Origin of the sequence: Massilia varians (assembly GCF_027923905.1) — a bacterium.
Lineage (GTDB): Bacteria > Pseudomonadota > Gammaproteobacteria > Burkholderiales > Burkholderiaceae_D > Telluria > Telluria varians_B.
Map to the genome: position 1 here is coordinate 337,160 of NZ_AP026966.1, position 57,671 is coordinate 394,830.

Annotated in this window: 46 protein-coding genes, 1 tRNA gene and 6 pseudogenes (2 of these 53 running past the window's edge); 26 read left to right on the forward strand and 27 right to left on the reverse strand. The window is 62.6% G+C overall.

Going from position 1 to position 57,671, the window contains the following annotated elements; translation table 11 throughout:
• Window positions 1-186, forward strand: the end of a protein-coding gene (locus MasN3_RS01605) for a hypothetical protein (RefSeq protein WP_281911715.1). The gene continues 393 nt to the left of window position 1, outside the view; 186 of the gene's 579 nt are visible here — the last part of the coding sequence; its start codon lies off the left edge, out of view; the stop codon is at window positions 184-186.
• Here MasN3_RS01605 and MasN3_RS01610 read toward each other — a convergent pair.
• The 9 genes from MasN3_RS01610 to MasN3_RS01650 all read right to left on the reverse strand — a co-directional run bounded on the left by MasN3_RS01610 (window position 183) and on the right by MasN3_RS01650 (window position 9,930).
• Window positions 183-635 (reverse strand): GNAT family N-acetyltransferase, encoded by a 453-nt coding sequence (locus MasN3_RS01610; RefSeq protein WP_281911717.1) that lies wholly within the window; start codon window positions 633-635, stop codon window positions 183-185. The two genes, MasN3_RS01605 and MasN3_RS01610, sit on opposite strands and share 4 nt — an antisense overlap.
• Before the next feature lie 36 nt (window positions 636-671).
• Entirely contained in the window at window positions 672-1,673 is a 1,002-nt protein-coding gene (locus MasN3_RS01615) for a histone deacetylase family protein (RefSeq protein ID WP_281911720.1), read from the reverse strand.
• Between the two features lie 21 nt (window positions 1,674-1,694).
• The gene (gshA, locus tag MasN3_RS01620) at window positions 1,695-3,305 is read right to left on the reverse strand and encodes a glutamate--cysteine ligase (protein ID WP_281911722.1); all 1,611 of its coding nucleotides are present in this window, start codon (window positions 3,303-3,305) and stop codon (window positions 1,695-1,697) included.
• Between the two features lie 78 nt (window positions 3,306-3,383).
• Entirely contained in the window at window positions 3,384-5,150 is a 1,767-nt protein-coding gene (locus MasN3_RS01625; protein WP_281911724.1) for a DUF885 domain-containing protein, read from the reverse strand.
• Between the two features lie 58 nt (window positions 5,151-5,208).
• Window positions 5,209-6,036 (reverse strand): peptide chain release factor N(5)-glutamine methyltransferase, encoded by an 828-nt coding sequence (prmC, locus tag MasN3_RS01630; protein ID WP_281911725.1) that lies wholly within the window; start codon window positions 6,034-6,036, stop codon window positions 5,209-5,211.
• Window positions 6,033-6,506, reverse strand: a complete 474-nt coding sequence (locus MasN3_RS01635; protein ID WP_281914605.1) for a disulfide bond formation protein B — start codon at window positions 6,504-6,506, stop codon at window positions 6,033-6,035. Before MasN3_RS01635 ends, prmC begins: the two co-directional genes overlap by 4 nt.
• Before the next feature lie 195 nt (window positions 6,507-6,701).
• Window positions 6,702-7,778, reverse strand: a complete 1,077-nt coding sequence (gene prfA, locus MasN3_RS01640) for a peptide chain release factor 1 (protein WP_281911727.1) — start codon at window positions 7,776-7,778, stop codon at window positions 6,702-6,704.
• Between the two features lie 85 nt (window positions 7,779-7,863).
• Window positions 7,864-9,144, reverse strand: coding sequence for a glutamyl-tRNA reductase (hemA, locus tag MasN3_RS01645; RefSeq protein WP_281911728.1), 1,281 nt, complete (start codon window positions 9,142-9,144; stop codon window positions 7,864-7,866).
• A gap of 96 nt (window positions 9,145-9,240) precedes the next feature.
• Window positions 9,241-9,930, reverse strand: coding sequence for a response regulator transcription factor (locus MasN3_RS01650; protein WP_281911729.1), 690 nt, complete (start codon window positions 9,928-9,930; stop codon window positions 9,241-9,243).
• 188 nt (window positions 9,931-10,118) lie between these two features.
• On the opposite strand from MasN3_RS01650, the gene MasN3_RS01655 reads away from it, so the two are divergent.
• Window positions 10,119-10,676 carry a hypothetical protein gene (locus tag MasN3_RS01655; RefSeq protein ID WP_281911731.1) on the forward strand — a complete coding sequence of 186 codons (558 nt, stop codon included), beginning with the start codon at window positions 10,119-10,121 and terminating at the stop codon, window positions 10,674-10,676.
• 31 nt (window positions 10,677-10,707) lie between these two features.
• Here the strand turns inward: MasN3_RS01655 and minE are convergent, their stop codons facing one another.
• The 3 genes from minE to minC are packed head-to-tail and all read right to left on the reverse strand — an operon-like array spanning window position 10,708 to window position 12,600.
• Window positions 10,708-10,959, reverse strand: coding sequence for a cell division topological specificity factor MinE (gene minE, locus MasN3_RS01660; RefSeq protein ID WP_281911733.1), 252 nt, complete (start codon window positions 10,957-10,959; stop codon window positions 10,708-10,710).
• 1 nt (window position 10,960) lies between these two features.
• On the reverse strand, window positions 10,961-11,776 hold the full coding sequence (gene minD, locus MasN3_RS01665) for a septum site-determining protein MinD (protein WP_281911735.1): 816 nt from the start codon (window positions 11,774-11,776) through the stop codon (window positions 10,961-10,963).
• A 44-nt stretch (window positions 11,777-11,820) separates the two neighbouring features.
• Window positions 11,821-12,600 (reverse strand): septum site-determining protein MinC, encoded by a 780-nt coding sequence (gene minC / locus MasN3_RS01670; protein ID WP_281911737.1) that lies wholly within the window; start codon window positions 12,598-12,600, stop codon window positions 11,821-11,823.
• A gap of 297 nt (window positions 12,601-12,897) precedes the next feature.
• On the opposite strand from minC, the pseudogene MasN3_RS01675 reads away from it, so the two are divergent.
• The 5 genes and pseudogenes from MasN3_RS01675 (at window position 12,898) to MasN3_RS01695 (ending at window position 17,032) form a co-directional block, all read left to right on the forward strand.
• Window positions 12,898-14,075 (forward strand): annotated as a pseudogene (locus tag MasN3_RS01675) (acetyl-CoA C-acetyltransferase).
• Window positions 14,076-14,144: 69 nt separating this feature from the next.
• Window positions 14,145-14,885 carry a beta-ketoacyl-ACP reductase gene (locus tag MasN3_RS01680; protein ID WP_027864590.1) on the forward strand — a complete coding sequence of 247 codons (741 nt, stop codon included), beginning with the start codon at window positions 14,145-14,147 and terminating at the stop codon, window positions 14,883-14,885.
• Between the two features lie 227 nt (window positions 14,886-15,112).
• Entirely contained in the window at window positions 15,113-15,328 is a 216-nt protein-coding gene (locus MasN3_RS25355; protein WP_281911740.1) for a hypothetical protein, read from the forward strand.
• Between the two features lie 484 nt (window positions 15,329-15,812).
• Window positions 15,813-16,034 carry a hypothetical protein gene (locus tag MasN3_RS01690; RefSeq protein ID WP_281911741.1) on the forward strand — a complete coding sequence of 74 codons (222 nt, stop codon included), beginning with the start codon at window positions 15,813-15,815 and terminating at the stop codon, window positions 16,032-16,034.
• A gap of 641 nt (window positions 16,035-16,675) precedes the next feature.
• A complete protein-coding gene (locus tag MasN3_RS01695) occupies window positions 16,676-17,032 on the forward strand; it encodes a hypothetical protein (protein ID WP_281911742.1) in 357 nt (118 codons plus the stop codon).
• A gap of 323 nt (window positions 17,033-17,355) precedes the next feature.
• On the opposite strand, the gene MasN3_RS25170 is transcribed toward MasN3_RS01695, so the two are convergent.
• The 4 genes and pseudogenes from MasN3_RS25170 to MasN3_RS01705 all read right to left on the reverse strand — a co-directional run bounded on the left by MasN3_RS25170 (window position 17,356) and on the right by MasN3_RS01705 (window position 19,936).
• The gene (locus MasN3_RS25170) at window positions 17,356-18,177 is read right to left on the reverse strand and encodes an ATP-binding cassette domain-containing protein (RefSeq protein WP_307730428.1); all 822 of its coding nucleotides are present in this window, start codon (window positions 18,175-18,177) and stop codon (window positions 17,356-17,358) included.
• 60 nt (window positions 18,178-18,237) lie between these two features.
• A pseudogene (locus tag MasN3_RS25175) lies at window positions 18,238-18,516 on the reverse strand (ABC transporter transmembrane domain-containing protein); the annotation flags it as partial.
• Between the two features lie 100 nt (window positions 18,517-18,616).
• Window positions 18,617-19,501: pseudogene (locus tag MasN3_RS25180) on the reverse strand (cysteine peptidase family C39 domain-containing protein); the annotation flags it as partial.
• Window positions 19,502-19,579: 78 nt separating this feature from the next.
• On the reverse strand, window positions 19,580-19,936 hold the full coding sequence (locus MasN3_RS01705) for an HlyD family secretion protein (protein WP_281911743.1): 357 nt from the start codon (window positions 19,934-19,936) through the stop codon (window positions 19,580-19,582).
• A gap of 74 nt (window positions 19,937-20,010) precedes the next feature.
• Here MasN3_RS01705 and MasN3_RS01710 point away from each other — a divergent pair, with 74 nt between their 5' ends.
• Window positions 20,011-20,949: an IS5-like element ISEcl7 family transposase gene (locus MasN3_RS01710; RefSeq protein WP_045911956.1), complete on the forward strand. Its 939-nt coding sequence runs from the start codon at window positions 20,011-20,013 to the stop codon at window positions 20,947-20,949.
• Between the two features lie 204 nt (window positions 20,950-21,153).
• Here the strand turns inward: MasN3_RS01710 and MasN3_RS01715 are convergent, their stop codons facing one another.
• Entirely contained in the window at window positions 21,154-21,996 is an 843-nt protein-coding gene (locus MasN3_RS01715) for a biotin/lipoyl-binding protein (RefSeq protein ID WP_281911745.1), read from the reverse strand.
• A 333-nt stretch (window positions 21,997-22,329) separates the two neighbouring features.
• Here MasN3_RS01715 and MasN3_RS01720 point away from each other — a divergent pair, with 333 nt between their 5' ends.
• The 6 genes from MasN3_RS01720 to MasN3_RS01745 all read left to right on the forward strand — a co-directional run bounded on the left by MasN3_RS01720 (window position 22,330) and on the right by MasN3_RS01745 (window position 29,438).
• Complete coding sequence (locus tag MasN3_RS01720) at window positions 22,330-23,652, forward strand: amino acid deaminase (RefSeq protein WP_281911746.1); 1,323 nt, start codon at window positions 22,330-22,332, stop codon at window positions 23,650-23,652.
• A gap of 89 nt (window positions 23,653-23,741) precedes the next feature.
• Window positions 23,742-25,361 carry an ArnT family glycosyltransferase gene (locus MasN3_RS01725; protein WP_281911748.1) on the forward strand — a complete coding sequence of 540 codons (1,620 nt, stop codon included), beginning with the start codon at window positions 23,742-23,744 and terminating at the stop codon, window positions 25,359-25,361.
• A 54-nt stretch (window positions 25,362-25,415) separates the two neighbouring features.
• A complete protein-coding gene (gene pip / locus MasN3_RS01730) occupies window positions 25,416-26,372 on the forward strand; it encodes a prolyl aminopeptidase (protein WP_281911750.1) in 957 nt (318 codons plus the stop codon).
• Window positions 26,373-26,423: 51 nt separating this feature from the next.
• Window positions 26,424-26,891 carry a DUF2721 domain-containing protein gene (locus tag MasN3_RS01735; RefSeq protein ID WP_281911753.1) on the forward strand — a complete coding sequence of 156 codons (468 nt, stop codon included), beginning with the start codon at window positions 26,424-26,426 and terminating at the stop codon, window positions 26,889-26,891.
• Between the two features lie 7 nt (window positions 26,892-26,898).
• A complete protein-coding gene (locus tag MasN3_RS01740; protein ID WP_281911755.1) occupies window positions 26,899-27,351 on the forward strand; it encodes a hypothetical protein in 453 nt (150 codons plus the stop codon).
• 53 nt (window positions 27,352-27,404) lie between these two features.
• Window positions 27,405-29,438: an NADPH-dependent 2,4-dienoyl-CoA reductase gene (locus MasN3_RS01745; RefSeq protein WP_281911758.1), complete on the forward strand. Its 2,034-nt coding sequence runs from the start codon at window positions 27,405-27,407 to the stop codon at window positions 29,436-29,438.
• Between the two features lie 119 nt (window positions 29,439-29,557).
• On the opposite strand, the gene MasN3_RS01750 is transcribed toward MasN3_RS01745, so the two are convergent.
• Together MasN3_RS01750 and MasN3_RS01755 are read right to left on the reverse strand one after the other, a co-directional pair.
• On the reverse strand, window positions 29,558-30,679 hold the full coding sequence (locus tag MasN3_RS01750) for a beta-ketoacyl-ACP synthase III (RefSeq protein WP_281911761.1): 1,122 nt from the start codon (window positions 30,677-30,679) through the stop codon (window positions 29,558-29,560).
• 113 nt (window positions 30,680-30,792) lie between these two features.
• Window positions 30,793-32,220, reverse strand: coding sequence for a S41 family peptidase (locus MasN3_RS01755; RefSeq protein WP_281911763.1), 1,428 nt, complete (start codon window positions 32,218-32,220; stop codon window positions 30,793-30,795).
• A 595-nt stretch (window positions 32,221-32,815) separates the two neighbouring features.
• Between MasN3_RS01755 and MasN3_RS01760 the strand changes: the two genes are divergently transcribed.
• The 3 genes and pseudogenes from MasN3_RS01760 (at window position 32,816) to MasN3_RS01770 (ending at window position 38,313) form a co-directional block, all read left to right on the forward strand.
• Complete coding sequence (locus MasN3_RS01760; protein WP_281911765.1) at window positions 32,816-34,897, forward strand: M13 family metallopeptidase; 2,082 nt, start codon at window positions 32,816-32,818, stop codon at window positions 34,895-34,897.
• Window positions 34,898-34,982: 85 nt separating this feature from the next.
• Window positions 34,983-37,043, forward strand: coding sequence for a M13 family metallopeptidase (locus tag MasN3_RS01765; protein WP_281911766.1), 2,061 nt, complete (start codon window positions 34,983-34,985; stop codon window positions 37,041-37,043).
• Between the two features lie 277 nt (window positions 37,044-37,320).
• Window positions 37,321-38,313 (forward strand): annotated as a pseudogene (locus MasN3_RS01770) (IS3 family transposase).
• 14 nt (window positions 38,314-38,327) lie between these two features.
• On the opposite strand, the gene MasN3_RS01775 reads toward MasN3_RS01770, so the two are convergent.
• Both MasN3_RS01775 and MasN3_RS01780 read right to left on the reverse strand, forming a co-directional pair.
• Window positions 38,328-39,059, reverse strand: coding sequence for an IS3 family transposase (locus MasN3_RS01775; protein WP_281914606.1), 732 nt, complete (start codon window positions 39,057-39,059; stop codon window positions 38,328-38,330).
• A gap of 11 nt (window positions 39,060-39,070) precedes the next feature.
• Window positions 39,071-39,430, reverse strand: a complete 360-nt coding sequence (locus MasN3_RS01780) for a transposase (RefSeq protein ID WP_281911769.1) — start codon at window positions 39,428-39,430, stop codon at window positions 39,071-39,073.
• Between the two features lie 59 nt (window positions 39,431-39,489).
• On the opposite strand from MasN3_RS01780, the pseudogene MasN3_RS01785 reads away from it, so the two are divergent.
• The 3 genes and pseudogenes from MasN3_RS01785 to MasN3_RS01795 all read left to right on the forward strand — a co-directional run.
• Window positions 39,490-40,017: pseudogene (locus tag MasN3_RS01785) on the forward strand (ISL3 family transposase); the annotation flags it as partial.
• A 118-nt stretch (window positions 40,018-40,135) separates the two neighbouring features.
• Window positions 40,136-41,137 carry a glycosyltransferase gene (locus MasN3_RS01790; RefSeq protein WP_281911771.1) on the forward strand — a complete coding sequence of 334 codons (1,002 nt, stop codon included), beginning with the start codon at window positions 40,136-40,138 and terminating at the stop codon, window positions 41,135-41,137.
• Between the two features lie 8 nt (window positions 41,138-41,145).
• A complete protein-coding gene (locus MasN3_RS01795) occupies window positions 41,146-42,594 on the forward strand; it encodes an oligosaccharide flippase family protein (RefSeq protein ID WP_281911772.1) in 1,449 nt (482 codons plus the stop codon).
• A 19-nt stretch (window positions 42,595-42,613) separates the two neighbouring features.
• Here the strand turns inward: MasN3_RS01795 and MasN3_RS01800 are convergent, their stop codons facing one another.
• The 3 genes from MasN3_RS01800 to MasN3_RS01810 all read right to left on the reverse strand — a co-directional run bounded on the left by MasN3_RS01800 (window position 42,614) and on the right by MasN3_RS01810 (window position 45,228).
• Window positions 42,614-43,669: an acyltransferase family protein gene (locus MasN3_RS01800; RefSeq protein WP_281911774.1), complete on the reverse strand. Its 1,056-nt coding sequence runs from the start codon at window positions 43,667-43,669 to the stop codon at window positions 42,614-42,616.
• A complete protein-coding gene (locus MasN3_RS01805) occupies window positions 43,666-44,988 on the reverse strand; it encodes a putative O-glycosylation ligase, exosortase A system-associated (protein WP_281911775.1) in 1,323 nt (440 codons plus the stop codon). Before MasN3_RS01805 ends, MasN3_RS01800 begins: the two co-directional genes overlap by 4 nt.
• A 69-nt stretch (window positions 44,989-45,057) precedes the next feature.
• The gene (locus MasN3_RS01810; protein ID WP_281911777.1) at window positions 45,058-45,228 is read right to left on the reverse strand and encodes a hypothetical protein; all 171 of its coding nucleotides are present in this window, start codon (window positions 45,226-45,228) and stop codon (window positions 45,058-45,060) included.
• Between the two features lie 714 nt (window positions 45,229-45,942).
• Here MasN3_RS01810 and MasN3_RS01815 point away from each other — a divergent pair.
• A pseudogene (locus MasN3_RS01815) lies at window positions 45,943-46,693 on the forward strand (ISL3 family transposase); the annotation flags it as partial.
• 62 nt (window positions 46,694-46,755) lie between these two features.
• On the opposite strand, the gene MasN3_RS01820 reads toward MasN3_RS01815, so the two are convergent.
• A complete protein-coding gene (locus MasN3_RS01820; RefSeq protein ID WP_281911778.1) occupies window positions 46,756-49,617 on the reverse strand; it encodes a hypothetical protein in 2,862 nt (953 codons plus the stop codon).
• Between the two features lie 374 nt (window positions 49,618-49,991).
• Here MasN3_RS01820 and MasN3_RS01825 point away from each other — a divergent pair, with 374 nt between their 5' ends.
• Window positions 49,992-51,416 carry a right-handed parallel beta-helix repeat-containing protein gene (locus MasN3_RS01825; protein ID WP_281911779.1) on the forward strand — a complete coding sequence of 475 codons (1,425 nt, stop codon included), beginning with the start codon at window positions 49,992-49,994 and terminating at the stop codon, window positions 51,414-51,416.
• A 14-nt stretch (window positions 51,417-51,430) separates the two neighbouring features.
• On the opposite strand, the gene MasN3_RS01830 is transcribed toward MasN3_RS01825, so the two are convergent.
• Both MasN3_RS01830 and MasN3_RS01835 read right to left on the reverse strand, forming a co-directional pair.
• Window positions 51,431-52,468: a GNAT family N-acetyltransferase gene (locus MasN3_RS01830; protein WP_281911781.1), complete on the reverse strand. Its 1,038-nt coding sequence runs from the start codon at window positions 52,466-52,468 to the stop codon at window positions 51,431-51,433.
• Window positions 52,469-52,676: 208 nt separating this feature from the next.
• Window positions 52,677-53,564, reverse strand: a complete 888-nt coding sequence (locus tag MasN3_RS01835; RefSeq protein ID WP_281914608.1) for a c-type cytochrome — start codon at window positions 53,562-53,564, stop codon at window positions 52,677-52,679.
• A gap of 211 nt (window positions 53,565-53,775) precedes the next feature.
• Between MasN3_RS01835 and MasN3_RS01840 the strand changes: the two genes are divergently transcribed.
• The 4 genes from MasN3_RS01840 to MasN3_RS01855 all read left to right on the forward strand — a co-directional run.
• Window positions 53,776-53,851, forward strand: a tRNA-Arg gene (locus MasN3_RS01840).
• A 321-nt stretch (window positions 53,852-54,172) separates the two neighbouring features.
• Complete coding sequence (locus MasN3_RS01845; protein WP_281911784.1) at window positions 54,173-55,462, forward strand: nucleotide sugar dehydrogenase; 1,290 nt, start codon at window positions 54,173-54,175, stop codon at window positions 55,460-55,462.
• A gap of 88 nt (window positions 55,463-55,550) precedes the next feature.
• Window positions 55,551-56,597 (forward strand): SDR family oxidoreductase, encoded by a 1,047-nt coding sequence (locus tag MasN3_RS01850; protein WP_281911788.1) that lies wholly within the window; start codon window positions 55,551-55,553, stop codon window positions 56,595-56,597.
• 34 nt (window positions 56,598-56,631) lie between these two features.
• Window positions 56,632-57,671, forward strand: partial view of a TIGR03013 family XrtA/PEP-CTERM system glycosyltransferase gene (locus MasN3_RS01855; protein ID WP_281911789.1) — the 5' portion only. Its footprint extends 364 nt past the window's final position; 1,040 of the gene's 1,404 nt are visible here — the first part of the coding sequence; the start codon lies at window positions 56,632-56,634; its stop codon lies off the right edge, out of view.

Below are 57,671 nucleotides of genomic sequence, written 5' to 3' on the forward strand. Positions count from 1 at the left end.
GCACTCGATCGCAACGGCAACGACCGTGGCTTCGTGGTCTCAGGCGGCAAGATGAGCGCCATCGGCAGCCTCGGCAGCGGCGTCGCGCGCGCCACCGGGATCAACGACGCCCGCCAGATCGCCGCCCATGCCTGCACCGTGTACGGCGAGTGCCGCGCGGTGCTGCTCGAACCGGCGACCGACTAGCGCAGCATGTCGATGTGCATGATGCCGTCCTCGTCGTACGGCGCGGACACGGTGTCGAAGCCGAAGCCCTGGTAGAACTTTTCCAGGTATTGCTGGGCGCCGATGCGGATGCGGTGGCCCGGATACAGCGCTTCGGCGCGCGCGATGCCCTCGAGCAGCAGGGCGCGCCCGGCGCCGCTGCCGCGTGCCGCCTTGGTTGTGATGACGCGGCCGAGCGACATCTCGGGGTACTTCACCCCGGGGCCCAGCACGCGCAGGTAGGCGGCCAGGCGGCGCTCGCCGTCGACCGTGCGCCAGCCCAGCAGGTGGTGCGCCACCGGGTCGAGCCCGTCGATGTCGGGGTAGAGACAGGTCTGCTCGAGGATGAACACGTCCTGGCGCTGGGCCAGCACCTGGTACAGCGCGGCGGGAGTGAGGTCGTTGAAATGGGAGAACTGCCAGTCGATCATGGGATAAGTCGGGAGGGATGAGCCGCGCGGCGATGCTCACGCGGCGGTTTCGAAACCTTCGAGGATGCTGACGGCGCCGCTGCCCTGGCCGGCGCCGCCTTCGAACACGAAGGCGGCGGGCAGGCCGAGGTGGGCGATGCGCTCGCCGATGCGCAGGTAGTCGCCGCCCTGCAGGCCGAAGCCGGGGGCGAAGCCGCCCAGCGAGACCACCAGGGCCTTGGGCCGGAACATGGCCAGCTTGACGCAGGCCGTTTCCAGCGCCGCGAACCAGGGGCCGCTGCCGCAATCCGGCAGCAGGGGCAGGTTCATGTTGGCGCCCAGTCCCGCGCCCGTGCCCTGTTCGCCGGCATGGCCGGCATAGAAGGGGTAGGCGTGGCGCGGGTCGAGGTGGATCGACACGAACAGCACCTCGCCGCGCGCATAGAAGATGTCCTGGGTGCCGTGGCCGTGGTGGCGCGCGATGTCGAGGATCGCCACGCGCTCCAGGCCGTCGTCCAGCAGGTGCTGGGCCGCCAGCGCGGCATTGTTCAGGAAGCAGCCGCCGCCATAGCCCTCGGCGCGCGCATGCTGGCCCGCCGGCCGCGTCAGCGCGAAGCTGGCGCGCTCGCCCAGGCGCAGCGCGTGCGCGGCATTGATGGCGCAGTCGGCCCCCAGCCTGGCCGCGGTCCAGGTGCCGCCCGTGATGGGCGTGCGGCTGTCGGAGGCGAACAGGCCGAGGCGGGCGAACAAGTCGTCCGGCTCGGGCTCGCCCGCCGCGCCGCGCGCAGGCCACAGGACCGGCAGCAGCGGCTGGCCGGCATGCGCCGCATCCAGGGCGTTCCACATGCTCCATGCCGTGCGCAGGAAGTGCAGGTAGCGCGGCGTGTGCACGCGCTCGAGCGAGACCAGCGGCACGCCGTGCGGGGTGACGATGCGTCCCAGGCCGCGCCGCTCGAATTCCGCCAGCGTCAGCGCGACCGCGTCAGGCTGCTCGTCCCACGGCGCCGTCTCGCCGCTGGCGGCTTGCAGGGCGTGGTGTTCGTTGTAGAACGTGAGCATGCGCGGGGAAAGCGGACTTGCTTACTGGTTACTGCACAGCTTGCTGCTGTTGTAGGCGGCGACGAAATCGTCGAAGCTGCCGCTGTCCTGGGCTTCGATCGCGGCCTGCTCGTCCAGCGACTTGCGGGCCAGTTCGTCGAACAGGGCTTCCTCGGCCGGCATCAGGGGGCTGTCGCGGAAGCTCGCCGCGTGCAGCTCGCTCTGGCGCAGGCCGAAGGCGGCGGCCGAGCCGAGGCTGCGGATTTCTTCCAGCACCCGCGCCGACGGGGTCAGCGCCGGGTTGATGATCTTGGCCTTCTGCAGGTTGAGCGAGGACTCGTGCACGTTGCCGTCGTTGTGCTGGTCGTCGAGCAGCTGTGCCACCGGGCGGATGCGTTCGATCAGTTCCAGCGCCCAGTCCTTGAGCGGTACTTCCATGCCGTCGCGGGTGAGCGTCAAGGCCGGGTCACGGCCTTCCTTGACGGTGCGGGCGAAGTTGCGCGCATGGACCTGGCCTTCGTGGGCGCTGATCAGGGGGCTTTCCTCGAAGGCGCAGAACAGCAGGAAGGCGTCGAGGAAGCGGCCGGTTTCCAGGCTGATGCCGACCGGCTCGAACGGATCGACGTCGAGGCAGCGCACCTCGATGTACTGCACCCCGCGGTTGCACAGGGCCTGCACCGGACGCTCGCCGGTGCGGATCACGCGCTTTGGGCGGATCGTCGAGTAGTACTCGTTCTCGATCTGCAGCACGTTGGTCGACAGCTGGATCCACTCGCCATCGCGCTTGGTGCCGAGCGCCGCATACGGCTCGTAGGGCGTGTTGACCGCGGCCATCAGGCTGGTGACGTAGCTTTCCAGGCTGTTCTCGTGCGGGCGCAGGCCGGATTGGGCGTCGTTCTGGTAACCGAGGTCGCTCATGCGCAGGCTGGTCGCGTAGGGCAGGTAGAGCGTGTCGCTCGAGAGCGTTTCGAGCTTGTGCGGGCGGCCGCGCAGGAAGCTGGTTGTCAGGGCAGGGGTGGCGCCGAACAGGTACATCAGGAGCCAGCTGTAGCGCCGGAAGTTGCGGATCATCGCGATGTAGCTCTCGGACTGGAAGTCGCGCAGCGCATGGCGGCGTTCTTCCGCGATGCCTTCGCTGGCGGCCACCAGCTGCCACAGCTTTTCCGGCAACGAGTAGTTGTAGTGGATGCCCGCGATGCACTGCATCGCCTTCCCGTAGCGCAGCGCCAGGCCGCGGCGGTAGACGTGCTTGAGCATGCCGATGTTCGACTTGCCGTACCAGGCGATCTCGATGTCTTCCTCGGGCGGCAGCTCGCCCGGCATCGAGACGCTCCACAGCATCTCGTCTTTCAGGCGCGAGTGCGCGAAACGGTGGATGGCGTCCAGGTGGTGCAGCACCACGGAGATGTCGTGCTCGGCCGGGGTGATGAATTCCAGCAGGGCTTCGGCGTAGTCGGTGGTGATCTGCGGATGGGTCAGTGCCGAACCGAGCTCGACCGGATGCGGGGTGCGCGCCAGCTGGCCCTTGCCGTCGACGCGCAGGGTTTCGCGTTCGATGCCGCGCAGGCCCTGGCCGAGCAGGGCGCGGTGCGCATCGTCGTCGAGCAGGGCCAGGCGGCGCTGTAGTTGGTTCGACTCTGGTTGGATACCCACAGGTGTTTCCTTTCTTATACTGCCAATTCGGTTGGAGCAGAGATTAACCGAAAAATGCGGAGTGCGTCGGCGACCGCCTCATTCTTTCGGGGCACCGGGGGCAGGGGTGGGCGGCGCCTGTTCGGCCGCCATCCAGCGCTCGATCTGGCGCTGCAGCTCGTCCAGCGGCAGGGCGCCGTTCTCCAGCACCGCATCGTGGAAGCGGCGCTGGTCGAAGCGCCGGCCCAGCACGGTGGCGGCGCGCTCGCGCAGCGCCGCGATGCGCAGCTGGCCGATCTTGTAGCCGAGCGCCTGGGCCGGCTGGGCGATGATGCGGTCGACTTCCGCCTCGTTGTCCAGCGGCGGGTTGGCGGTGTTCGCGTTCAGGTAGTCGATCGCACGCTTGCGCGACCAGCCGAGCAGGTGGATGCCGGTGTCCACTACCAGCCGCGCCGCGCGCAGCATCTCTTCGTTCAGGTGGCCGAAGCGCGAGAACGGATCGCCGAAGAAGCCCAGCTCCGGACCGAGGCCCTCGGCATAGGTGGCCCAGCCTTCGCCGAAGGCCTGGTACCAGGCGTGGCGGCGGAAGGCCGGCAGCGCGAGTTCCTGGGCGCGCGCCACCTGCAGGTGGTGCCCCGGCAGCGCTTCGTGCAGGGCTACGCTGTCGACCTGCCAGGCCGGCCGCTGATCGAGATTCGATACGTTGACCACCAGCGCGGCGCTGCGGCCTTCGCTGCCGCCTTCGTAATAGGCAAGCGGCTGGCCGGCGCCTTCCGCCGACATCGGCTTGACCGCGATGCCGGCTTCCGGCACTGTCGCCACCACCCGGGGCAGCTTCGCGCTGGCGCGCGCCACGGCCTTGCGGTAGCGGGCCAGCAAGGCTTCCTGGTCCGGGAAGAACAGGCGCCGGTCGGTACGCGCGAAGGTCAGGAACTGCGCCAGGTTGCCGCGAAAACCGGTGCGTGCCGCCTGCATGGCCATCTCGGCGCGCAGGCGGGTAACTTCGCGCAGGCCGATCTCGTGCACCTGTTCCGGGGTCAGGCGCGTCGTGGTGGCGTGGCGCACCAGGAAGGCATACCAGTCGGCGCCGCCGGGCAGGCTGGACGCGCCGATGCTCTGGCGCGCCGCCGGCAGGTACTCGTTGCGCACGAATTCCTCCAGCCGGTGCAGGGCATGGGCGCCATGCGCCAGCGCCGAGATGCCCTCCACCAGCAGCTTTTCCCTTGTCTCCGGCTCGATCGTGGCGGGGATGCGCAGGAAAGGCGCGAACAGCGGGCCGGTGGCGATCTGCTCGTGCAACGCGTGCAGGGCCGGCGGGACCGGCGCCATCACGGCTGCCGGCTGGGTCCAGCCGGCGGCCATGCCGGCGCGCAGCTGCTCGACCAGGCCGTCCACGTGCGCGGGCAGGGCGGCCAGGCGGCCCAGGTAGTTGCGGTAGTCGAGTTCGCTCGTGAAAGGCATCGCGGCGACCAGCCGCGGCAGGCGCACCTGCAGGCCGTCGACGCTATTGAGCGGCTGCGGATCGAAGGCCGTGAAGGCGTCGGCCGCCAGGGTGCGCTCGCGCTGGGCGATGAACAGGTCGTAGGAAATCCGGTCCTGGCCCTCGAGTTCCGCGCGCTCGAGCTGGCGTATTTCGGCGAGGACCTGGCGCGTGTGTTCGGCGGCGGCGGCGCGTGCGGCCAGGCTGGTGTCGGCCAGGCTGGCATCGAAGCGGTGCTCGCCGATGGTGGTCGCATACTCGGGCTGCTGGCGCAGCTGCCACTGCCATTCGCGCTCGAACAGCCGGCGTGCGGCATCCGTCGTCGTGTCGGCGGCGCCGCAGACGAAGGGAGCAAGCAGGACGATTGAGACGAACAGTGTGCGCATGCCGGACCCAAGAAGTGGTCTGGTCATTTTAGCAAGGCCGATCCCGGCGGCGCGCCCGTCAGGATAGGCGCCCGCCGCTGACACGCTCGATGTCGGCCAGGTCGCGCCAGCTTTGTACGTCAAGAAAACCGCGCGCCGCCAAGAGGGCGCGCACGGACTCGGCCTGGTCGTAACCATGCTCGAGCAGCAGCCAGCCGCCCGCTTCCAGGTGTTCGGGAGCGCCGTCGACGATGCTGCGCAGGGCCGACAGGCCGTCGGCATGGTCGGTGAGCGCGCCCACGGGTTCGAAGCGCAGGTCGCCCTGCGACAGATGGGCGTCGCCGGCGGCGATATAGGGTGGATTGGACGCGATCAGTTCGAAGCGTTCTTCGCCAACGGCGGCGAACCAGTCGCTGCGCAGGAAGCGCACCTGCACGCCGTTGGCCGCGGCGTTGGCGCGCGCGATGGCCAGGGCGTCTTCGCTGAGGTCGAGCGCGGTCACGCTGGCATCGCGGCGGGCGTGGGCGCAGGCCACGGCGATGGCGCCGCTGCCGGTGCCCATGTCGAGCAGGCGGCCGCGCGGCGGCAGGCGTTCGAGGCTGAGTTCGACGATCAGTTCGGTGTCGGGGCGCGGAATCAGGACGCCCGGGCCGACCCGGAAGGGCAGGCCGAAGAATTCGCGCTCGCCGACGATGTAGGCGATCGGTTCGCCGGCCAGGCGCCGCGCGACCAGCGCCTGCATGCGCGCGGCTTCGCCGCTGTCGAGCGCGCGTTCGGACTGGGTGATCAGGGCCACGCGCGAGATCCCCAGCGCGTGGCACAGCAGGATGCGGTTTTCCAGCGGATCGAGCGGCAGGGCGGCCAGCAGTTGCCGGATGGTGGCCCCGGCCTGGATCGCTTGCGTCATGTGCGTTTCTTGCGCAGCAGGACGAAGGCCAGCAGCACGGTCAGCACCACGAACCAGACCGCCGACCATTGCGGGATCGCCAGGCCCAGGATGCCGTCGGTGGCGCCTTCGCACAGGCCGTCGGCGCGGAACAGCCAGGGCAGGTATTCGGCGGTGGGGATCTTGTTGAGGAAGGTCTCCATCGGGTCGATGCCGCAGCTGAAGCCCGGGTTGGCAATCACGTACAGGTGCTTGCCGACCGTGACCAGGCCGCCCAGCGCCGCCAGCAGGGCCAGCACCGTGCCTGCGCGCACCTTGCCGCTGATGGCCGCGACCAGGCTGGCCACGCCGATCCCCAGGAACATGTAGCGCTGGATGACGCACAGCGGGCAGGGCAGCATGTCGTGGACGTGCTGCAGGTACAGGGCCACGCCGATCAGGGCGAAGCAGATCGAGGAGATGGCGAACAGGATCTGGCGGTTGGAAGGCAGCATCATGGTTCTTGTAGGTGTTGTTCGTTCGGGACGAGGCATTCTCGCATGAAGGCCTCAAGGCTACTTTATCTTTTGCTTAACGTAGGGTGGACGGCTTTGCCGTCCGCGCGCTCAAATCCGGCATGAGCAGACGCATCGGCTGTTCGGCATGTAGTTGAACGCGCGGGCGGAAGACCCGCCCACCCTACAAAATCAATCGCCCAGCGCGGCCAGCAGCTCGGCCTGGTGCTCGGCCGACAGCGCATTGGTCAGTTCAAGCAGGTCGCCATCCATGATGAAATCCAGCTTGTACAAGGTCAGGTTGATGCGGTGGTCGGTCAGGCGGCCCTGCGGGAAGTTGTAGGTGCGGATCCGCTCGCTGCGGTCGCCCGAGCCGATCAGGCTCTTGCGGGTGGCCGCCTCCTTCGATTGCTGCTCGCGCAGCTGCACGTCCTTGATGCGCGCCGCCAGCACCTTGAGCGCCTGCGCCTTGTTCTTGTGCTGGCTGCGGTCGTCCTGGCACTCGACCACGATACCGGTCGGCAGGTGGGTGATGCGCACCGCGGAGTCGGTCTTGTTGATGTGCTGGCCGCCGGCGCCCGAGGCGCGGTAGGTGTCGATGCGCAGGTCGGCCGGGTTGATGTTGACGTCCTCGACCTCGTCGGCTTCCGGCATCACCGCGACCGTGCAGGCCGAGGTGTGGATGCGGCCTTGCGTCTCGGTGGCGGGCACGCGCTGCACGCGGTGGCCGCCCGATTCGAATTTCAGTTTCGAGTACACGCCGTTGCCGATGATGCGCACGATGACCTCGCGGTAGCCGCCCAGGTCCGAGGGCGATTCCGACACCAGTTCGACCTGCCAGCGGTTGCGCTCGGCGAAGCGGGTGTACATGCGCAGCAGGTCGCCCGCGAACAGGGCCGATTCATCGCCGCCGGTGCCGGCGCGGATCTCGAGGAAGATGTTGCGCTCGTCGTTCTCGTCCTTCGGCAGCAGCATTTTCTGGAGCTCGAGGTCGAGCTCGGCCAGGCGCGCTTTCGCGGCCTCGATTTCGTCCTGGGCGAACTCCTTCATCTCCGGATCCTGCGCCATCTCCTGGGCGGCATCGATGTCTTCCTGCGCCTTGCCGTACTGGCGGTACAGGGCCACCAGCGGCGAAAGCTCGGCGTGCTCGCGGGTCATCTTGCGGTAGCTGTCCATGTTGGCGGTGGCGCCTTCGGACATCAGGAGTTCGTCCAGTTCGACGAGTCGGTTGGCCAGTTGGTCCAGCTTGGCCAGCATGGATGGTTTCATGGGATTCGATAGAGTCTAGATCGCCGCGGGGCGGCCGGGATGCGCTTGCAGCGAAGCGCACGACGAAAGAAAAGGGACAGGGCCGCTAACGGCGGCCGCGGAACAGCTGGGGCAGCAGGCTGGCGAGGCGGGCGCGCTCGTCGCCCTGGGCATGGTGCAGCGCCTGCTGCGGGCCGTGCAGGAACTTGGCGGCCAGGCCTTTCGACAGCGCTTCCAGCACCGCTTCGGGGTCGTCGCCGCGCGCCAGCAGCTTGCGTGCGCGTTCGAGTTCGGCCAGGCGCAGCGCCTCGCTCGACTCGTGCAGGTCGCGGATGACCGGCACCATGGCGCGGTCGCCGATCCAGTGCATGAAGGACTGCACGCGCGTCTCGATGATGGCTTCGGCCTGGGCCACGGCGGCCTGGCGGCTCTCGAGGCCGGTCTGGACCACCTGGGACAGGTCGTCCACGGTGTACAGGAACACGTCGTCCAGGCGCGCGACTTCGGGTTCGATGTCGCGCGGCACCGCCAGGTCGACCATGAACACCGGACGGTGGCGGCGCGCCTTGATCGCGCGCTCGACCAGCCCCAGGCCGATCAGGGGCAGGGTCGAGGCGGTGCAGGAGACCACGATGTCGAAGCCGTGCAGGCGCTCGGGCAGGTCGGCCAGGCGGATCGCCTCGCCGCCGTAGCGGGCGGCCAAGGCCTGGCCGCGCTCCATGCTGCGGTTGGCGATGGTGACGGACTTCGGCTTGTGCGCGGCGAAGTGGGCGGCGCACAGTTCGATCATTTCGCCGGCGCCGATGAACAGCACGTGCTGGTCGGCGATGCTGTCGAAGATGCGCTGCGACAGGCGCACCGCGGCCGCCGCCATCGACACGCTGTGGGCGCCGATCTCGGTGGTGCTGCGCACTTCCTTGGCCACGGCGAAGCTGCGCTGGAACAGCTGGTGCAGGTAGGTGCCCAGGCCGCCGGCTTGCTCGGCGGTGCGCACCGCGTCCTTCATCTGGCCGAGGATCTGCGGCTCGCCCAACACCATGGAGTCGAGCCCGGAGGCGACGCGGAAGGCGTGGCGCACCGCGCTGTCCTGCGGCAGCATGTAGAGGTGCGGGCGCAGCTCGGCGAAATTGAGCGCGTGGTAGTGGGCCAGGAACTGGGCCGAGGCGTCGAGCGGATTGGCGATGTCGCTGGCCGCATACATCTCGGTGCGGTTGCAGGTCGAGAGAATGGCTGCCTCGTTGCCTGACGCGCTATGCGCGTCCTGGCGCGCGAACCAGCCGCGCGCCGCCTGCACCGCCCGGCCGAGCTGGTCAGGCGCGAGCGCCAGCTGCTCGCGCAGCGAGACCGGTGCGGTCGTATGGTTCAGGCCAACGGCAAGCAGTTGCATGGTGGGACAGGGTCGAGGGGTATGCACCCATTATACCCTTGTGCGAGCAGGGTTTCAGCGGGCGGCCGCGGCGGCCGGCCCGTGTTGACGCAATGATCAGGCGCCCAGTTTTTCCAGGCGGTAGCCGTAGCTGTAGACCGGTACCAGGCGGAATCCGTTCTCCGGACGCAGGCTGAGCTTGTTGCGCACGCGCGAAACGTGGGTGTCCATGGTGCGCGAAGGCACGTCGGTATCGCGTACCCATACCGATTCATGAATATAGGCGCGCGACAGCGGACGGCCGATGTTACGGAAGAACAGCAGCGCCAGCGAGAATTCCTTCTGGGTCACGTCGATGATCGAACCGTCCTTGAGCAGGCGTCCCGGGCGGGTCTCGAAGGTGAACGGACCGAACTGCAACTGCTCGGCGCTGTTCTGCGACGGGTAGGCGCGGCGCAGCAGGGCCGAGACGCGCGCCACCAGCTCGCCGCGGCGCAGCGGCTTGACCAGGTAGTCGTCGGCGCCCGCGGTCACGCCGGCAATGATGTCGTCCTCGGCGTTGTTGCCGACCAGGAAAATGACGGGCGCGTTGGCCGCCATTTTTTCCTTGGCGCGGCGCAGCACCTCGGTGCCCTCCATGTCGGGGACGTTCCAGTCCATGACCAGCAGGTCGGCATTTTCCTTGCGCAATTGCGCAATGCATTCCTTGGCGCTGTCATACGGCTGGCAGCTGTGGCCGGCGGCTGTCAGCACCTGGCAAATGAGCTCAGCCTGGCTGCGGTCTTGTTCAAGAACGGCGATCTTCATAGGACATCTACTGTTAAGGTTAGTCCTGTAGGAAGACTCCTACAAGGGTTAAACCGAATATAGCAGACTTTTACAAAATAGCGCTACAGCAAAATGGGGAATTTTCTTTTAGAAATGAAGTTCTGTTGTGTTCAGGCGAACACGGGCCCCGCGCTACACTTGTCAGTACGAAGTCACCGGGAGACGATATGTTGTTTCGACGCAAAAAGAAGGATGTCGTCGCGGCCGCGGCACCGGCCACGCCGGTCAGCGGCGCCGAGATCGAGGTGGTGCGCGAGCGCTGCCGCGAGATGGTACGCAAGCGGGCCCTGGTGTCGGCCGGGGTGGCCGCGGTGCCCTTGCCGGGCGTGGACGTGCTGTCGGACCTGAGCACCTTCACCCTGCTGGTGGAAGAGGTCAACAAGGAGTTCGGCCTGAGCCAGCAGCAGATCGAGCGCCTGCAGCCGCGCCTGCGGGTGCTGGCCTACCAGGCGGCGGCCTCGGTCGGCGGCATGCTGGTCGGGAAACTGGTGACCAAGCGGCTGGTGCTGGTGCTGTTCAAGCGCGCCGGCGTGAAGATCGCGGCCAAGACGGTGGCCAAGGTGGTACCGCTCGCGGGGCAGGTGGCCTCGGCGGCGATCGGCTTCGCCTTGTTCCGCAAGATGGGCTACCAGCATGTGGAGGCCTGCGCCAAGGTGGCGCGCGAGCTGCAGAAGCTGCAGCTGAGCGATGCGGCGGCGCAGCTGGATAAACAAATGCCCGCTTGAGCGGGCATTTGTTTATCGGAACACGGATCGTTCAGGCGTCCGGCAGCACCACGTTCACGTCGAGCACTTCCAGGTTGCCCTGGCGGTCGAGCGAGATCTTGATGTCGTCCGCGCTGACCTTGGTGTATTTCGAGATGACCTCGATCAGCTCGCGGTGCAGGGCCGGCAGGAAGTCCGGACCGGTCACGCTGCTGCGCTCGCGGGCGATGATGATCTGCAGGCGTTCCTTGGCGGCTGAAGCGCTCTTCTCTTTTTTCGGAAAGAGGAAATTGAGCAGTGCCATATCACTTGGCTCCAAAAATGCGCTGGAACAAGCCCGGCTTTTCGTAGTTGGTGAAGCGCAGCGGACGCTCTTCGCCCAGGAAGCGGGCGATCACGTCCTCGTAGGCCTCGGCCACGTCGGTTCCCTTGAAATGGATCGCCGGGTTGCCCTGGTTCGAGGCGTGCAGCACCGATTCCGATTCGGGGATGATGCCGATCAGCGGGATGCGCAGGATTTCCTGCACGTCCTGGTAGGACAGCATTTCGTCGGCTTCCACGCGCTTCGGCGAGTAGCGGGTGATCAGGAGGTGTTCCTTGACCGGCTCCGAACCGCTCTGGGCGCGGCGCGACTTGGCTTGCAGGATGCCGAGGATGCGGTCCGAGTCGCGCACCGAGGACACTTCCGGATTGGTGACGATGATCGCCTCGTCCGCGAAGGTCAGCGCCATCAGCGCGCCGTGCTCGATGCCGGCCGGCGAATCGCAGATGATGAACTCGAAGCCCATCTTGACCAGCTCGTTGAGCACGCGCTCGACGCCGTCTTCGCTCAGCGCTTCCTTGTCGCGCGTCTGCGAGGCCGGCAGGATGAACAGGTTGTCGGTGTGCTTGTCCTTGATCAGCGCCTGGTTCAGGGTCGCCTCGCCGTTGATCACATTGATCAGGTCATAGACCACGCGGCGTTCGCAGCCCATGATCAGGTCGAGGTTGCGCAGGCCGACGTCGAAGTCGATGACCGCGGTCTTGTGGCCGCGCAGGGCCAGGCCGCTGGAAAAGCTTGCGCTCGAAGTGGTTTTGCCCACACCGCCCTTGCCGGACGTCACAACAATAATTCTTGCCACAAAAAGGTCCTTTACAGTTCTAGCAGTATCTGCGGTCGAAGGGTTTATGCGCGGGATGCCGGCGCCAGCGACGAAATCGCCAGCCGGTCGCCGACCAGCTTGATCTGCGCCGGCTGGCGCGTCAGGTCATTCGGGAAGCCGTCGTCGAAGGTGCGGTACACGCCTGCGATCGACACCAGTTCCGGCTGCATCGACAGGGCAAAGATGCGCGCTTCCGGGTTGCCGGAAGCGCCCGCCAGTGCCCGGCCGTTCAGGGGCGCGTACACGTGGATGCTGCCGTCGGCGATGATTTCCGCGCCATTGTTGACGACCGCGGTGATGATCAGGTCGGTGCCGCGCGCATAGATGCGCTGGCCGGCACGCACCGGGGTGTCGATGATCATGGCCGCCGCCGGCGCGGGCGCCGGGGCTGGTTCGGGCGCTGGGGTGGGCGCGATCGTGGGTGCCGGGGCCGGCGCGGCCGCGGCTGGCACTTCCTTCGCTTCGGGAGCGCGCACGCCGCTCGAACCGTCGTCCAGCGACAGGCCGTGGGCGCGGATCGCATCCGCCATGTCCGGACCGGCGCCGCGCACGGCCACCGCATTGAGCCGGTATTTCTTCAGCAGCGCCACCAGGGCCGGCCAGTCGATGGCCGGGCTTTCATGGGCGATGGCGGCGATGTCGATCACCGCGAATTCGTCCTCGAAGAAGTCCGAGACCCCGCCGGTCATCTGGTTCAGCGCCGCGTCGATCGTGGCCGGGTCGGCCGAATGCAGGATCGTCGAAATGGCGACGACCGTCGAGATCTTGATTTCGATGGGCAGTGAGGATGGGGTCTTCAGCATAAAACGGTCTGGTTGGCGTTGCGCTCGTGCATTCTACTGTGAAATTTGACCGAAAGGACATTTACGTACGCATGATTCCTAGTAGAAATGAATGTTGCCACTACCAGGCGTTGACCGTTCAAAAATATGTGCGCAAGACGGTGACAGCCTGTCATGGCGCGGTTGTAATCGGTGGATAAGCTGATAAGATTGATTTCGATTAAACATGGGCTTTGCGCAAACCGTAAGATGCATGCTTTTCGGCCCTGCCGTCAGTATTAACATTCCCCGGCCAGACCGGGAACTAGGGAGAGCAACATGGAAGACGTCGTCATCGTGGCCGCCGGCCGCACGCCAGTCGGTAAATTCGGCGGCACGCTGGCCAAGATACCTGCCGCCGAACTCGGCGCGCACGTGATTCGCCAACTGCTGGCCAAGACCGGCATCGATCCGCCTCGGTCAGCGAGGTGATCATGGGCCAGGTCCTCACCGCCGGCGCCGGCCAGAACCCAGCCCGCCAGGCCGTCATCAAGGGCGGACTGCCCGACATGGTGCCGGCCCAAACCATCAACATGGTCTGCGGCAGCGGCCTGAAGGCTACCCACCTGGCGGCCCAGGCCATCAAGTGCGGCGACGCCGAGATCGTCATCGCCGGCGGCCAGGAAAACATGAGCGCCTCGCCGCACGTGCTGAACGGCTCGCGCGACGGTTTCCGCATGGGCGACGCCAAGCTGGTCGACACCATGATCGTCGATGGCCTGTGGGATGTGTACAACCAGTACCACATGGGCGTGACCGCCGAGAACGTGGCGCGCAAGTACGAGGTCTCGCGCGCCGAGCAGGATGAATTCGCGCTGCAGTCGCAGCTCAAGGCCGAAGCCGCCCAGAAGGCCGGCAAGTTCAAGGACGAGATCATCCCCGTCGAGATCCCGTCCAGGAAGGGCCCGACCATCTTCGACACCGACGAATACCCGAAGCACGGCTCGACCCTGGAAGCGCTGAGCGGACTGCGCCCGGCCTTCAACAAGGAAGGCAGCGTCACCGCCGGCAACGCCTCCGGCATCAACGACGGCGCCGCGGCCGTCATCATGATGAGCGCGTCGAAGGCGAAAGAGCTGGGCCTGACCCCGCTGGCGCGCATCAAGGCCTACGCATCGGCCGGCCTGGATCCGTCGATCATGGGCATGGGCCCGGTCTCGGCCACCCAGCTGTGCCTCAAGAAGGCCGGCTGGACCCACGAAGACATCGACCTGATGGAAATCAACGAGGCGTTCGCGGCCCAGGCCATCGCGGTCAACAAGGAAATGGGCTGGGATACCTCGAAGATCAACGTGAACGGCGGCGCGATCGCGCTGGGACACCCGATCGGCGCCTCCGGCTGCCGCGTGCTGGTCACCCTGCTGCACGAGATGGTGCGCCGCGACGCCAAGCGCGGCCTGGCCAGCCTGTGCATCGGCGGCGGCATGGGCGTGGCGCTGGCGGTCGAGCGCGACTGAAGCGATACCCGGGACGGCCCGCGGCCGTTCCTCGAACAGCAGTGACTGACAACAAAACTGGAGAAGACAATGGCACGAGTAGCATTGGTGACGGGCGGCATGGGCGGTCTGGGCGAAGCGGTGTGCATCAAGCTGGCCGCGTTGGGTTACAAGGTCGTCACTACATATTCGCCGGGGAACAAGAAGGCAGAGAGCTGGCTGAGCCAGATGAAAGAGCAAGGCTACGACTTCCGGGCCTATCCCTGCGACGTGTCCGATTACGATTCGGCCCAGGCCTGCGTGCGCCAGGTCGAGCAGGAAGTCGGCCCGGTCGACGTGCTGGTGAACAACGCCGGCATCACCCGCGACATGACCTTCAAGAAGATGGACAAGCCAAACTGGGATGCGGTCATGAAGACCAACCTGGATTCCGTGTTCAACATGACCAAGCCGGTCTGCGACGGCATGGTCGAGCGCGGCTGGGGCCGGATCATCAACATTTCGTCGGTGAACGGCCAAAAGGGCGCCTTCGGCCAGACCAACTATTCGGCGGCCAAGGCCGGCATGCACGGCTTCACCAAGGCCCTGGCGCTGGAAGTGGCGCGCAAGGGCGTCACCGTCAACACCATCTCGCCGGGCTACATCGGCACCAAGATGGTGATGGACATCCCGAGCGAAGTGCTGGAATCCAAGATCATCCCGCAGATTCCGATGGGCCGCCTGGGCAAGCCGGAGGAAGTCGCCGGCCTGGTCGCGTACCTGTCGTCGGAAGAGGCGGCGTTCGTGACTGGTGCGAACATCGCGATTAATGGCGGGCAGCATATGCAGTAATGCTTGCCCGAGGGCGAAACAAGTTCTTCTAACTCAGAACGGCCTGGACGAGCGATTGTCCGGGCCGATTTTTTGAGACCGCTCCTGCTCGCAAAGCCGCTTGTTTGTCTTCGGGATCGGCTTGGAGACATCCCGGGTAAGTTGACTATTTTGCAGGACTATAATGCGCTATGCCATTTGAATCGTCGCGAGTTAGTACGCAACGATATCCGGGTGAGCGGAATCTTTTGGATGACCGCGTCGACGGCCTGTCCTTTCACATTTACCAAACGGTTAATCGCCTCGTGTTGCACCAAGATTTTCGGATTCTTGCACAGCGCGCGTGCGAGCAGAATACGCTGTTGCAGTCCACCCGACAGGCCGATACCGATATCACTGACCTGGCCGCCAAGGGTCATGTCGATAGCGAGCGTGAAGCGCGACTGAACAAGCAGGGCTGGTAGGTGCACATCTAGCGCAAGGGCAGCAAAGACAAATTAATATCCAATACACAGCAGCGATGCTATCGCCGCATCGCCAAGCCGCGTGCGCATCGCGCACGTATTTGCCGGCATGGCCCAAATGGGCGGGAAAGCGCAGCATTCCATCGGCCGAGGGAAACGCTGAACTAATCGGTTTCGAACAGCTTTTGGTGCTTTTCCTGTAATCGCGACGCGCAGTAAGGGATTTCCGGCGCGATTAATGCGCCAGAGGACTGAATCAGCCGGTTTTCGTGCATAACTCGAGGGGTTGCCGCACTCAAAAACCAAATTGGGTATATGCTTGTCCAAGGAACCTGCGTGCCATTTGTAAATACCTTTGCTATGCCTCATGCATAGAATGAAGCTAACCCATGTTTAACTGCCCCGATATTGTTGCCCGATTATATAAAAAAAGAGATTATAAATTGCCGTTGTATGACGGCGATTTAAACAAATTGGAGAGAAGATGAATGTTTTAACGTTTGACGAAATCGATATGGTTTCTGGTGGTGATCGAGGTGATGCAACGGCAAACGGCGCTGCTGTTGGCGCGGCCCTTGGCGCTGGCCTGCGTGGCGCAGCAACCGGCGCACGTATGGGCATCGCTCTGGGTGCTGCTGGTGCCTTGGGCGGCGCCGTCATCGGCGGTCTCGTCGGCTACTCGGCATACGAGATCGGCAAGGAGTAATACGTGATTTGGTCCGCCTCGCGAGGCGGACCAGAAAACGATTTTGATTCCTTATGTTATCTTGAAGTGTGATGGGATAGGTGATATATTGCACTACATTAGTAACATCATTAACCTGAATTAACTCAGGATAGTGTTTATAATGCGCTGCATTTGGAGTAGAGATGGCATCTCAATTGTCCTCCCGACAGAAATTTTCGGGTTACACCTTATTTGCGACCATCGTAGCGGTTGGTGCAATTACATTACCTATGATGTTCGGTGACAGAATCACCATCTCCCCGCTCGTGCTTTTCCTCGCGGCAATCATTCCTAATTTGTTTATCCATCAAATCGGGCCAAGCAAGGAAAAGGAGAATAGTGTAATGTCCTCTAGAATATTCCTCCTGCGAATTGCTGCTTCTGCTGCTTCTGCATTCGTTATACTTGGCATTTATCATATTGCTTACACATTAGGGTCGTAGGCCCTGCCCGGTATATTGTCCGTTGCAGGATAAATTGGAGCTGAAGTCCATTACTTATGGCGCTGGACGATACGATCGAGCGGCGGCGTGGCGCCAAGGTTGCGCTAAGGGCATTTATCGTGATCCGGTACGCTCGAGCGACGGCCACTTCGTAAAGGCCAGCGGCTTGCGTTGGCTATGCCTGATGCGCGTTGCGTCAATACCGTGGCAATGCGATGCTGGGCGCTGCCGTTCTGCTCTGTGCTGGCGCCGTCCGAGCGTTATTACCAGAACCGGGGGGGCGCCCGACAAGCTGACCGACCGCGCTCGCCAATTGCTGTTGAAGTCAAGTGCTGGGTACCCGACCGCACGACCGTGGTCGTCGCCGACAGCAGCTTGGCAGCGTTGAAGCTGCTTGGGGCGACGCGTCGCAAACTCCGCGTCATCACCCGTTTGCGACTCGACGCCGCTTTGTATGATCCGGCGCAACAGCATGCATCCGGCGCACGTGGAAGAATCAGTAAGCAGCTCAAGCGCGCCCAGTTCCTAGACTGATTTGCCAACCGTGCACCCTGCCTGATAGGGATTGATTGAGAGCTTCGTCGTCCGCTTTCCAGTTGCTCGTGCGGTACTTCTATGGAGCTCGTTTCATCCGCTCAGGCTACCTGACCTGCAGGATCTACGCTGATCGAGCCTGATTTGCGCAACAAAGCCGTGCCGAGCTGCAGGTTGACTTGCTGAACTACGTGGGCCCGACAACCTCCATATTCCGAAGAGGCGCCACCGGCCCCAAACCATTATCATCGTAGACAAAGAATGTTAGAACAGCAGTCGGAGTCATTCGTTAAGCACGTTTATGATCAAGCGACAGTCGAACTCTAGGCTGCTTGCTTGTCCTCTACTTTCTGCGGGTTCAAATCTTGGGCTACTTGCCCGTTATGTAGCACAATAACGCGCTCTGCCATCTGTATCGTCTCTGGCCGATGCGCGACAATAATCCGGGTCAATGGAATTCTCTGGATCGCCTGGTTGACAGCCTGTTCATTCCAAACGTCCAGGTGGCTGGTTGCTTCGTCCAACACCAGAATCTTTGGATTCTTGTACATCGACCGCGCCAGTAGGATGCGCTGTTTCTGTCCTCCCGACAGACCAGTGCCAATATCTCCCACCAAGGTATTGAAGGCCATCGGCATGGCGGCGATCTCGGGCGCGATAGCGGCTAGCTCGGCGCATTTGTGTACGCGCTGCATGTCGATCATCGGGTCGAAAAAGGCAATGTTGTCTGCAATCGATCCGGCAAACAGGGTGTCATCCTGCATCACGGTGCCGAGCATCTCGCGGTAGTTTGTCATGCCGAGTGAACCAAGGGGCACGTCGCCGATGCGGATTTCACCGCTGGTGGGGGTGAGCAAGCCGAGCAGCAGTTTCATCAGGGTCGTCTTGCCGCATCCGGAGGGCCCGGTAATCGCCACGCATTGGCCGGCCGGAATGCTGAGGTTGAGCTCGCGGATGACTTCAGGTTCGCTGTCGGAATAGCGGAAGCTCAGGTTCTTGATCTCGATCGAGGGCATGATGTGGCTTGCGTCGATCTCGGCCGCCTCGTCATCCCGTTCGGCTTCGGTCAGCACGATGTCGGCCAGGCGCTCGCCGTGCAGGCGAATCATGCGCAGTTCGAACAGCTTGTCGATCAGGCTGGCCATACGCTGGCTGAACTGGTCCTTGTAGCTGATGAATGCGAACAGCATGCCGACCGAGAATTCGTTGTTGAGCACAGCCAGGGCTGCGAGCCAGATGACGATTACACGCTCGCCGCTGAACAGCAGCGTGTTGGCGGTCTGGTACGACATTGACAGCTTGGCGATGCGCAGCTGAGCATTGAATTCGTCGGTCAGCGAGTTCATCCAGCCCGAGCGGCGTTCGTCGCTGCGGCCGAACAGGCGGATGCTTTGCATGCCACGGACGGTTTCCATGAAGTGGCTCTGCTGTTTTGCGGCATGGATGATCTGCTCGGAGTTCGCGTCGCGCAGCGGGCGGAACATGGCCCAGCGCAGCAGTGCGTACAGAACTACGGCGACGCAGGGCCACTGCCGCCAGCGTGGAGCTGTACAGCAGCATCATGATCAGTGTGCCAAGCACCAGCACGCCGTCGATCACGCCCTCCACGAACTGGGTGGTCAGGCTAGTCTGCATCTGCTGAATCGAGCCGAAGCGCGAAACGATGTCGCCGGTATGGCGCTTTTCGAAGTACGGCAGCGGCAATTTCAGCAGGTGGGAGAAGGCATTGCCCAGCCATTGCAGGTTCAGGCTGGTGGCGAGCACCGTGGTGACCCAGGAGCGCACGGCGCCGATCGCGGTCTGCAGCAGTACCAGCAGCAGGAAACCGCAGCCCAGCACCGTGATCAGGTCGCGGTCCGCGGCCAGCAGAGCCTCGTCCACGATCCACTGCATGTAGAACGGTGCGACCAGGGCGCACACCTGCAAAGCCAGGCCGAGCGCGAGCAGCTGGAACAGGCTGCGGCGCAGGCCGACCACGCGTCCCATCAAGGAGAACAGGGAGAACTGCTGGCGCTCTTCCTTGGCCTCGAACTGTGCGCTCGGCGTCAGCTCGAGCGCGATGCCGGTGAAGTGCTTGGCGAACTCCTCCATCGGCAGGCGCCGCTCGCCGACGGCCGGATCGTGCACGACGACATGCTTGGCCGAGACCGACTCGAGCACCACGAAGTGATTCAAATCCCAATGCAGGATACAGGGCAACTTCAGCTCGGGCAGATGCTGCAGGTCCAGTTTCAGCGGACGCGTTTGCAGCGACAGGCCGCCGGCCATCGCCATCAGGCCCTTCAGGCTCACGCCCTTCATCGACACCGAGAAGCGGCGGCGCATGCTCGGGATATCGATCCGGTGGCCCCAGTAGCTTGCGACCATGGCCATGCACGCCAGGCCGCATTCGGCTGCTTCGGTTTGCAGCAGGACGGGTAGCCGGCGGCTGTTCCAGAAAGCTAACTGGGAAAGAATGGGAAATTGCATAGTCGGCTGAGATCAGGGATGTGCCGGCCGTAGGTCGGGCCGCGGCCGGCAAGATGGTCAAAGACGAATGGTGTCTGCTTACAGGCGGCCCGAAATACTGAACACCGGCTCCAGCACCCATTCGTAGAGCTTGCGGCGCTCGAGCATGACGCTGGCGTCGACCAGCATGCCCGAGCGTAGCGGCATCGCCGTGCCATAGGCCCGTACAGTCTGCTGATCGAGCTCGAGCCGGACGCGGTACACCGGTTCCGACTGGGACGCGCCCGGCATGGCAGCTGCCGAGGTAGGCAGCTCCTCGGGGCGTACCGACGTGGTGGCCACCTCCCGCACACGGGCCGCATGCTGGCCGAACTTCTGGTACGGGAAAGCCTGGTAGCGCAGCAAGGCGGTCATGCCTGGCTTGATGAAACCGACCGCACGCGATGGCACATACATTTCCGCTTCCAGCTGGCTTTGTTGCACAAATCGGCCCATCAGCGGCCGAGGCGCAGCACGGGTAAACTGACGGCATGATTGCTCCCGTAAAGCTGAAGTACCGAACGACCAACTGGAAAGACTACAACGCGGCATTGAAAGCCCGCGGCTCGCTGCTGATCTGGCTGGACAAGGACATGTGCTGGCACGGCAGTGCGAGCGGCAAGCGGGGCCGCAGTCCGAAGTACAGCGAGGCGGCGGTCCAGTTCTGCCTGACCGTTAAGGGCCTGTTCAATCTGCCCTTGCGCCAGGCCATGGGTATGACGCAGAGTCTGCTCGGGTTGGCCGGACTGGACTGGCAAGTGCCCGACTTCAGCACGGTCAGCCGGCGCCAGAAGCGTCTTTCGGTGACGATCGGAGCGCAGCCGACGACGACGGGATTGCACCTGCTGGTCGACAGTACAGGCATCAAGATGCTGGGCGAAGGCGAGTGGAAGACGAAGAAGCATGGTGCCGACTACCGTCGCCAATGGCGCAAGATCCACCTTGGCATTGACGCGGCCACGCTGGAAATCCGGGCGATCGAGGTGACCGACAATGCCACCGGCGATGCCCCAATGCTGCCGTGCTTGCTCGACCAGATACCCACCGAGGAGGTTGTCGCGAGCGTCAGTGGCGACGGCGCCTACGACACGAAAGGCTGCCACGAAGCGATTGCACAACGCGGAGCGCAGGCACTCATTCCGACACGCAAGAACGCCAAGCCATGGAAGGACCAGCGTCCCGGTGCCAAAGCGCGCAATGCCATCCTGGCGGCCACCCGCCGGCTTGGCCGGAAGATCTGGAAAAAGTGGAGCGGGTATCACCGGCGCAGCCTTGTCGAGACCAAAATGCGTTGCTTCAAGCTGCTTGGTGAACGCGTCATGGCGCGCGACTTCGACCGTCAGGTCGCCGAGTTGCAGGTCCGTGCCGCCATCCTCAATCGCTTCACGCGCTTGGGCACGCCCACGACCGTAGCGGTGACCATGCCGTAAATCCGTCTGGGGTTTGGGGTACTACGCGCTCAATTGATTTATGCAACAAAGCCCTTCCAGCTTGTTCCCCTCCGGCAGGATCGATACCAGCGAAGTGCTGGTACCGACGGTCTGACCGAGATTGGCGGAGATCGCCGTGACCGTGCCGCTCTGGCGCGCGCGCACTAGGATTTCGCGGCGCGCCTCGTTCTCGGTCAGGTCTTGCTAGAGCATCGAGGCATTGCGGCGCAAGGCGTTTTCGTCGCGCAGCGCCTGTACTGCGATGTCCCGTTCCTCCGCCTGGGTGCCGGCCAGGTCGCGCTGGGTCGCCGAGCGGATGCGTTCGATCTCGAGCAGGCGCTGGCGCTGGTCGAGCAGCTCGGCTTCGCGCTCCTGCAGTTGCGCCGCCGAGATGTAGTTAGTCGCCTTCAACTGCGCGAAGCGCGCCACGGTCTGCTCGGACAGGGCGATGCGCTGCTTCTGCATGAGCGCCTGGTTGTCCAGGCGCTTGATCTCGCTTTGCAAGTCTTGCGCGCGCTGCTGCAGGGCTGCGCGGCGCTGGGCGAACTGTGCCTTGGCTTGCTGCAGTTCGGCATGGAAGCTGTCGCGGCGTCGCGTCAGCAGGTCGGAAACCAGGGCCTCGGTGGAACTTGCTTCAGCATTGCTGCGCTCGCTGGACACGACGAACAAGACATCGCCTTCGCGCACGAACTGGCCTTCCTTGATGCGCGCTTCCTTGATCACGCCCATCTGGGTTGAATACACCCGGATAACACCTGCGGTCGGCACCAGCATGCCCTGGACGTGCGACTTGCGGGGCGTCTCGAAAAAGATGAAAAAGGCGATGAGCAGCAAGGCCAAGGTTACGAACACGCCGGTTAGCACCACATGGCTGACCGAGCGGGTCAGGACGACGGTGCCGTACTGGCGCACCGTGACGTGTTCGATGGCCTGCTGGCGGAACAAGGTCTTGGGCGCAGCGGCGGGTTCAGGTGTCGCTGCGGGAGCTGGAGCATGTTCGGACGGCGTATTTTCCTGCTCGCCCGAAGTCGTAACGGTGTCGCGCAAAATCTGTCACTTTCAAAGCTGGTTCCAGGCATTCTGCCTGCATGCGGTATTGATTACGGGCACGATAGACCCAGCTACAACAACGAAAAAACTTGGTGTAGTGCTGCAAGATATGCACGAGTATGGCACTGGCTTTCAAGGCTTTGCAAGATCGGAACATTCGCTCTTGGTTTTTTTGCGCAGGTTATGCGACCGGCTTAAAAACAATGGAAATCCACGACACAATGTTGGTAATAATGCACTATGCAGAACTGATCTCTCAGTGCTGACCGGGCTTCCAGATACCGGGACGAATTACAATCATGGCCTTCCTCACAACCTAGAGAGGTTCCGATGCACACTCTCCCGCGCGGCGCCTTGGCCCTGTCCAGCCTCGACGAACAATTCCTGCTGCCCGGCACCAAGGGCCTGCCCTTGACCGAAGCGCTGCGCCAGGGCGCGATCGGCGTGCAGGGCTGGAACGTCCTGCGCGGCGACACCTCCTTCCCGGTCGCCGTCCTGAAGGCTTCGGCGCTCCAGCACAACCTGGCCTGGATGCGCGACTTCTGCGCGCGCCACGGCGCCACGCTGGCGCCGCATGGCAAGACCACGATGAGTCCGCAGCTGTTCGCGGCCCAGCTGGCGGGTGGCGCCTGGAGCATCACGCTGGCCAGCGCCACACAGGTGCAGGTGGCGCACCGTTTCAACGTGCGCCGCGTGCTGCTGGCCAACCAGCTGGTGGCGCGCGCCGACATCGAGGCGGTGCTGGCGCTGCTGCATGAGGACCCCGATTTCGAATGCTTCGTGCTGGCCGACTCGCTCGAGGGCGTCGCGCGCCTATCAACGGCGGTGGTGGCGCGCGGCCTGGCCCGGCCCCTGCCGGTACTGGTCGAACTCGGCCTGGCCGGCAAGCGTGCCGGCTGCCGGACGAGCGACGAAGCGATCGCGGTGGCGCGCGCCATCGCCGCGGCCGATGGCCTGGCGCTGGCAGGCTTCGAAGGCTACGAAGGCCTCCTGGTCAGCGCCGACCGCGATGCCGACCTGCGCGCGGTGCGCGCTTTCCTGGCCGAGCTGGTGGACCTGGTCGAGACGGCGGATGGGCAACGGCTGTTCGGCGCGCCTGAGATCCTGATTTCGGCCGGCGGCTCGTCCTATTTCGACCTGGTGGCGCGCGGTTTCGCCGGCATGGACGACTTGTCGCGCCCGGTGCGCCCCGTGCTGCGCAGCGGCTGCTACCTCACCAGCGACCACGGCTCCTACCAGCGCCTGCTGGCCCAGCTCGACGCCCGCGAAGCGCATACCGTGGAAGGATTGCGCCCGGCGCTGGAAGTCTGGAGCACCGTGCAGTCGCGCCCCGAGCCGGGCCTGGCCATCCTCACCATGGGCAAGCGCGACGCCTCCTATGACGAGGCGCTGCCGACCCCGCTGTTGACCCACCGTCCGGGCAGCGGCGCCGCGGCGCCCACGGCGCTGCCGCCGGGCTGCACGATCGTCAAGATGAACGACCAGCACGCCTACCTGGCGCTGCCGGAGGGCGAACTGCGCGCCAGCCTGCAGGTCGGCGACCTGGTCGGCTGCGGCATCTCGCACCCCTGCACCACCTTCGACAAGTGGCAAGTCTTGTTGGCAGTGGACGATGCTTATACCGTGATACAGGCGCTAAATACCTTCTTTTAGCAAGAAAGTCACAGCGCGGCGCGACCTGCTTGTTAATTTAATTATTGGTAAGTATTCTAACCAGACTTCTTTCCATTTTTTATTGCGCCATGGACATTGATGGTTCCCACATTCGCAAGTTGTTTATTCCGTTTACGCTGGCGCTGCTTGTAGGCTTACTCTATCTTGGCGCGCCATCAGGGAATACTTTTTCTTGGAGCGACGCGCCACGCCATGCCCTGAACGGCGTGTTCATCAAGGACTTGTTCATAGATGCGCCCCTTGGCGACCCGGTCGGCTATGCCTACGCCTATTACACCAAGTATCCGGCATTGACCATCCTGTTCTACCCACCGCTGTTCTATGCGATCAGTGCGCCCTTTTATGCGCTTTTCGGCGTTTCCGAACACACGGCACTGCTGGTGATCGGGCTCCATTACGTCGCCTTTGCCTGGGGTAGCTTACGCCTGTTTCGCTTCTGGCTGGGGGAGTGGCAAGCCCTGGCCGCCGCAGTGATGCTGATAGCGGCGCCCGAGATTGCCTTCTGGGGTCGTCAGGTGATGCTCGAGATTCCCAGCCTCGCCTTCTCGATCTGGAGCGCTGTACTATTCACGCGCTACCGGCGCGAGTCCCGCTCCAGCCTGCTGTACTGGACGCTGGTGCTACTGGTAATGGCCATGTATACCAAGCTGACGGCCGGTTTCATGGCACTGGTCTACGCCGTTACCTTGCTGGCCGAGCGGCGCTCCACGCTGCTGCGCGACCGCCACGCCTGGGGCGCCGCCCTCCTTGGCTTGGTGGGTCTGATTCCGCTGCTGGTCCTGACTGTCAAGTTCGGCCAGGCGAACGTCCAGTCGGCCACCGGCATCGCCGACGCCCTGGCCTCGCGTTCTTCGCTTGCCGGCTGGACCTGGTATGTGGAACGCCTGCCGGGACAACTCGGCTGGCCACTGGTCATCGCCGCCGCCGTCGGCGCCCTGGTCCTGCTGAAGCGTCGCCGCATAGAAGGCTTCATCCGCGGCGACCTGCTATTCTGGATGCTCTGGTTCCTGTTCGGCTACCTGTTCTTCTCGGCCATCGATCTGAAGGAAGCACGCCATTCCCTGTTCATCCTGCCACCGGTGGTACTGGTTGCGGTGCTGGCGCTGTCGACCCTGCTGCCGGCCCGTGCCGTCGCGCCGGCCTGCGCCGTGCTGGCCGTACTGGTGCTTGGCCAGACTGCCTTGATGCGCCCCGTCCATTACGTGGGCGGCTATTCCGAAGCGGCTGATTTCGTCGCGCGCAAGGCCAAGCGCGGCACTGCGGTGCTGTTCTCCGGCTACCGCGACGGCTCCTTCGTATTCAACATGCGGGCGCGTGAAGACCGCAGGGACATGTCGGTCGTCCGCGCCGACAAGCTGCTGCTGAACGTGGCGGTAAGGCGCGAATTGGGCGTCAAGGAAAAAGAGTTGGATGAAGCGGCGATCAGTGAGCGCATCGACAGCCTCGGCATTGAATACGTGGTAGTGCAGCCGGGTTTCTGGAACGACCTCGCGGTTATGCAGCGCTTCGAGCAGGTTATTGCCTCGGAACAGTTCGAGGAAGTTGCCCGCATCAATACGCCGTCCAACTATTCGGCCCACGAGAAAGAACTGGTCATCTACCGCAACCGCCATCCGGTGAAGGCAGGCGGCGCACAGCACGAGATCGAGCTGCCGATCATTGGCCGCACGATTCCGGCAGTGCGATAAGGACACGCTGGTAGGCTACAATCGGCGCTTATCTGCCGAGAGAGTTAAGTCCTCATGACCGCCACACCGCCGTCCCTGTTCCCGCCGATCCAGCCCATCCGCCACGGCATGCTCGCCGTCGACGAGTTGCACACGATCTACTGGGAAGAAGTCGGCAACCCCAACGGCATCCCGGTGCTGTTCCTGCATGGCGGGCCGGGCGCCGGCCTGTCGCCGCAGCACCGCCGCTTCTTCGACCCGAGCGCCTACCGCGTGATCCTGTTCGACCAGCGCGGGGCCGGCAAGTCGACGCCGCTGGGCGAATGGCGCAACAACACGACCCAGCTCCTGATCGACGACATCGAGCGCTTGCGCCAGATGTTCGGCGTCAAGCAGTGGCTGGTGTTCGGCGGCTCCTGGGGCTCGACCCTGGCGCTGGCCTATGGCCAGGCCTACCCGGAGCGCTGCCTCGGCTTCGTGCTGCGCGGGATCTTCCTGTGCACGAAGCCCGAGGTCGACTGGTTCATCAACGGGGTCAAGTGGTTCTATCCCGAGCTGTACGAGGAATTCGTGGCGCCGATCCCGCAGGCCGAGCGCGGCGACCTGCTCAAGGCCTATTGCGAGCGCCTGCTGTGCGACGACCCGGCCGTGTACTGGCCGGCCGCGCGCGCCTGGAGCCGCTTCGAAGGCCGGCGCGTGTTCCTGCTGCCGCAGCCGGACGAGCCGTCGTCGGATGCGCTCGACCTCGGTGTCGGCCGCCTGGAGTCGCACTACATGCTGCACGGCGCTTTTCTCGACGAAGACCAGCTGGTGCGCGACATCGGCCGCATCGCCCACCTGCCGGCCACCATCGTGCAGGGCCGCTACGACGTGATCTGCCCGCCGCTGTCGGCCTGGCGCCTGCACCAGGCCTGGCCCGGCGCGAAACTGCACATGATTCCGGACGGCGGCCACGGCGCCCTCGAGACCGGCATCGCCCGCGCGCTGGTGAACGCCACCGAGCAGTTCAAGCGCCACGGCCGCTTTGATTGATGGCTGTTACACTATGAGGCAAACCTAGAATAACGAACACGAAGCATTCCCATGAATCTCCAGCTTAGCGACATCGGCCACGTCATCCAGTTGGCGATCGCCCCGGTATTCCTGCTGACTGGCGTGGCGACCAAGCTGACCGTGCTGACCAACCGGCTGGCGCGCATCATCGACCGCACCCGCGTGCTCGAAGACCGCCTGCGCAAGGGGCCGGACGCCGAATACTCGGCCGAGCTCGAGATCCTGTACGTCCGCTCGCACCTGGTCAACACGGCGATCGGCTCCAGCACCGCCTGCGGCCTCCTGATCTGCCTGGTGATCGCGATGCTGTTCCTGGGCGACACCATGAACATCCCGCTGGACCAGTACATTGCCGGCCTGTTCGTGCTTGCCATGATCGGCCTGATCAGCAGCTTCGTCTACTTCCTGCGCGAGGTCCTGATCGCTTCGCGCTTCATGCGCATGCAGCACACGCACTCGCTGCAGCAGCCGCACCAGCGCACCACCCTCAAAGATTGAACCGAACATGCACGACTACCAACGTCCCCCAACCCTGCACCGCTATGCGACGCGCACGGAACTCGAAGCCGCGCTGCGCGGCCAGTTCCGCCTGGTCCCCAGCGGTTTCTTCCTGACCGTGTCGTTCTCGACCGTGTGGGACAAGCGCCTGTTCGACGTGCTTGGCCCAGCCGACAGCTGCCTGGTGATCCACAACACCGAGCTGTTCGGCGAACGCCTGCACCGCGCGGTGCAGCGTACCTTGCCCGACTGGGCCGGCATCGACGGGCCGGTCGAGTACGGCGTGCGTTCGCGCCTGGGCGCGGCCTTCACCAAGGGCGCCGGCCAGGCCCTGGAAAAGGAATGGCAGTTCGCCTGGCGCTCGATGTCCCCGAACGCGATCCTGCGCCCGGTGACCGTCGACATCGGCAGCATCGAAAGCTTCGCCGAGCTGCGCGACCGCGAAAGCCATCTGGCCTGAGCGTCCCGCGCGTTTAGTAACACGCCTCCACGAAATCCCGGTGTAATGCCGGGATGACGCATTCCACTTATCCTCATCTCCTCGCGCCGCTCGACCTCGGTTTCACGACCCTGAAGAACCGCGTGATCATGGGCTCGATGCACACCGGGCTCGAAGACCGCTTCTACAACTACGGCAAGCTGGCCGCCTTCTACCGCGAGCGCGCCCGCGGCGGGGCCGGCCTGATCGTCACCGGCGGCATTTCGCCGAACCGCCAGGGCTGGCTGCTGCCTTTTGGGGGCACCCTCAATTTTCTCGGCGACGTGCTCAACCACCGGCGCGTCACCCGCGCCGTGCACGAAGAGGGCGGCAAGATCGTCCTGCAGATCCTGCACGCGGGCCGCTACGGCTACCAGCCCTTCGTGGTGTCCGCTTCCAGCCTGAAGTCGCCGATCTCGAAGTTCAAGCCAAAAGCGCTCGACGCCGCCGGCATCGAGTCCACCATCGCCGCCTACGCGCGCTGCGCCAGGCTGGCGAAGCTGGCCGGCTACGACGGCGTCGAGGTGATGGGCAGCGAAGGCTACCTGCTCAACCAGTTCCTGTGCGCGCGCACCAACAAGCGCACGGACGAGTGGGGCGGCCCGATCGAGAACCGCATGCGCCTGGCCGTGGAGGTGGTGCGCCGCATCCGCGCCGCGGTGGGCCCGGACTTCATCCTGATGGTCCGCCATTCGGTGCTCGACCTGGTCGAAGGCGGCAATACCTGGGACGAGGTGGTGGTGGTGGCCAAGGCCCTCGAAGCGGCCGGCGTCACGATCCTGAACACCGGCTACGGCTGGCACGAGGCGCGCGTGCCGACCATCGTCACCTCGGTGCCGCGCGCGGCCTTTGCCGAAGTGGCGGGGCGCCTGCGCAAGGAAGTGGGCATCCCGGTCGTGGCCTCGAACCGCATCAACATGCCGAATGACGCGGAAGCGCTGCTGGCGCAGGGCGAGGCCGACCTGGTATCGATGGCGCGGCCTTTTCTCGCCGACCCGGACTGGGTGACGAAGGCGGCCGGCGGGCGCGCCGACGAGATCAATACCTGCATCGCCTGCAACCAGGCCTGCCTCGACCATACCTTCTCCAACAAGCGCGCCAGCTGCCTGGTCAACCCGCGCGCCTGCCACGAGACCGAACTGGTGTTTCGCCGAAGCGCCAGGCCGCGCCGCATCGCCGTGGTCGGCGCCGGTCCGGCCGGCCTGTCGGCGGCTACCGTGGCGGCCGAGCGCGGGCACCGGGTGACGCTGTTCGATGCACTGGAGCGCATCGGGGGCCAGTTCAACGTCGCCATGCGGGTGCCGGGCAAGGAGGAGTTCGCGGAGACCATCCGCTACTTTGGGCGCAGGATCGAACTGCTCGGGATCGACCTGCAGCTGAACCGGCGCGTCAGCCGCGAAGAACTGCTGGCGGCGGGTTACGACGAGGTGATCGTCGCCACCGGCATCACCACGCGCAAGCCGAAGATCGAAGGCATCGACCACCCGAAGGTGCTGAGCTACCTCGACGTGCTGCGCGAGGGCAGGCCGGTGGGCCGGCGCGTGGCCATCATCGGCGCCGGCGGCATCGGTTTCGACATGGGCGAGTTCCTGGTGCACGATCCAGCCGTGCCGCTGCCGGTGCCGAAGGCGCACTGGATGGGGGAGTGGGGTGTCGATGCATCGTCTTCCACGCCGGGAGGCCTGGTGGCGCCCGTGAAACCGCATCCGCCGCGCGAAGTCTGGCTCCTGCAACGCAAGAGCACGCGTCCGGGCGCGGGGCTGGGCAAGACCTCGGGCTGGGTCCATCGCGCGACCCTGGTGCGCAACGGCGTGCAGATGCTGGCCGGGGTGCAGTACGAGCGCATCGACGATGCGGGCCTGCACATCACGGTCGGTGGCGAGCGCCGTCTGCTGGAGGTCGACAACGTGGTGATCTGCGCCGGACAGGAAAGCCTGGCCGAGCTGATGCCGGCGGCGCCTGTCCAGGGCGGGCCGCGCTTCCACAAGATCGGCGGGGCGGCGCTGGCGGCGGAGCTGGATGCGAAGCGGGCAATCAGGGAAGGGGCGGAGCTGGCCGCCAGATTGTAGTTGTAGGGTGGACGGCTATGCCGTCCGCGCGTTCAATTCAACGATGAAAACCAGAGCGCGTCCATTCACGAGCTGCTTGAACGCGCGGGCGGCGAAGCCGCCCACCCTACGAAAGGTGGTTACTTCTTGCGCACGACCACGCAGCCGATCGAGTAACCCGCCCCGAACGAGCAGATCACGCCATTCGCACCGGAGGGCAAATCATCCTGGTACTTGTGGAACGCAATGATCGACCCCGCCGACGAGGTGTTCGCATAGGTGTCGAGGATCACCGGCGCTTCGTTCGGCTCGGCATCGCGGCCCAGCAGGGTGCGGGTGATCAGGAGGTTCATGTTCAGGTTGGCCTGGTGCAGCCAGTAGCGCGACACGTCCTCGATCTTCAGGCCCGCATTCGTGACGGTGTCGGCGATCGTCTGGGCCGCCATCGGGCACACTTCCTTGAACACCTTGCGGCCCTGCTGGCGGAACAGCTTGTCCGGCGCGCCGATGCCGGCCTCGTCGAAGCGGTTCATGAAGCCGAAGTTGTTGCGGATGTTGTTCGAGAACTTGGTCTTGAGCTTGCTGTCCAGGATTTCCCACTGGTGGGCGCCCGTTGCGGTCTCCGCGCCTTCGACGATCACCGCGGTGCAGGCGTCGCCGAAGATGAAGTGGCTGTCGCGGTCGCGGAAGTTCAGGTGGCCGCTGGTGATTTCCGGGTTCAGCATCAGGACGGCGCGCGCGCGGCCGCTGCGCACGGCATCGACCGCGGTCTGGATGCCGAAAGTGGCCGAGGAGCAGGCCACGTTCATGTCGAAGCCGAAGCCCTCGATGCCGAGCGCGTCCTGCACTTCGACCGCCATGGCCGGGTAGGGACGCTGCATGTTCGAGCAGGCCACCAGCACCATGTCGATATCGGATGCCTGCTTGCCGGCGCGGTCCAGCGCCTCGCGTGCGGCGGCCACGCACATCTCGGCCTGCAGCGAGACCTGGTCGTCGGCGCGTTCCGAGATGCGGGCGGTCATGTGGGCCGGATCGAGGATGCCTTCCTTCTCCATCACGTAGCGCGACTTGATGCCCGAGGCTTTTTCGATGAAGGCGCTGCTCGAGGGCTCGAGCGCGGTGGTTTCGCCGGCGGCGATGGCGGCGGCGTGTTCCTGGTTGTACAGCTCGACGTAAGCGTTGTATGCCGTCACCAGCTCGTCGTTGGAGATGGAATAGGGCGGCGTAAACAGGCCGGTGCCGCTGATCACGACAGGTTTCATGTGGGGGACTTTCAAGGAAATAACGGGAGTTGCCCGCGAGATGCGCCGATTCTACACCCTCGGACCGGACCTGGGAATTGTCGAAAACGACAGTTTAGAGAGGTAAACCTAGCTCAGCGCGCGTGCTGCGCCAGCGTCGTGCCGCTTGACCCCGCACGCTTGGACAGCTGCACCTTCTCGCCCTTGAGATGACGCAGGGCCTGGGCCAGCTGGAAGTCGTCGGCGCTGCCGTAGTCGAGCGGCTTGCGCGCGCGCGCCTCGGCCCACAGGCGCATCTGCTCCTCGATGTCTTCCTGGCGGGTCGCGGCTTCGTTCTCGCGGTCGTTGGACAGGTGCCGTTCGAGATCGGCTTCGCGCATGCGCAGCGCATTGAAGCCGTCGCCGTCGAGCGTTTCGTCGACCGGCAGGTCGGGGACGATGCCGCGCGCCTGGATCGAGCGTCCGGCCGGGGTGTAGTAGCGCGCCGTGGTCAGCTTGACGGCGGCGTCGCGGCCGATCGGTCGGATGGTCTGCACCGAACCCTTGCCGAAGGTCTGGCTGCCCAGGATGGTGGCGCGCTTGTAGTCCTGCAGTGCGCCGGCCACGATCTCGGATGCCGAGGCCGAGCCGGTATTGACCAGCACCACCATCGGCAGCTTCTTGAAGGCCGGCGGCAGGCTGGCCAGCGGATCGGCGCCGCTGCGCAGCATGTAGAACTCGGGGCGGCCGTAGAAGCGCTGGCGCTGTTCAAGCAGCTGGCCATGCGTCGAGACGATCTCGGCATCCTTGGGCAGGAAGGCCGCGGCCACGCCGATCGCGCCCTGCAGCAGGCCGCCGGGGTCGTTGCGCAGGTCGAGCACCAGGCCCTTCATGTCGGGATTGTCGCGGTACAGGGCCTGCAGCCTGGCCGCCATGTCGTCCACGGTGGGCTCCTGGAACTGGGCGATGCGCAGCCAGGCGTAGCCCGGCTCCACCATTTTCGCCTTGACGCTCTTCTGGACGATTTCGCCGCGCACGATGGTGAAGCGCAGCGGCGCGGCGCTGGACTTGCGCGCGACCGTCAGGGTGACCCGGGTGCCCGGCTCGCCGCGCATGCGCTTGATCGCCTCGTCGATCGGCAGGCCCTGCACCGGCTGGCCGTCGATCTGGGTAATCAGGTCGCCCTCCTTGATGCCTGCGTGCCAGGCGGGAGAATCCTCGATCGGGGCGACGATTTCCACGAAACCGTCCTCGCTTTCGGAAATCTCGATCCCCAGGCCGACGAAGCGGCCCTCGGTGCCTTCGCGCAGCTCGCGGTAGGCGCGCGGGTCGAGGTAGGCCGAGTGCGGGTCGAGCGAGGCCACCATGCCGGAAATCGCTTGCGACAGCAGGGCCTTGTCCTCGACCGGCTCGACGTAGGTGGATTTGATGACGCCGTAGACGTCGGCCAGCTGGCGCAGCTCGGCCAGGGGCATGCCGGCGTCAACTGGTTTCTGGGCCAGCGCGGAAAACTGCATGGTCACCGCGACCCCGGCGATGGCGCCCAGGCCGACGAGACAGGAATTCTTGAAAGTGGAGCCCATGGTTCACCCAATGTGAGCGCTGCGGCCGGGATTGCACATGAGGTAGCGCATGCCCAGTATAAACCCGAACGCCGGGGGCCCGCTGCGAAGCAGGCCAAACCACATGCAAGCAAGCTAAAACCTTAGGGAAACGTTAAGACCTTGTTACGGATTGTCCAGCTTGGTAAGCAATTGTAAGAGTCAAAGCGGACGTAGGGGAGGGGACCTATAGTCAATCTCAGTTTTTCTCTCTCTCCACTTTTTGAAGTGGTCTTTGCCCGCGGCTCCTCCGCGGGCTTTTTTATGCCCGTTTCCCGGCCCGGTTCCGGAATTGTACATTCCCAAGAGTAAGGCGCCGCCGAGGCAGCGAGGGTTGTTGTGACGTACCAACACATGCATATACGATATCCCCCCGTCCGCATGTATCGAAAAGTAAAAAAGCCCTGCAGGCCCTTTCTGCCCCTTGCCCACCCGCTAGAATGCTTGTAGCCCTACCGTCGAGGACGGCGGGTGAGACGGCCCACAGGTAAACGCTGCGGGCGCACAACGATGAGACCGGCCACGAGCCGGCCGCTTTTTCCCAACCCCAGTTTTCCAAGCAATCGAGGACCATTCCGTGAAGCGAATCCTTCTGAGCACCCTGACGCTGTCCCTGGCGGCAGCCTTTGCCAATGCGGCCGACAAGCCGGCCGGCGCCCCGGCCGCCGCCACCGCAGCAAACGCCAAGGCGGTCGCCGCGCCGATCTCGGGCATCGACACCCAATACATCGACACCAGCGTGCGCCCGCAGGACGACTTCTTCACCTACCTGAACGGCAAGTGGCTGAAAGAGACCGAGATCCCGAGCGACAAGGCAAGCTGGGGCACCTTCATGAAGCTGCGCGACGACACCTCGCCGCAGATCAAGGCCATCATCGAGGCCGCGCAGGCCGACAAGTCGGCCAAGGCCGGCTCGGAAACCCAGAAGATCGGCGACCTGTACGCCAGCTACATGGATGAAGCGCGCCGCGAAGCGCTGGGCACCAAGCCCCTGGCCGGCGAGCTGCAGAAGATCCGCACCCTGAAGGACAAGAAGGGCCTGCCGAACCTGGTGGCCCACCTGGCGAAGATCGGCGTGTCGACCCCGTACGGCATCTACGTCAGCCAGGACATGCGTAACTCGACCGAACACGTCGTGTACATCTCGCAGAGCGGTCTGGGTATGCCGGACCGCGACTACTACCTGAAGCAGGACGACGCCAAGCTGGCCGAAGTGCGCACCAAGTACCTGGCGCACGTCGAGAAGACCCTGGCGCTGGCCGGCGAGAAGGATGCCGCGGCCCAGGCCAAGGCCATCGTCGATTTCGAAACCGAGCTGGCCAAGGTGCAGTGGACCCGCGTCGAGAATCGCGACCCGGTCAAGCGCTACAACAAGATGAGCGTGGCCGAGCTGGGCAAACTGGCGCCGGGCTACGACTGGAAGGCGGCGCTGGGCGCATCCGGCATCGGCAACAAGGTCGACACCATCATCGTCAACCAGCCGAGCTACTTCCAGGGCCTGAACGAGGTGCTGGCCAAGACCGACCTGTCGACCCTGAAATCCTACTTCGAATGGCAGCTGCTGCGTGAATTCTCGCCGCTGCTGTCGAAAGCCTTCGTCGAGCAGAGCTTCTCCTTCTATGGCACCGCGCTGTCGGGCGTGACCGAGCAGGCGCCGCTGTGGAAGCGCGGCGTCGGCATGGTCGAGGGCTCGCTGGGCGAAGCCGTCGGCAAGCTGTACGTGAAGGAACACTTCCCGGCCGAGCGCAAGGCGCGCATGGAAGAGCTGGTAAGGAACCTGATCGTCGCCTACGGCCAGTCGATCGACAACCTCGAGTGGATGAGCCCGGACACCAAGAAGGAAGCCCGCGCCAAGCTGGCCAAGTTCACCCCGAAGATCGGCTACCCGGACAAGTGGCGCGACTACTCGAAGCTGAGCATCAAGCGTGACGACCTGGTCGGCAACGCGATGCGCACCGCGACCTTCCGCTACAACTACCAGCTGAACAAGCTGGGCAAGCCGGTCGACCGCACCGAGTGGGGCATGACGCCGCAGACCGTCAACGCCTACTACCGCAGCACGACCAACGAGATCGTGTTCCCGGCCGCGATCCTGCAGCCGCCGTTCTTCGACATGCGCGCCGACGACGCGGTCAACTACGGCGCGATCGGCGCCGTGATCGGCCACGAGATCGGCCACGGCTTCGACGACAAGGGCAGCCAGTCGGATGGCGACGGCAACCTGCGCAACTGGTGGACCGAGTCGGACAAGGCCGCCTTCAAGGCCCGCACCGACAAGCTGGTCAAGCAGTTCAACGGCTTCTCGCCGCTGCCGGGCTATAACGTCAACGGCGAACTGACCCTGGGCGAGAACATCGGCGACAACGCCGGCCTGTCGATCGCCTACAACGCCTACAAGCTGTCGCTGCACGGCAAGCCGGCCCCGGTCATCGACGGCCTGACCGGCGACCAGCGCTTCTTCATGGGCTTCGGCCAGGTGTGGCGTTCGAAGATGCGCGAAGCGCAGCAGATCAACCAGGTCAAGACCGACCCGCACTCGCCGGGCCAGTTCCGCGCCAACGGCACCGTGATGAACATGCCGGAGTTCTACGAGGCCTTCAACGTCAAGCCGGGCGACAAGATGTACCTGGCGCCGGAAGACCGCGTGATCATCTGGTAATCGGCAGGAAGTAGACAAGAACGGGTCGGCGCACGCCGGCCCGTTTGTCCTTTACGAGAGAACAAAGATAAAACGGAGAGATTGAATGAAACGACACATCCTGAGCGCCGCAGCGCTCATCCTGATGGCCTCGGTGGCCAATGCCGAATCCGCCGAGAGCGCCGCTGGCGGCGCCAAGGGCAAAACCCTGTCGGCCGGCATCGCGCTCGAATACGTCGAGCCGGCCGTGCGCGCGCAGGACGACTTCTTCCAGCACCTGAACGGCAAGTGGCTGAAAACTGTCGAGATCCCCGCCGACAAGTCGAGCTGGGGCGCCTTCTACAAGCTGCACGACGACACCCAGCCGCAGCTGCGCGCAATCATCGAGAAGTCGGCAGCCGTCAAGAACACCCAGGCAGGCTCGGAAGTGCAGCTGATCGGCGACTTCTTCGCCAGCTACATGGACGAAGCGCGCCTGGAAAAGCTGGGCATCGCCCCGCTCAAGGGCGAGCTGGACAAGATCGCCGCGATCAAGGACAAGGCCGAACTGCCGGCGACCTTCGCGCGCCTGGGCCGCCTCGGCGTCACCGTACCCTTCGGCTTCTACATCCACCAGGATGCCAAGGATTCGACCAAGTACGTGGCCGACCTGTACCAGGGAGGCCTGGGCATGCCGGACCGCGACTACTACCTGAAGCTTGATGATGCCAAGCTGGCCGACACCCGCGCCAAGTACCAGCAGCACGTCGAGAAGATGCTGGCGCTGTCGGGCGACAAGAACGCGGCCGTGAACGCCAAGGCCATCGTCGACCTGGAAACCGAGTTGGCGCGTGTGCAGTGGACCAAGGTCGAGAACCGCGATCCGATCAAGACCTACAACAAGGTGGAACTGACCAAGCTGGCCGAAATCGCGCCGGGCTATGACTGGAACGCCTGGCTGGACGCCGCCGGCATCGGGGGCAAGACCGACTACGTCATTGTCAGCCAGCCGAGCTACCTGAAGGGCATGGCCGAGATCGTGAACCGCATGCCGCTCGAGACCTGGAAGGTCTACCTGCAGCAGCACCTGGTCAACGGCTACGCCAGCTATCTCTCCAAAGCATTCGTGGACCAGCGTTTCGCCTTCCATGGCACGGTCCTGTCGGGCGCACCGAAGCTGGAACCGCGCTGGAAGCGGGGCGTGTCGACCGTCGAGGGTGCGCTGGGCGACGCCGTGGGCAAGCTGTACGTGAAGGAGCACTTCCCGGCCGAGCGCAAGGCGCGCATGGAGGCCCTGGTGAAGAACCTGCTGGAAGCCTACCGCCAGTCGATCGACACCCTGGACTGGATGAGCCCCGCCACCAAGAAGGAAGCCCAGGCCAAGCTGGCCAAGTTCAACCCGAAGATCGGCTACCCGAACAAGTGGAAGGATTACGCGTCGCTCAGCGTCAAGCGCGATGATCTGGTCGGCAACGTGATGCGTTCGCGCGAAGTGGAGTACAACCGCGAGCTGAACAAGCTCGGCAAGCCGATCGACCGCGACGAATGGATGATGACGCCGCAGACCGTCAACGCCTACTACAACCCGGAACTGAACGAGATCGTGTTCCCGGCGGCGATCCTGCAGCCGCCGTTCTTCGATATGAATGCCGACGACGCGGTGAACTACGGCGCCATCGGCGCGGTGATCGGCCACGAGATCAGCCACGGCTTCGACGACCAGGGTTCGCAGTACGACGGCGACGGCAACATGCGCAACTGGTGGACCGAGGAAGACGGCAAGCGCTTCGCCGAAAAGACCAAGGTCCTGATCCAGCAGTACGCTTCCTACAGCCCGCTGCCGGGCTATCACGTCAACGGCGAGCTGACCCTGGGCGAGAACATCGGCGACAACTCGGGCCTGGCGATCGCCTACAAGGCCTACAAGCTGTCCCTGAAGGGCAAGAAGGCCCCGGTGATCAAGGGCCTGTCGGGCGACCAGCGCTTCTACATGGGCTGGGGCCAGGTGTGGCGCGCGAAGATGCGCGAGCCGGCCCAGATCAACCAGGTCAAGACCGACCCACACTCGCCGGCGCAGTTCCGCGCCAACGGCACGCTGAAGAACCAGCCGGGCTTCTACGACGCCTTCGGCGTGAAGGAAGGGGACAAGATGTATCTGGCGCCGAAGGACCGCGTGATTATCTGGTAATACACGTTCGACGAGCGGCTGCGGTCGCGTCGTCGGAAAAGCAAAGGACCGCGCGCGCGGTAATGCCGTTCAGTTAAGCCTGAACGGCATTTTTATTTTGTTGTTGTAAACGCCGCGCATCACTGTTAACCTTCGTCGCCATGTTTGACACCCCTCCCTAAGGGCCGTTCCCATGCCGATCGGCGTCTTTAACATCGCCTCCGGACAGGGAAGCAATGAGGTACTCTGATTTTTTCGGACACTCTTGTTTGGTAAAAGTTCACCAACAGGAGCCTTTATGAAGACATTGAAGAAGACGTACAACCCGGAACTCAAGGAAGAAGCCGTGAAGCTGGTGCTGGCACAGGGCATGTCCATTGAGCAGGCGGCGGCACGCGTCAGTATCAAAAGGAACGCTGGCTAATTGGGTAGCAGCAGCCAAACGCGGGCCGGCCGCAACAGCAGCACCTGGAAGTCGCTCGGTGGCCGAGTTGGAAGCGGAGAACGCGAAGCTGCGCAGGCAGCTGGTCCAGGCAGAGATGGAGCGGGACATCGTAAAAAAAGCGGCGGCGTACTTTGCGCAGGAGTCGCTGCCAAATCCGCGTGGATAAGACGATGCGACTCGACTTTCCTGACTATTCTGTGAAGCTGATGTGCCAGGTATTGGACGTCTCGCACAGCGGCTACTACGACTCGCTGCGGGCCAAGCCATTCACACGCAGGCATGAAGACGCTCGGTTGAAAATCCTGATCACGGCAGTGCATCGGCAGACCCGGGAGACCTACGGGGTGCCGCGGATAAAGCGCGAGCTTGCTTCGCAGGGCCATGAGGTTGGTCGCGACCGTGTTCGCCGGTTGCGGCAAGAGCTTAATCTGCGCTGCAAGCAGCGGCGCAAATTCATCGCCACGACGAACTCGAATCACAACCTTCCCGTCGCTGAAAATCTGTTGGAACAGCGGTTCGCACCAAACCGGGCTGATCTACCATTCGGACCGTGGAAGCGAATACTGTGCCCATGCCTGCCAGGCGCTGGTAGCGCAGTTCGGAATGCGCGCGTCAATGTCGCACCGAGGGAAATGCTATGACAACGCGCCGATGGAGAGCTTTTGGGGAACGCTGAAGAATGAGCTTGTCCATCATCGCCGCTATGCCACCCGTGAGGAGGCGAAGGCCTCGATTCAGGAATACATCGAAATTTTCTACAACCGACAGCGGCGCCATTCCCGCATCGGCGTTGTTCCGCCAGCGCTGTTCGCCGAGTCCTTCAGCGAACAGCTACAGGCGGCTTAAGACAAGCGTGTCCGTTATTGACAGTACACCTCACTGTCGTGCATGACCTCGTTCTTCAGGCTCGAGAAAAAGCTCTCTGCAACAGCATTGTCGTGGCAATTTCCTTTGCGGCTCATGCTGGGTAGGACGCCATTGGCTTCCAGCAGTTTACGGTAGTCATGCGATCCGTAGACCGTGCCCTGGTCACTGTGGAAAATCAGGCCTGCATTGGGTTTTCGCTGTGCCAAGGCCATCTTCAATGCCGCCATCGGCAGTGTCGCCGCCTGCGTCGTATCCATTGACCAGCCTACGATGCGCCGCGCAAACAGGTCCAGCACAATGGCCAGATGAAGCCAGCCTTGTTTCGTACGCAGCGCCGTCATGTCGCCCACCCAAATCGTGTTGGGAGCGCTTACCTGAAAGCGTCGTTTAACCAGATCTGGCGCCGGCGGCTGCACACGTTCCATCGCTTGTATGACACGGAATCGCTTGATACGAGTTGTCTGGATATTCTCCAGCTTGCGCAGTCTTCTGACGCGGTGCTTGCCGCATTCGATGCCTTCTGCCCGTAGCAGATGCCACATCTTGACCGTTCCGGGAGCCCAGCGGTGCGCTGCGTTGATCCTGACAATGACAGCGCGCATGGCCAGGTCTTCCTGGCTACGCAAGCTCGGCCTGGCCTTCTTGGAAGCGTAGTACACGCTGCGGCTGATATCGAGCTCACGACATAGTGACTTGACCGGGAACTCACTGCGATGCTGGTCGATAAAGGCGTACTTTACTTCTTTAGGCGAGTTAAGTACGCATCGAACTTTTTTAGGATGGCCAACTCCTCCTGGGCGCGGGCCAGTTCGCGACGCAGTTGTCCGACCTCGCTTAGCTCACCCAGAGCCGGCCGCCCGGGAGAACGAAGTGGCTCTCCCGGCGCCGCCTCGTCAATCTTGGCCGCCCACTTGTAGAGCATATTGCGCCGGATCCCCAGCTCGACTGCCAGATCGGTAGCGTTCTGCCCCTCTTCACGCATTCTCGCGACCGCTTTGCGCTTGAACTCATCGGTGAACGTGGCGCGAGACTTGGGTGCCAATGCGGGTGAAGCGGGAACGATCTCCCGCTTTGACGGTAGCTGTTTCGTTTTCATGTTTATCCCTCCAGGGCTTATTGTCCCTTATTTGGATGTCCATGAAACACGGACCACCTCAAGTTGTCTACGACCTGTTTCACGTGGTGGCCCGCTTTGGCCGCGAAGTGGTTGACCGGGTGCGCGTTGACCAAGCCAATACCTTGCGTGCCGAACCAAAGGCTCGCCAAGTCATCAAACGTAGCCGCTGGCTGTTACTGCGCAACCGCGACAACCTCAAAGTCGAACAGGCCGTCAAGCTCGAGGAGCTCCTGGCTGCCAACCAGCCCCTGTCCATCGTCTACCTGCTCAAGACCGAGCTGAAAGAGATCTGGTATGCGCCATCGGTTCGGGAAGGTGCTCGCCGATGGAAGACTTGGCTCAGGCTTGCCTTGCAAAGCCAGATCGCGCCAGTAATCCAGTTTGCCAAGCGCTTGGCCAAATACCGGCGCGGCATCTTGGCTTCGGCCATCTATCCGATGAGCTCATCGATCCTGGAAGGCGTCAACAACCGCATCAAAGTCATCAAGCGCATGGCCTACTGATTTCGGGACGTATCCTACTTCTTCCAGAAAATCAAAAATGCGTTCCCCGGCAAAGCGCGATGAACCAAAATTTTGTAGAAAATTTTTTAATTGCGTGACGAGTTATTGTTGATCAGTTAATATGTTTCTGAAGTTCACACCGCAGTTTATAACACATGCTAGTGATGCGAGCACTCCGCCCATGTTCAAACTGAGCCTTATTATTCCCACGTACAACCGACCAGATCTGTTAAGTGTTGCCTTAGAGCACATTGCACAGGCGAGGGTGCCGGACGATATGGATCTCACCGTTATTGTGTCGGACAACAATTCGACACCCGATAACCAGAAGGCGAACAAGGCTGCTCTGTCAAAGTTTCCCGGCCTTAAGATGAAATATTTGCTGGCGCTCCAGCAAGGCCGCTCCGCAGCCCTGAATTTTTCCTTGGCCCATACCGCAGACGAGTATCTGGGCTTCATCGACGACGACGAAAAGCTCGATCCCAGCTGGTTCGAAGTTGCGGCGGCCTATATCCGCAAAGGCGAGATCGACTTCCTCGGCGGCCCGTACAAGCCGGACTGGCAGTCGCCGCCACCTTCCTGGTTGCCGATGCACGTGGGCGCCTACCGCGCTGTGCTGGGCTGGATCGAACAGAGCGATCGAGCGCAGCCTTTCAAGGAGTTCGGCGGCAGCATTTGCGGCGGTAATTGCATCGTGAAACGCAGCGCCCTGCTGGAAGCCGGCGGGTTCGCCACCGATATCGGCCGTTCCAAGGGCAACCTGATGGGCGGTGAAGACGACGAACTGCACCGCAACCTGATGCTGAAGGGCTTTCACGGGATTTATGATCCGGCCCTGGTTATCTACCACTTCATCCCCGAGTCGCGCATGACCCGTTCCTACCACATGCGCTGGTCTTTCTGGTCTGGCGCCAGCAATGGCGTGCGCCTCCAGTGGCTGCCGCCGGAACCGGTGCCGACTCTGTTTGGACTGCCACGCTACCGCTATAGCCGTGCCTTTGCCGGACTGCTGCGCTTCGCGCGCTTCCTGGTGTCGCGCGCACCGAACAGCGGCGCGCTCAGCTTCACTGGGCTGATGGACGCAATCTACCTGCTCGGCACCCTTTACGGGAAGCTCGTATTGTCAAGGCGTTGCGGCCGACGCCTGGTCGGCGCCGTAGTGTCGGCCACGCCCAACACCTAGATGGGACCATGAGTTCGATCCGTTCCAAAATCGCTGCCCAGTTTTTCGTCTCGAATGGCGCTACCGTCGCCAACTTCCTGCTTTCTCTCTACATTGCACGCCTGCTCGACTCGGCCGAGATCGGGATCTTCTCGATGGCGGCGGTGCTCGTCGCCTTCGCCCACGTGTTCCGTGACGCCGGCGTGGTTTCCTTCATCCGCAGCCAGAAGACACTCACCACCGAGTCCCTGCGCGCCGCCATGGGCGTGATGGTTTGCGCCTCATGGAGTTTCGCGGCGGTGGTCTACTTGGCGGCCCCGTTCGCCGCCGGCTACTACCGCCATGCGGGGGTCGAGGAGGTGATGCGGGTGCTGGCGGTCGGATTCCTGTTCATTCCGGTCGGCTCGGTTCCGCAGGCGGTGATGGCGCGTGAGCTTCAGGTCCGCGTGCCTGCCATCGCGACCGCCGTGTCGGTCCTGGCATATGCGACCACCTGCATCACGCTGGCCAAGCTGGGCTACAGCTATATGTCGTTTGCCTGGGCTAATCTGGTGAACATCATCGTGACTGGGACCACCTATGCGCTGTTGCAGCCGAAGAGCCTGCCGCGCCTGCCGTCCCTGCGCGGATGGCGCCAGGTCGTGCACTTCGGCGGCGGCACCATGCTGACCAATTCGGTCCGGTCGGCTGACGCAGCGCTGCCGGACCTGGTCATCGGCAGGCTCAGCGGCGCTCATTTCGTCGGCCTGTTCAGCCGCGCGAATTCCACCGTGAACATGCTGAACTATATCGCCGGACCGAGCATTAACTTCGCCACCTTGCCCTACCTGGCCAGGGTCCATCACAGCGGCGAGGACGTCTCGCACGAGGTCAAACGGATTGTGGCCTACTTGACCGGCGTGATGTGGCCGGCGCTGGCGGTGCTCGCCTTCATGCCGCGCGACATCATCCTGCTGCTCTACGGCCCGAAATGGCTGGAGTCGGCGCCAGTGATCCCGGCCCTGTGCATCTTGGCTGCGATCCAGATGTTGTTCTCGGTCCTGCAGCCGGCCTTTACCGCGATGGGGCGACCCTACCTGACTGCTTCGCCGCTGCTGGTCGCTATGCTGGCCAAGGTCGCCCTGGCGGTCGCGCTGTTCGACGGCAGCCTGCAGTCCTTCGCTACGGCCTTCGTGCTCGGCGAGATGCTGTCGGTGCCCGCCTACCTGCTGTTGGCCCGCAAGGCCATGGGCATCACCCCGACCCACTGGGTGTCGGCGACCTGGCGCAGCGCTGTCACGGTCGGCGCCATGCTCGGCGGCCTCTACCTGTTCTCGCCGGTGCTGTCTTCGGTCGCGTACCCGGCAGTGCGCCTGCTGCTAGTGGCGATGTACGTGCTGGTGGTATGGCCGGTCGTGCTCCTGCTGCTGCGCCATCCGCTGGCCGAGGAACTGCTGCGCGCCAAGAAGATACTGTCGGCCCGCCTGCTACGGGCCTGACACAGGAGGAAAGCGGCTGCTAGCGGGCCGACAGGCGCCGGAAGTAACGCTGGGACGGGGTATCCACAATGTGGTGCAGCAGCACCGACAGGATGAAGACCACCGCAAAGGACAGCCACAGGTAGAGCTGGTTGACGGCGTGGATGTCCGAGACGAAGGCGGCCTTGAACAGGTCGTAGACCAAGTAGTGCACCATGTAAGTCGAGTACGAGATCTCGCCGAGGTAGACTAGCGAGGGCCGCGAGAGCAGGGCGGTGATCCAGGAGGTGGTCACGCTCAGGAAGGCGATCAGGAGTGCGAATGCGGCCGGGATCAGGGCATAGTCGGGCAGTGGCGAGAAGACGTACAGGGTGCTCAGCACCACGAAGCCGGCCAGGGCCGCGCCGCTGCTGCGCTCTAGAAAGTCCCTGTGGTTGACGTACAGCGAACCGATGAAGACCCCCATCAGGAATTCCAGCATGGTCCGTACCAGCGCCATGCGCGGGATGTCCGAGCCCAGCGAGTGCAGACCGCCCAGCGAATAGATCAGGTGCAGCAGGAGCGCGACCAGCACGATGACGCCCAGGTGCGCGGCCACGCCGCCGCGCAGCTTGCGCAGGCTGTATGCCATCAGGGGGAAGAACAGGTAGACGAACCACTCCGAACTGATCGACCAGGACGGCACGTTCCACGTCAGGTCGGCGCCGACCCACATGTGGACCAAGAACATGCTCTGGATGAAAGCGCTCCAGGTATAGGTGGTCGGCGCCGTACCGCTGCTCGAGAAATGGGTGTACGCCAGAAACAGCAGCAGGTAACCGCCCAGCATTACGAAGTGCAGGGGGTAGATCCGGGCCAGGCGGTTCCAGTAGAACTTGCCGATGCTGTAGGGAGAGCCCGTAGACACGGCGGCATGGTAGCTCAGGAAGATCACGAACCCGCTGAGCAAGAAGAAAAGGTCGACGGCCAGGTAGCCGTGGGCGATGAGGTCCCTGAGCGGCCCTGAGACCGAATCGCCCATCAGGCCGAGCGAATGGTAGAACACTACCCACCAGGCGCAAATTCCCCGCAATCCTGCGAGTTGGTTGAGCTTCACGACTTCACACGTCCTTTTTCTTTGAGCTGTTCTCGTTCCACGCGGACAGAGTACTGGTCGATCGCTACCGTAAGACTCACGATGTAGAAGATGAACGGCTGGTAGGCGATACCGACGAAGGCGCCGCCGGCGAGGTACACGAAGATCGCGGTGGTAAGGGCATCTGCCAGTCCCGCCATCCAGGACATTCCTTCATGCTTGTGCCATTTTTTTTTCAGCAAATACAATTTCAGCAGTGATAACACGATGATCAGGAAATACATGGCGAAACCTGGAATGCCTTGTTCGCCCAGCACTTCGAAATAAATGCTGTGAAACGCCTTGCCGCCGCTGACGCCGTCAGGCATGTAGCGTATCGTGCCGTCCGCCAGAACGCCATCGATGCGATTGTGTATATAGGCGTCGAAGCCGCCTCCCAAAGGATTGCTGCCGACGAATTGCAGGGTCCACTCCCACACCTTGATCCTGCCGAGTGCGGAGGAATCCTCGTTATAGGTTTCGATGGTCGACATGCGTGCTCCCCAGGGCGTGTTCGACAGATCGATGTTCATTAGGATAATCGCGGCGATACCCAGGCCGGCAAACCACATCATCTTGCGCTGCGACTTGAGGATCGAGATCGCCACCAGCACGATCATCGCGATCACACCGGTGCGCGCGGAGGTGCCAACTACCGCCGCCACCGCGGTAATGATCACGCCGATGAAGAACAGGCGTGTCAGGCGCGTCTGCGGGAACAGGATGGAATACCGCATGATGAACAATATCAGAGGGATTAGCATCACCGATACCACAGCCAGCGTACTGCTTTCCGCCAGGCCGGTATTACCAGATCCCATGATCGCCAGCACGCCGTAACCACCACCGCCGCGCATGGCCTTCACGCCGGCCGAGAAGAAGATGGTCGCGGCCGAGAAGATGAAGACCAGGATAAAGGCTTCGATCTGGACACGGGACCGGAAGATGAACGGAAAAATCACTGCGAAGATCACCACCTTTGAGGCCCAGTCCCATTTGGTCCAGGCTCTGACGGGAAAATCGGACATGGATGTGGTGAACGTCATCCAAAGGCCGAACAGCGTTAGCAAAAGGAGGATAAACGTGAAGCGAGGCGGTTGCTTGCGGTCTGCTAGCGTAAACAGGCCGATCGACGCGATGGCGGCGATAAAGGACAGCGGCTGTCCGGTCAGGATCGCATAGGCCAATTGCTGGGGCTTGACGATATCGACCCAGACAAAACCAAGTGCCGCGGCGAATGCCGCTGAAAACCCCATGAAGAGCAGGCTGCCGAAGACAGCCGTCAGGAATAGACTTTGCATACGTATCGGTGCGTTGCACAACAGTAACCGGAACGCAGGGATTCCGGACAGGAGACTGCTGGGCGATGCTTACTTTCGGATGCCCTTCCTAGATTTTTTCTGCTCTTTAAGTTGCAGTGCCTGCAGCTGCTGATCGCTATCGGCGGAAAACCAGGGAAGCACTTTGTCGAGCTTGACCGCTCGAAAAACCGTGTAGACGATGGCCGAGCTGAAGATGAGTATCGCGATGTTGTCAATCATTGGTGCCTTTTAACAGCTATTTTGCCTGCGCCAGAATGCGCAATGCTTGCCTGAATGAAGGATATCACGTGAAGTCGGGCAACACGGTTATAAGCCTAGCAAAAAATTACATTTTTACTACGAAAGTTATTGCTACGTTCGTAGGACGCTTTTGGTATTGCTAAAAGCGGTTTTGACGTCGAATATCGGTGCGGGCGGGCTCAGGTGCAATAGGGACAGCGGCGCGTGCCGGCGCCGCTCTGGCGAGGCAATGCAATGATCCGGCCCAGTTCGGCCGTCGGGTGCAAGGCTGCGAGGGCCTGCAGGCGCTGGGGAGTTGGACGCCAGCAACTGGGCGAACCATTTCTTGAAACGAGGTGCGCGTCTCAGCAGTTCAAGTCGCATCCATATGCAGGTCTGACTGCGCGCCCCCAAAAAAGGTTCTTCGCGAGGGGAATGGGGGAAGACGGGATTGACGAACTGAGCAGGGAGTGGTGGTGGAAGTCTGATGTTGGTAGATTGATAGTCGCCAAAAAAATAAATATATCAAACCACCGCCATGCTCCATGCTATGCCCTCTCTCCCGTTTTGGGAAGGCCATATTGTCGACTCCGTCCAGGAACAAGAGGACGGTTCCCTGCTGATCGTTCTGGAAACCTGCCCGGCAAGCGATGCGCTGTGTGGGGTATGCCACCAGCCCTGCGCCTTGGTGCATGAGCGCCGACGGCGCAAGGCGTACAGCGCCTTGTCATGGACGAGTTCGCCCTGCACAAAGGGCATCGGTATGCCACTGTCGCCTTGGATGCTGAGCGAATGCGGGTGCTGTGGGTTGGAGAAGGAAACAGCCGGGAAGCGATCCGGCCATTCTTAGAGATGCTGGGAGATGAAGGTTGCCGGCGTTGCCATGGACATTAATACGGCAATGGATCTCGAAGTTCGCCAGCAGTGTCTAAACGCGGAAGTTGTCTACGACCTGTTTCACGTGGTGGCCCGCTTTGGCCGCGAAGTGGTTGACCGGGTGCGCGTTGACCAAGCCAATACCTTGCGTGCCGAACCAAAGGCTCGCCAAGTCATCAAACGTAGCCGCTGGCTGTTACTGCGCAACCGCGACAACCTCAAAGTCGAACAGGCCGTCAAGCTCGAGGAGCTCCTGGCTGCCAACCAGCCCCTGTCCATCGTCTACCTGCTCAAGACCGAGCTGAAAGAGATCTGGTATGCGCCATCGGTTCGGGAAGGTGCTCGCCGATGGAAGACTTGGCTCAGGCTTGCCTTGCAAAGCCAGATCGCGCCAGTAATCCAGTTTGCCAAGCGCTTGGCCAAATACCGGCGCGGCATCTTGGCTTCGGCCATCTATCCGATGAGCTCATCGATCCTGGAAGGCGTCAACAACCGCATCAAAGTCATCAAGCGCATGGCCTACTGATTTCGGGACGCATCCTACTTCTTCCAGAAAATCAAGAATGCGTTCCCCGGCAAAGCGCGATGAACCAAAAAAAAGCGGAAGTCCTAGGACTTCCGCTTTCATGTCATTGAAAGGTCAGAGCACGATCAACGCGGGATTACAGCGTAGTTCGGTTCCTCTGAAAAGTCTGGCTTGTACTGAAGGGCAGTGTACTGCGCCCATGCTTTCGCGCCGTTCGCGTTGGCACCCACTGCGTAGGCCAGGGCCGGCTGCATGATGCCTTGCTGTCCGATCGGTGACAGGGTACCGACCATCTCACCGACACGGACACCCAGAGCCGATGCAAGTTGCGAGCTGCCGCAAGCCATTGCACTGGTCGTCGGGTTGCTGGCCTGGTAGGCTTGGCCGATCGTTGTATAGAACGGCGCGCTGCTGCTGTCGCGAACCTTCAGGCTGTAGGCCGGGGCCTGGACCCAGCAATAGCCGCTCCCGATCATGCGTTCCACCACAAACTTCGATTTCCATGCCAGGAAGGGCTGGGCATTGGTGAAACCGAGTTCCACCATGCGGCCGATTGCCGACGTCAGGAAGTCATCCTGCCAAGGTGCCACGCCGGTGTTGCCGTCATACTCGACGGCATAGCCGTTGGTCACGATACCCAGCTTGTTGGTAGCAGCATTTTTGGTGTAGGTAGCGTTGTAGTAATCGATGTTGTTGTTCACCAGTGCCGTCAGGGCTGCCTTCTGCGGATCGTTATCCGGGGTAATGAAGGCAGCTTCCGCCATCGTACGCAAGGTCCATGCTTGACCGCGCACCTGATTATCCATCACCAAGCCCTTGCCCGCGCCGCGGTATTGCGGTGCGATCTGAAAGCTGTTGAAGCTGGCCCAGAACTGCAGTTCCTCCAGGTGATAGTAGTCACCAGTCAGGAGGTAAGGCACGTAGGAGAACGCCGGCTGGTGCGGGGTATCGGCGGTCAACGGCGTGCTGCACAGCGTATCGGGGCAAGCAGGCAGCAGTTCGCTCTTGCCGGTTGCAGGGTTGATCGAACCGCTCTCATAACGGGCCAGGTAAGGATACGAGGCCAGGGTCACCGGACGGCCGGTGTTCTTGTCGCGATAGTGTGCGGACCACGAACCGGCTGCTTCCGACATGCCCAATGCGACATCTTTCATGCGCTGGTCCATGCTCAGCAGGTACAGCGCGTTCCAGGTCGGCATCAGCCCGATGTCATTGCGTGCACCGGTCATCGGCATGTAGGCGGCGCCCAGGGCTGGTTGCATCGGGCCGACTTTCGCCGTGCTCCAGCGTGACTTCCACGATGCCAAGGTGGTTTCCCGGATAGCCAGCGACTGGTTGTAGTTCGGCACTGCCTTGCTTGCAATCAAGTACTTGGTGTTGTGACGCACGTTCAGCGCTTGCGCCTTGCCCCACCAGAAAATCTTGCGCCAGCGGGCGTGGTGGTAATGGGTCAGCGCGGCTTGCGAGAAGACCGATTGGCCGCCGACCGTCACCTGCGCATCGTAGGTAAAGTTCTGAGGGGCGGCCTGGAAGACCCAGCCGTTCTCGACGGTGACGTCAACGCGGGCGCTGTTGGTGCCAGTGTAGTGACGGATGGCGAATTGAGCCATGAGGTGCGGATGCTCGACGCCCGACGAGGTCTTCAGCGGAGCCTGCACCACCCATTCATTGGCCAGCGAACCCGACAGCCAAGTCGTGTACTTGCCCGTCTTCAGCAGCTCATCGGCCGAGGCTTTGTACTGGACGCCGCCGATGGTGGCAGTAAAGGCTGCGGTGAAGCCGCTGTTCAGCAGCGATGCCGGAGTTGCCGGGGCCGTTGTTGCGGTGGCGGTCGCCTTGACCAGGCTGATGTTTTCCGATGCGTTCGCCGCGCTGCTCGAGAGCTGGGCGGTGATTACGGCGTGGCGCAGCGAGCCGTCGGCATGGCGTGCCTTGACGTCGACCTGCAGCGGCACCGAAGCGCCGGCGGCGTTGCTGCCGACCAGGGTCTCGCCGTTGCGCACATCGCCTTGCAGGAAAGTCTGGCCAAAGGTAGCGGCCGCATTGGCTTGGGTGGTAGCCGTAGCGTTGGTTAACTGGACCGTCGTGATGGCGCCACCGGTCGGCGCCGGAACCGGATTAGTCGACGTCGGGTTGCTCGGGGCCGGAGCCGGCTCTAGGGTCGGAGTCGGAGTCGGGGTCGGAGTCGGAGTCGGAGTGACGGTGGTGGTGCCGACGCTGCAGGACTTGCCATAGTTTGGCGCCGGATCGCCGAACACGGCGTTCGTGCAGGCAACCGAACCGGTCACGGTCTTGGTGAAGAATTTGTCCGCGGTGCCGTAGCGCACGGTGGCGGTGCCGCTGACCGCGCAGGTGCCGCCTTCGGTGGCGCACACGGTCCAGGACGACGGGGGCGTTGGCGAAGTTGTCGGTGCGGTCGGTGCCGTTGCCGTGACCGTGCCGACGCTGCAGGACTTGCCATAATTTGGCGCCGGATCGCCGAACACGGCGTTCGAGCAGGTGATCGGACCGGTTAGGGTCTTGATGACGTATTTGGTATCGGTACCGTAGCGTACCTGGGCCGTGCCGCTGAATGCGCACTGGCCGTCCTCCTTGGCGCACACGCTCCAGGTAGTGGGTGAAGTCGTCGTAGTCAGGGTGGTTTCAACCGGGACGACGCCGATACTGCAGGTCTTGCCATAATTTGGCGCCGGATCGCCGAACACGGTGTTCGAGCAGGCGACCGGACCGGTCACGCTCTTGGTGACGAATTTGTCCGCGGTACCGTAGCGCACGATGGCGGTGCCACTGAACGCGCAGGTGCCGCCTTCGGTGGCGCATTTGGTCCACGATTCGGGAGTGTAAGTGGTCGATGCTAGGCTGGTGGCACCCATCGTGCCGATTGAGATTGCTGGCGTTTCAAGCGCCGCATCATTGCCGCCGCCGCATGCCGACAAGCTGAGGCAAACGGCTGCAGCCAGGAGGGGAGAACTGTACGAATTTCGCATATCTGAGCTGTCCTAAATATTTACGGCAGGAAATAGTGCCGCACGGATAGACTCAGATTACTCCTGGAAACTTAATGAAAGTAGGAAAAATTCTAAATTGACACTGAAAAAAATTCAAAAAATGCGCAGATACAACAAAATATTGTTGTTAAAATTATCCTTATTGTCAATTTGCATGCATTTTTTTTATAGTTTTCGATGTTTTGTAACAACATTGTGACGACCGTCACAGACGAATGCCTTGTGGCATAATCTTTTGACTTTCTGGCTCCCAAGAACACATGCGGCGCCTTCATTCTCTATCTAGGCTCAACATGCGAAAACAAGCTGGTGTTTCCAGCAGCTCCACATCTCCACGCCGTGGAAGCAGGCGCGTGTGGCTGTCGCTTGGGCTGGCGAGTCTCGGACTGGCTGCAGTGGCTGGAAGCGTCGTCCTGTATTACCTGGACCATGCCGGTATCACGCCGCGTTCCTTGGGGCCGTATGTGGAGCGTCGCAGCGATGGCCACAACCCGCTGATAGAATCAATCGGCGCATACGCCCGACAATGGCTGGTGTATGTGGATCGCGGCAATCCGCCGCTGCGCAGCGAGTTCTGGAGCGGCAAAGTTGGCATGCAGACGTCGGGTCACCTTGTTCCTGTTCCGCCTGAGGGGCAGGAAGTCCTGATCGCGGACAGTGCTGGCCTGTTGCGTGCCATCGCCGAGGCACTGCCGGGCCAAGTCATTACGCTGCTGCCCGGCCGCTACCGCTTCGATTACCGGATCCTGGCGGCGCGTCCCGGCCAGGCGGATGCACCGATCGTAGTGCGGGCTCAAACGCCCGGCAGCGTCCACCTGGACATGAATACGCATGAAGGCTTCAAGGTATCGGCGCCCTACTGGCGCTTTGAAAACCTGTCCATGCAAGGGAAGTGCACGGACGCGCCGTGCGAGCATGCATTCCATGTCGTGGGCAATGCCCATCACTTTGCTGCGGTCAATAACTTGATTGTCGACTACAACGCGCATGTGAAGATCAACGGAGAGGCTGGACAGCACCCCGATCATGGTCTGCTTGAATGGAATACGCTGCGCAACAATACGATCAGGGCGACACACAAGCCTGTCACGCCGATCGATGTGGTCACGGCGAGCCACTGGATCGTCCGTCGCAACCTGATCAGCGACTTCATCAAGGGCGATGGTGACCGGATCAGCTACGGCGCCTTCTTTAAAGGTGCCGGTAGCAATAACCTTATGGAACAAAACCTTGTGCTGTGCGAAGACCGGCTGCGCGGTGCGCCAGGCCAGCGTGTCGGCCTGTCGCTGGGAGGGGGCGGTACCGAAAAGATGTTCTGCCGCGACGGCGGCAAATGTATCACCGAGCAGACCGACAGCACTCTGCGCGCCAACCTGATTGCATCGTGTTCGGATGACGGCATTTACCTGAACTCCGCTGCGCGCAGCAAACTGATTCACAACACGCTCATCGACACCGGCGGCATCGCGGTACGCTTCCCGAGCAGCAGCGCCACGATCGACGGCAACCTGGTGGATGGCATCGTTCGCAGCCGCGACGGCGGCATCCTGCACATGGGGGATAACCACTATTCGTCGGCGGCACGGCTGTATACCGGAAGCCATCCGCAGCGTGCGTTGTTCCGTGATCCGCTCGGCTTCGATTTCCGCTGGCGCGAGCCGGCCGAACGCCGCCTGATGCGCGGAGAAACCGTGCCCGACCTGTGTGGTCCGGTGCGTGCTGAAAGGCCGCGCTACGGGGCTTTCGACGACTTCAGCGGCTGTATGCGCTCACTCTGACCGGTGGCCGCCCCTCAGAAGCCGAGGCGCCAGCGCAAGCGGGTAAAGTTGTGCACAATCGGCGTGAGCGCCGAGCGGCTTTGCCAGATGCCCCGGTATAACTGATATTCCTGATTGGCGATCTCGCGCTTGATCGGCGTGTCGCCTTCGCCGCGGTCGACCGTGTCGAAACCGGCGGCGCGGCTGGATTCAATAATCGCATGCAGCAGCAGGCGGCCCGGAGAATATTTCGAGAATTCCTGGTTGTAGACCGGGAACCACATGTGCAGTATGCCGTTGCCCATGATGCCGAAATGCGATGCGATCCAGGCGTCGCCGGCGTACAGCGAAGACAGTACACCCTGGCAGCTGTCGAAACGGTAGTCCAGCAGCCTGGACAAGGTATTGCGCTTCCAGCTCTCCTTCAGCGAATCGGGAGCGCCGCTGGAGCGGTATTGGGCGCGCTTCTGCCGGATGAGCAGCTCGAGGGCTTCGGTACGATTGCCTTCCACATTGAATTCGAAACGCAGCGGCCCGACTTCCTCGGTCAGCTTGCGGGTGCGGCGCGCGCTTTCTTTCAGATAGTGCTTGCCAATCGACGGCACCGAGTTGAGGACCGGGACCGCTTGCGGATCGACGCGGGTACGCAGGCCAACTCGCGGCTGGCTTGCCGCGAGTCCATAGTGCAACTGCGACTCGGCGAGATGCGAAAAGTTTAAATAATTGATCTTGGCCAAGCGGAGCAATTCCTCAGGGCTGGTGCGAAAACCGCTATGGGCAACCACACCGAAGGTATCCGTCATTTCGCCACCGATGCGCTCGGCAACTCCGAACATGCTTGCCAGTCCGCTTGCGTAGGAATGTGGGAAGAATGCCGAGATCTGATCCTCGTCCCGGACGATACACACGCGCGCATCTAGTCCCGCTTCCGCCACGGCGCGGGCATAGTGGGCGCTCATGAATGGCGATGCAAGATGAGGCTGGGTAGTTGACAACTCCTGCCATGTCTGGAGTTCTTCTGGAGAAAGGCTGTCAGCCTTTTTCAGGATGGCACGGCGTGAACGATTTTGCATTTTTCGCAATGAAATTTAAGCAAGGCCATTCTAATCGAAAAAATATCTCTTGCTCGTATTGAACAGTGCGTGGCATCAGCAGGACGTGATCAGCTGCCGCGCCAGGCCAGGAAAAGCTGAGGGAACGGGAGGCGAAGTCTGCGGGCTTGGAGAGCGCGGAGCGGCAAGAAGGGGAGGCAAAGGGAGCCTGTCAAGGCTCCGGAACAGCTTATTTCGAGGCAAGAACCATGTAGTCAACTGCAGCTTTGACATCGACGTCAGACGCAGTCGAGCCGCCCTTGGGCGGCATGACGCCGGCCTTGCCCTGGAAACCTTTGATGGCATGCTCATACAGGGTGGCATTACCTTGCGCAATGCGCGGGGCCCACGCCGCCTTGTCACCGATTTTCGGCGCACCGGCAATTCCGGCGGCGTGACAGGCAACGCAAGCACTGTTGTATACAGTCTTCCCGGTCTCGGCCGAAGCGATCGGCGCGCTTGCTGTTGGAGCGGCAGCCGGCGCGGCTGCCGGAGCCGGCGTTGCATCAGCAGCGGCAGGAGCCGGGGCTTCGGTAGCGGGAGTTGCCGCGGCGGTTGCAGCGGCCGGCGCTGGCGCGACCGGTTCCTTGTACGAGGCGCCGCTCTTGTTGGTCAGGTAGACCACGGCGCGCTCCACTTCGAGATTGTCGAGGTCCGGGTTGCCCCCTTTGGCCGGCATGGCGCGGATGCCCTCGATGGCGTGCTTTACCAACAGGTCGTAGCCCTGAGCGAGGCGAGCGCTCCAGGCGCCGTTGTCGCCCAGCTTCGGAGCGCCGGCGGCACCGCTGTCGTGGCAGGCCGCACAGACCGCGGTATAAACTGCATTGCCTGCTTGGAAGACGCGCGGCGCACTCGCGTCGACCAGGTTGAATCCTTCGTCAGCTAGCGGACGCACACGTGCCGCGACTGCTTCGGCGCTCTGGCTGTTGGTGCCGGCTCCGGTCAAACGGTCTCCGGTAGCGAAAATCACGAGCAGAATGATGCCGATGACGATGACCAGGAAGAATCCTGTGACGGACGCCACAAGCTGCTTCGGGGTACGGATCAGGGATTGGTGTTCGTTATGTGCGTCGCTCATGATTTCCTTAATTCGATTAAAAAAACCTGCCACTACCGAAAATACCTGCCACAACCGGCGCCTGCGACATGCTATTTTGCAAATGCCGTCAAACGGCTGATTATAGACGTAAAGCTGCTCTAGTGTAACGAAATTCATCCTTGACAACAGCATTCCCATGGACGGCATCGGAGAAAGACTGTATCCTTCGCATCACTTCTTCTCCCCCTACGCGGCTGTAGCTCAGTGGATAGAGTATTGGCCTCCGAAGCCAAGGGTCGTGGGTTCGATCCCCGCCAGCCGCGCCATCCTGATACCGGCATTTCTGCCCCCTTCCTTCGCGGGGATTTTGATTCTCTCCGGAAATTTTTCATTGTGTTTTGCTATCGAAAGCTTGCGCACGATACATGCCTTTTTGGAACTTTTGTTTCAGAAAATGCTAATATCCCCAGGTCGCTACAGATGAGCTAAGCGATCGAAACCCGTATGGTCGTGGTTTTTAAACATCGACCCATCAATAATTTTGTTATCACGAAGCAAATAATAATGTAGAGTTGAGCGTCTTAATGCATTCATGCCAACTAAAAGTTAACATAATTTCAAAATTTAATTCTTGAGCGGAATGCGATATGAAAGCTGATGAGGTTGTTGCGGTTGTAGGGTTGGGATATGTCGGGTTGCCCCTGGCAGTTGAGTTTGGAAAGAAAGGGCGTACCATCGGCTTCGACCTGTCGTGCGCTAAAATCGACAACTACAGGCAGTTCGTCGATCCGACTGGCGAAGTATCGTCAGAAGCACTGCGCGAGGCGCGTCACCTTGAAGTGACGACCGATCCGGCCATGCTGGCCCAGGCCGACTATATCGTGGTGGCCGTGCCGACCCCGGTCGACATCGCCCACAATCCGGATTTCAAGCCGCTGATCGGCGCCAGCAAGTCGGTCGGTGCCAACATGAAGCGCGGCGTCGTCGTCGTCTACGAGTCGACCGTCTACCCGGGCGCGACCGAAGAGGTCTGCATCCCGATCCTGGAACGCGAATCGGGCCTGAAGTGGAAGCAGGACTTCCACGTCGGCTTCTCGCCAGAGCGCATCAACCCGGGCGATAAGGAACATACCCTGACCACCATCCTGAAGGTGGTCTCCGGCGACGACGAGGAATCGCTCGACCGCATCGCCAAGCTATATGAATCGGTGGTCACCGCCGGCGTGTATCGCGCTTCCAGCATCAAGGTCGCCGAAGCCGCGAAGGTCATCGAGAACACCCAGCGCGACTTGAACATCGCGCTGATGAACGAGCTGGCGATCATCTTCGACAAGATCGGCATCGACACCCTCGACGTACTGAAAGCGGCCGGCACCAAGTGGAACTTTCTGCCATTCCGTCCGGGCCTGGTCGGCGGCCACTGCATCGGCGTCGATCCATATTACCTGACCCACAAGGCCGAGTCGATCGGCTACCACCCGCAGGTGATCCTGGCGGGCCGCCGCATCAACGACAGCATGGCCAAGTTCGTGGCCGAGAAGACGGTCAAGTCGATGATCTCCGCGGGCTTCCACGTCAAGGGCTCGAAGGTCAACGTAATCGGCCTGACCTTCAAGGAAAACTGCCCGGACCTGCGCAACTCGAAGGTAGCTGACATCGTCCATGAGCTCGAAAGCTACGGCTGCGACGTGCACGTGTTTGACCCGCTGGCCGACGCCGAGGAGGCGCAGCACGAGTACGGCATTAAGCTGGAAAGCTGGGGCAGCCTACCGCAGGCCGACGCCTTGGTAGTGGCGGTGCCGCACAAGGAAGTGCTGGCGCTGTCGATCGCCGACTTCCAGGCCAAGCTCAACGAGAACGGCTGCTTCGTCGACGTGAAATCGCAGTTCAACCCGAAAGCGCTGCAGGAAGCTGGCTACTGCGTCTGGCGCCTGTAGCCCTACAAAAAACCTGTACCCGGCCGCGGCGCGCAAGCGCGGCGGCGAAGCCGGCAGTGTGCCGGCGCGACCGAGAAAGTTTTCGAAAGTGAATAAGTTTCAGGAAGTCCAGCAACACCTGCTGCAACATCGCTACCACTGGCTCGTGACCGGCGCCGCCGGTTTCATCGGTTCGAACCTGGTCGAGTGGCTGCTACGCCTGAACCAGCAGGTAACGGGCCTGGATAACTTCGCCACCGGCCATCGCCATAACCTTGACATGGTGCGCGAGGCCGTCGGCGCGGAAGCCTGGTCGCGCTTCACCTTCATTGAAGGCGACATCCGCAACACAGACGATTGCGCACGCGCTTGCGCCGGCGCTGATTACGTCCTGCACCAAGCCGCGCTCGGCTCGGTCTCGCGATCGATCGATAACCCGATTACGACCAACGAGGTCAACGTCACCGGCTTCCTCAACATGTTGGTGGCGTCGCGCGACGCCAAGGTGAAGCGCTTCGTGTACGCGGCCTCTAGCTCGACCTACGGCGACCATCCGGCACTGCCGAAAGTCGAAGATCGCATCGGCAACCCGTTGTCGCCTTACGCTGTCACCAAGTACGTCAACGAGCTGTATGCCAACGTGTTCGGCCGCACCTACGGCACCGAAGCGATCGGCCTGCGCTATTTCAACGTGTTCGGTCCGCGCCAGGATCCGAACGGCGCCTATGCCGCCGTGATCCCGCAGTGGGTCGCCGCGCTGATCCGCAACGACGAGCTGCGTATCAACGGCGATGGCGAGACCAGCCGCGATTTCTGCTACATCGACAACGTCGTACAGGCCAACCTGTTGTCCGCGCTCGCAGGGGGCGAAGCCGCCAACCAAGTATACAACGTCGCGGTCAACGACCGCACCAATCTGAACCAGCTGTACAGCATGATGCGCGACCTGTTGCGGGAGCGTTTCCAGCACCTGGAAACGCACCAGCCGCAATACGTCGATTTCCGGCGCGGTGACGTGCGCCATTCGCAGGCCGATATCAGCAAGGCGGCGACCCTGCTGGGCTACCAGCCGACGCATCGCATCGACGAAGGCCTGCAGCAGGCGATGGCGTGGTATGTGCAGCACCTGGCACCATCGTCGAACACCGCTGCGTAAACATATAAAAGTAAGAAGAATCAGGGAGGGTACCGTGTTCAGGATCTCTAACCACTACGTGTCAAAGATCGTTTTCCTGTTGCTCTTTGTCGAGGTGCTGGTGCTGCTGGGCGCAGCCTACGTCGGCGCGGCGGTGCGCATGCTCGAGTTCGGCGACGCCGTAGCGGCCGCCCATCTCGACCACTTCTTCACGTCGGCGGCCGCATTCACGGTGGCGATCATCTTCAGCATGAGCGCGATGGGCATGTACCAGCTCGACTTCGACGAAGGCCTGCGCCATCCCTTCTTCATGAAGCTGATGCCGTCCTTCCTGATGGGCTTTGCGATCCTGGCGCTGGTGTTCTACATGGCACCGGAGCTATCCTTCGACCGCGGCACCATGGCCCTGGTGTTCATGCTGGCCGGTACCGGCATCTTCCTGGCGCGCATGGCCTTCTTCAAGTCGTCCGAGGCACACTTCCTGCAGTCGCGCATCATGTTTCTCGGCAGCGGCCCGCTGGCCAAGGAATGCAGCGAGCTGGCGCAGAAGAATTCGAACTACCACCGCTACAACATCGCCGGCTTCATCGCGAGCGCCGGCGAAGAATTATGCGTACCGCCAGCGAACCTTCTGAAGGTGCGCGATGGCGACTCGCTGGTGTCGCTTGTACGCCAGTACAACGTCTCGGAAATCGTGGTGTCGGTACAGAACCGCCGCGGCGGCTTCCCGATCAAGGAACTGCTCGACTGCAAGCTGCAAGGCATCCGCGTGACCGATGCCGCCACCTTCTTCGAGCGCGAGACCTGCCAGATCCGCGTCGACTCGCTGCAGCCCTCGTGGCTGGTGTTCGGCGGCGGCTTCGACCAGAGTTTTGTGCGCACCTTCATGAAGCGCAGCTTCGACCTGGTGTGCAGCCTGCTGATCCTGGTGATGGCCCTGCCGGTGATGCTGCTGGCCGCGCTGCTGGTGAAGCTGGAAGACGGCGGTCCGGTCTTCTACTCGCAGGAGCGGGTCGGCAAGGACGGCAACACCTTCCGCGTCCACAAGTTCCGCAGCATGCGCGCTGACGCCGAGAAGAGCGGCAAGCCGCAGTG

Bases quoted from the DNA above. Each gene is read 5' to 3' on its own strand.
- MasN3_RS01755 (WP_281911763.1), bottom strand. From the start codon at position 32,220: ATGGGCTCCACTTTCAAGAATTCCTGTCTCGTCGGCCTGGGCGCCATC.
- MasN3_RS25170 (WP_307730428.1), bottom strand. From the start codon at position 18,177: ATGGCCAGCCTGATCGACAAGCTGTTCGAACTGCGCATGATTCGCCTG.
- MasN3_RS01735 (WP_281911753.1), top strand. From the start codon at position 26,424: ATGAATCTCCAGCTTAGCGACATCGGCCACGTCATCCAGTTGGCGATC.
- MasN3_RS01695 (WP_281911742.1), top strand. From the start codon at position 16,676: ATGCCTGATGCGCGTTGCGTCAATACCGTGGCAATGCGATGCTGGGCG.
- MasN3_RS01805 (WP_281911775.1), bottom strand. From the start codon at position 44,988: ATGCAAAGTCTATTCCTGACGGCTGTCTTCGGCAGCCTGCTCTTCATG.
- pip (WP_281911750.1), top strand. From the start codon at position 25,416: ATGACCGCCACACCGCCGTCCCTGTTCCCGCCGATCCAGCCCATCCGC.
- MasN3_RS01795 (WP_281911772.1), top strand. From the start codon at position 41,146: ATGAGTTCGATCCGTTCCAAAATCGCTGCCCAGTTTTTCGTCTCGAAT.
- MasN3_RS01690 (WP_281911741.1), top strand. From the start codon at position 15,813: ATGAATGTTTTAACGTTTGACGAAATCGATATGGTTTCTGGTGGTGAT.
- MasN3_RS01780 (WP_281911769.1), bottom strand. From the start codon at position 39,430: ATGAAAACGAAACAGCTACCGTCAAAGCGGGAGATCGTTCCCGCTTCA.
- MasN3_RS01810 (WP_281911777.1), bottom strand. From the start codon at position 45,228: ATGATTGACAACATCGCGATACTCATCTTCAGCTCGGCCATCGTCTAC.
- MasN3_RS01750 (WP_281911761.1), bottom strand. From the start codon at position 30,679: ATGAAACCTGTCGTGATCAGCGGCACCGGCCTGTTTACGCCGCCCTAT.
- prmC (WP_281911725.1), bottom strand. From the start codon at position 6,036: ATGACGCAAGCGATCCAGGCCGGGGCCACCATCCGGCAACTGCTGGCC.
- MasN3_RS01745 (WP_281911758.1), top strand. From the start codon at position 27,405: ATGACGCATTCCACTTATCCTCATCTCCTCGCGCCGCTCGACCTCGGT.
- MasN3_RS01740 (WP_281911755.1), top strand. From the start codon at position 26,899: ATGCACGACTACCAACGTCCCCCAACCCTGCACCGCTATGCGACGCGC.
- MasN3_RS01625 (WP_281911724.1), bottom strand. From the start codon at position 5,150: ATGCGCACACTGTTCGTCTCAATCGTCCTGCTTGCTCCCTTCGTCTGC.
- MasN3_RS01835 (WP_281914608.1), bottom strand. From the start codon at position 53,564: ATGAGCGACGCACATAACGAACACCAATCCCTGATCCGTACCCCGAAG.
- MasN3_RS01820 (WP_281911778.1), bottom strand. From the start codon at position 49,617: ATGCGAAATTCGTACAGTTCTCCCCTCCTGGCTGCAGCCGTTTGCCTC.
- MasN3_RS01790 (WP_281911771.1), top strand. From the start codon at position 40,136: ATGTTCAAACTGAGCCTTATTATTCCCACGTACAACCGACCAGATCTG.
- MasN3_RS01655 (WP_281911731.1), top strand. From the start codon at position 10,119: ATGTTGTTTCGACGCAAAAAGAAGGATGTCGTCGCGGCCGCGGCACCG.
- MasN3_RS01765 (WP_281911766.1), top strand. From the start codon at position 34,983: ATGAAACGACACATCCTGAGCGCCGCAGCGCTCATCCTGATGGCCTCG.
- MasN3_RS01615 (WP_281911720.1), bottom strand. From the start codon at position 1,673: ATGCTCACGTTCTACAACGAACACCACGCCCTGCAAGCCGCCAGCGGC.
- minE (WP_281911733.1), bottom strand. From the start codon at position 10,959: ATGGCACTGCTCAATTTCCTCTTTCCGAAAAAAGAGAAGAGCGCTTCA.
- MasN3_RS01710 (WP_045911956.1), top strand. From the start codon at position 20,011: ATGATTGCTCCCGTAAAGCTGAAGTACCGAACGACCAACTGGAAAGAC.
- minC (WP_281911737.1), bottom strand. From the start codon at position 12,600: ATGCTGAAGACCCCATCCTCACTGCCCATCGAAATCAAGATCTCGACG.
- MasN3_RS01705 (WP_281911743.1), bottom strand. From the start codon at position 19,936: ATGTATGTGCCATCGCGTGCGGTCGGTTTCATCAAGCCAGGCATGACC.
- MasN3_RS01725 (WP_281911748.1), top strand. From the start codon at position 23,742: ATGGACATTGATGGTTCCCACATTCGCAAGTTGTTTATTCCGTTTACG.
- MasN3_RS01610 (WP_281911717.1), bottom strand. From the start codon at position 635: ATGATCGACTGGCAGTTCTCCCATTTCAACGACCTCACTCCCGCCGCG.
- MasN3_RS01680 (WP_027864590.1), top strand. From the start codon at position 14,145: ATGGCACGAGTAGCATTGGTGACGGGCGGCATGGGCGGTCTGGGCGAA.
- MasN3_RS01845 (WP_281911784.1), top strand. From the start codon at position 54,173: ATGAAAGCTGATGAGGTTGTTGCGGTTGTAGGGTTGGGATATGTCGGG.
- prfA (WP_281911727.1), bottom strand. From the start codon at position 7,778: ATGAAACCATCCATGCTGGCCAAGCTGGACCAACTGGCCAACCGACTC.
- MasN3_RS01720 (WP_281911746.1), top strand. From the start codon at position 22,330: ATGCACACTCTCCCGCGCGGCGCCTTGGCCCTGTCCAGCCTCGACGAA.
- MasN3_RS01830 (WP_281911781.1), bottom strand. From the start codon at position 52,468: ATGCAAAATCGTTCACGCCGTGCCATCCTGAAAAAGGCTGACAGCCTT.
- hemA (WP_281911728.1), bottom strand. From the start codon at position 9,144: ATGCAACTGCTTGCCGTTGGCCTGAACCATACGACCGCACCGGTCTCG.
- MasN3_RS01650 (WP_281911729.1), bottom strand. From the start codon at position 9,930: ATGAAGATCGCCGTTCTTGAACAAGACCGCAGCCAGGCTGAGCTCATT.